37 protein-coding genes and 1 riboswitch (1 of these 38 running past the window's edge) are annotated in these 43,522 nt (G+C 61.9%); of the genes, 14 read left to right on the top strand and 23 right to left on the bottom strand.

The genetic code is table 11. The features are described 5' to 3' along the window. Positions 1-574 (top strand): AAA family ATPase (locus JO015_14405; GenBank protein ID MBW0000290.1); only part of this gene is annotated, 574 nt, incomplete at its 5' end. 163 nt (positions 575-737) lie between these two features. On the opposite strand, the gene JO015_14400 is transcribed toward JO015_14405, so the two are convergent. Beyond that, positions 738-1,676, bottom strand: coding sequence for an Nramp family divalent metal transporter (locus JO015_14400; protein ID MBW0000289.1), 939 nt, complete (start codon positions 1,674-1,676; stop codon positions 738-740). Between the two features lie 666 nt (positions 1,677-2,342). After that, positions 2,343-3,392 carry a DUF4158 domain-containing protein gene (locus tag JO015_14395; protein ID MBW0000288.1) on the bottom strand — a complete coding sequence of 350 codons (1,050 nt, stop codon included), beginning with the start codon at positions 3,390-3,392 and terminating at the stop codon, positions 2,343-2,345. Positions 3,393-3,545: 153 nt separating this feature from the next. On the opposite strand from JO015_14395, the gene JO015_14390 reads away from it, so the two are divergent. After that, on the top strand, positions 3,546-4,052 hold the full coding sequence (locus JO015_14390) for a recombinase family protein (protein MBW0000287.1): 507 nt from the start codon (positions 3,546-3,548) through the stop codon (positions 4,050-4,052). A gap of 317 nt (positions 4,053-4,369) precedes the next feature. Then, entirely contained in the window at positions 4,370-4,873 is a 504-nt protein-coding gene (locus JO015_14385) for an SgcJ/EcaC family oxidoreductase (GenBank protein ID MBW0000286.1), read from the top strand. A 973-nt stretch (positions 4,874-5,846) separates the two neighbouring features. On the opposite strand, the gene thiC is transcribed toward JO015_14385, so the two are convergent. Then, positions 5,847-7,706, bottom strand: a complete 1,860-nt coding sequence (thiC, locus tag JO015_14380; protein MBW0000285.1) for a phosphomethylpyrimidine synthase ThiC — start codon at positions 7,704-7,706, stop codon at positions 5,847-5,849. 10 nt (positions 7,707-7,716) lie between these two features. Then, positions 7,717-7,824, bottom strand: a riboswitch (TPP riboswitch). Between the two features lie 64 nt (positions 7,825-7,888). Next, entirely contained in the window at positions 7,889-10,621 is a 2,733-nt protein-coding gene (locus JO015_14375; protein MBW0000284.1) for a phosphoenolpyruvate carboxylase, read from the bottom strand. 200 nt (positions 10,622-10,821) lie between these two features. Between JO015_14375 and JO015_14370 the strand changes: the two genes are divergently transcribed. Both JO015_14370 and JO015_14365 read left to right on the top strand, forming a co-directional pair. Beyond that, positions 10,822-11,748, top strand: a complete 927-nt coding sequence (locus JO015_14370; protein ID MBW0000283.1) for a ThuA domain-containing protein — start codon at positions 10,822-10,824, stop codon at positions 11,746-11,748. A 285-nt stretch (positions 11,749-12,033) separates the two neighbouring features. Next, positions 12,034-13,209: a pyridoxal-phosphate dependent enzyme gene (locus JO015_14365; GenBank protein MBW0000282.1), complete on the top strand. Its 1,176-nt coding sequence runs from the start codon at positions 12,034-12,036 to the stop codon at positions 13,207-13,209. 125 nt (positions 13,210-13,334) lie between these two features. Here JO015_14365 and JO015_14360 read toward each other — a convergent pair whose 3' ends face one another. Beyond that, positions 13,335-14,348 (bottom strand): chemotaxis protein CheB, encoded by a 1,014-nt coding sequence (locus tag JO015_14360; protein MBW0000281.1) that lies wholly within the window; start codon positions 14,346-14,348, stop codon positions 13,335-13,337. Between the two features lie 167 nt (positions 14,349-14,515). Between JO015_14360 and JO015_14355 the strand changes: the two genes are divergently transcribed. From JO015_14355 to JO015_14340, 4 genes are all read left to right on the top strand, one after another. Beyond that, positions 14,516-14,716: a hypothetical protein gene (locus JO015_14355; protein ID MBW0000280.1), complete on the top strand. Its 201-nt coding sequence runs from the start codon at positions 14,516-14,518 to the stop codon at positions 14,714-14,716. A 109-nt stretch (positions 14,717-14,825) separates the two neighbouring features. Then, on the top strand, positions 14,826-15,095 hold the full coding sequence (locus JO015_14350) for a hypothetical protein (GenBank protein MBW0000279.1): 270 nt from the start codon (positions 14,826-14,828) through the stop codon (positions 15,093-15,095). 675 nt (positions 15,096-15,770) lie between these two features. Continuing rightward, positions 15,771-17,183 (top strand): FAD-binding protein, encoded by a 1,413-nt coding sequence (locus JO015_14345; GenBank protein MBW0000278.1) that lies wholly within the window; start codon positions 15,771-15,773, stop codon positions 17,181-17,183. Between the two features lie 141 nt (positions 17,184-17,324). Further along, entirely contained in the window at positions 17,325-18,290 is a 966-nt protein-coding gene (locus JO015_14340) for a 2-dehydropantoate 2-reductase (GenBank protein MBW0000277.1), read from the top strand. A 127-nt stretch (positions 18,291-18,417) separates the two neighbouring features. Here JO015_14340 and JO015_14335 read toward each other — a convergent pair whose 3' ends face one another. Beyond that, positions 18,418-18,936, bottom strand: coding sequence for a cytochrome c (locus JO015_14335; GenBank protein MBW0000276.1), 519 nt, complete (start codon positions 18,934-18,936; stop codon positions 18,418-18,420). Positions 18,937-19,515: 579 nt separating this feature from the next. Between JO015_14335 and JO015_14330 the strand changes: the two genes are divergently transcribed. Beyond that, positions 19,516-20,238, top strand: a complete 723-nt coding sequence (locus JO015_14330; protein MBW0000275.1) for a PRC-barrel domain-containing protein — start codon at positions 19,516-19,518, stop codon at positions 20,236-20,238. Between the two features lie 340 nt (positions 20,239-20,578). Here the strand turns inward: JO015_14330 and JO015_14325 are convergent, their stop codons facing one another. The 4 genes from JO015_14325 to JO015_14310 all read right to left on the bottom strand — a co-directional run bounded on the left by JO015_14325 (position 20,579) and on the right by JO015_14310 (position 25,657). After that, the gene (locus tag JO015_14325; GenBank protein ID MBW0000274.1) at positions 20,579-21,211 is read right to left on the bottom strand and encodes a cyclase family protein; all 633 of its coding nucleotides are present in this window, start codon (positions 21,209-21,211) and stop codon (positions 20,579-20,581) included. Between the two features lie 985 nt (positions 21,212-22,196). Next, a complete protein-coding gene (locus tag JO015_14320; protein MBW0000273.1) occupies positions 22,197-22,736 on the bottom strand; it encodes a hypothetical protein in 540 nt (179 codons plus the stop codon). 103 nt (positions 22,737-22,839) lie between these two features. After that, positions 22,840-24,996, bottom strand: coding sequence for a TonB-dependent receptor (locus JO015_14315; protein ID MBW0000272.1), 2,157 nt, complete (start codon positions 24,994-24,996; stop codon positions 22,840-22,842). A 307-nt stretch (positions 24,997-25,303) separates the two neighbouring features. Further along, positions 25,304-25,657, bottom strand: coding sequence for a hypothetical protein (locus tag JO015_14310; GenBank protein ID MBW0000271.1), 354 nt, complete (start codon positions 25,655-25,657; stop codon positions 25,304-25,306). Between the two features lie 429 nt (positions 25,658-26,086). Between JO015_14310 and JO015_14305 the strand changes: the two genes are divergently transcribed. Further along, a complete protein-coding gene (locus JO015_14305; protein MBW0000270.1) occupies positions 26,087-26,293 on the top strand; it encodes a hypothetical protein in 207 nt (68 codons plus the stop codon). 45 nt (positions 26,294-26,338) lie between these two features. Here JO015_14305 and JO015_14300 read toward each other — a convergent pair whose 3' ends face one another. The 13 genes from JO015_14300 to JO015_14240 all read right to left on the bottom strand — a co-directional run bounded on the left by JO015_14300 (position 26,339) and on the right by JO015_14240 (position 41,271). Beyond that, the gene (locus JO015_14300) at positions 26,339-28,036 is read right to left on the bottom strand and encodes an L-lactate permease (protein MBW0000269.1); all 1,698 of its coding nucleotides are present in this window, start codon (positions 28,034-28,036) and stop codon (positions 26,339-26,341) included. Positions 28,037-29,025: 989 nt separating this feature from the next. Then, entirely contained in the window at positions 29,026-29,307 is a 282-nt protein-coding gene (locus JO015_14295) for a hypothetical protein (protein MBW0000268.1), read from the bottom strand. Further along, a complete protein-coding gene (locus tag JO015_14290; protein MBW0000267.1) occupies positions 29,304-29,951 on the bottom strand; it encodes a cytochrome c oxidase subunit 3 in 648 nt (215 codons plus the stop codon). The genes JO015_14295 and JO015_14290 overlap by 4 nt, the downstream gene beginning before the upstream one ends. Further along, complete coding sequence (locus JO015_14285; protein ID MBW0000266.1) at positions 29,948-31,597, bottom strand: cbb3-type cytochrome c oxidase subunit I; 1,650 nt, start codon at positions 31,595-31,597, stop codon at positions 29,948-29,950. The genes JO015_14290 and JO015_14285 overlap by 4 nt, the downstream gene beginning before the upstream one ends. Positions 31,598-31,614: 17 nt before the next feature. Further along, positions 31,615-32,598 carry a cytochrome c oxidase subunit II gene (gene coxB / locus JO015_14280; GenBank protein ID MBW0000265.1) on the bottom strand — a complete coding sequence of 328 codons (984 nt, stop codon included), beginning with the start codon at positions 32,596-32,598 and terminating at the stop codon, positions 31,615-31,617. Next, positions 32,595-33,413 carry an SCO family protein gene (locus JO015_14275; GenBank protein MBW0000264.1) on the bottom strand — a complete coding sequence of 273 codons (819 nt, stop codon included), beginning with the start codon at positions 33,411-33,413 and terminating at the stop codon, positions 32,595-32,597. Before JO015_14275 ends, coxB begins: the two co-directional genes overlap by 4 nt. After that, positions 33,410-33,889 carry a hypothetical protein gene (locus JO015_14270; protein MBW0000263.1) on the bottom strand — a complete coding sequence of 160 codons (480 nt, stop codon included), beginning with the start codon at positions 33,887-33,889 and terminating at the stop codon, positions 33,410-33,412. Before JO015_14270 ends, JO015_14275 begins: the two co-directional genes overlap by 4 nt. Before the next feature lie 11 nt (positions 33,890-33,900). Beyond that, a complete protein-coding gene (locus JO015_14265; protein ID MBW0000262.1) occupies positions 33,901-35,079 on the bottom strand; it encodes a hypothetical protein in 1,179 nt (392 codons plus the stop codon). After that, entirely contained in the window at positions 35,066-35,653 is a 588-nt protein-coding gene (locus JO015_14260; GenBank protein ID MBW0000261.1) for a cytochrome c, read from the bottom strand. The genes JO015_14265 and JO015_14260 overlap by 14 nt, the downstream gene beginning before the upstream one ends. After that, complete coding sequence (locus tag JO015_14255; protein ID MBW0000260.1) at positions 35,650-36,192, bottom strand: DUF3341 domain-containing protein; 543 nt, start codon at positions 36,190-36,192, stop codon at positions 35,650-35,652. Before JO015_14255 ends, JO015_14260 begins: the two co-directional genes overlap by 4 nt. Next, positions 36,189-37,592: a polysulfide reductase NrfD gene (nrfD, locus tag JO015_14250; GenBank protein ID MBW0000259.1), complete on the bottom strand. Its 1,404-nt coding sequence runs from the start codon at positions 37,590-37,592 to the stop codon at positions 36,189-36,191. The genes JO015_14255 and nrfD overlap by 4 nt, the downstream gene beginning before the upstream one ends. Next, on the bottom strand, positions 37,589-40,597 hold the full coding sequence (locus JO015_14245; GenBank protein ID MBW0000258.1) for a TAT-variant-translocated molybdopterin oxidoreductase: 3,009 nt from the start codon (positions 40,595-40,597) through the stop codon (positions 37,589-37,591). Before JO015_14245 ends, nrfD begins: the two co-directional genes overlap by 4 nt. Next, the gene (locus JO015_14240) at positions 40,594-41,271 is read right to left on the bottom strand and encodes a cytochrome c3 family protein (GenBank protein MBW0000257.1); all 678 of its coding nucleotides are present in this window, start codon (positions 41,269-41,271) and stop codon (positions 40,594-40,596) included. Before JO015_14240 ends, JO015_14245 begins: the two co-directional genes overlap by 4 nt. A gap of 220 nt (positions 41,272-41,491) precedes the next feature. Between JO015_14240 and JO015_14235 the strand changes: the two genes are divergently transcribed. The 3 genes from JO015_14235 to cls form a co-directional block, all read left to right on the top strand. Then, positions 41,492-42,013: a DUF1360 domain-containing protein gene (locus JO015_14235; GenBank protein MBW0000256.1), complete on the top strand. Its 522-nt coding sequence runs from the start codon at positions 41,492-41,494 to the stop codon at positions 42,011-42,013. 168 nt (positions 42,014-42,181) lie between these two features. Next, positions 42,182-42,373: a hypothetical protein gene (locus JO015_14230; protein ID MBW0000255.1), complete on the top strand. Its 192-nt coding sequence runs from the start codon at positions 42,182-42,184 to the stop codon at positions 42,371-42,373. Between the two features lie 222 nt (positions 42,374-42,595). Next, positions 42,596-43,522, top strand: partial view of a cardiolipin synthase gene (gene cls, locus JO015_14225; GenBank protein ID MBW0000254.1) — the 5' portion only. Its footprint extends 438 nt past the window's final position; the window shows 927 of its 1,365 coding nt (coding positions 1-927); it begins with the start codon at positions 42,596-42,598; its stop codon lies off the right edge, out of view.

Here is a 43,522-nt window from a genome sequence, read left to right as displayed (position 1 = left end):
GCATGACTTGCATAGCAAGACGCTGGTGGGGCTCAAACGGCTGATGGAAGTGGTGCGCGACGGCGGGGGCACCCTGTCGGTGGTGTTGGCGGGCCATCCGAAGCTCAAGAACGACCTGCGCCGGCCGTCGATGGAGGAGATCGGCTCGCGAGCGACCGTCTTCGAACTGGAAGGTTTCGGTGGCGAAAAGCGCCGGTACGTGCAGTGGCTGCTCAGCGAAGTCCTCAGCCCGAAAGCCCAGCTCGAGGCGATCATCACCGCCGAGGCCCTGAGCGTCTTGAGCGACCGGCTGACGACCCCCCTGCAATTCGAGCAATACCTGACGCTGGCGTTCGAGGAAGGCTACGCAGTCGGCCAGAAGCCGGTGGGCGCCGAGGTGATCGACACGGTGTTGGCCAAAGACCTCGATGGGCTCGAACCGCGGCTGACGCGGCAAGGATACAACGTCAGAGCCCTGGCCGAGCTGCTCAATGCGAAACCGGCAGAGGTACGCTCCTTCCTTCGAGGAAAGCTGCCGGCCAGCCAGACGCAAGAGTTCCAAAACGAGATTCGGGCGGCGGGCATTCCCCTTTAAGCCGTTGTCAGTTCGTGTGGTCCCGGGCGGATGTTTTCGGGCCGTTATCAATTAATGTGGGCCCATTCTCAAATAATGTGGTCCCGAGCGGCCCCTCATTCTCAATCAATGTGGTCCCAAAGCGCGGATGTTTTCGGGTCCGGGCGTTTATGTTTTCAGGTCGCTACATGTAGGCGTCTTGAATTTCGGCCACGTCGTGGTGGCCGCTGCGGTAAAAGGTCGCCGCGGCCACCACCAGGATCGCGGCATTAATGAAGAGCGCAAAAAAGAGCGCCGCGATCGAATCGATGGTGCCGTAAAAGATGGCCTCCCGTTGGCCCTGCGGCGTTGGCTCAAAGTTGCGGGTCTGCGCGATCGAGGAGTGCAGGTACAGGTTGTGCGGCATCACCGTGGCCCCCACAATCCCGATCGCTACATAAAGCATGTCCCGGTTGCGCAGGACCTCCGCCGAGGGCAGGCAACCCCACGCCAGCGCCCCCCAATCGGGCTTGGACAGGAAGATTTGGATTCCGAAGCTCAGCGCGATGACGCCGATGAGGGCCAGCACCAGCGCTTCGACGAATCGAAACCCTTTCTGTTGGAGGTACAACACGGCGAGCACATCGCAGGCGGTCAGGCAAACGCCCCAGACCAATGGCAAACCGAAGAGCAGGTTGAGGGCAATGGCCGAGCCGATGACTTCGGCCAGGTCACAGGCCGCAATGGCGATCTCACAACCGATCCAGAGCACAAAGTTGACCGCCGGATGGAAATGGTCCCGGCAGGCTTGGGCCAGGTCCCGGCCGGTGACCACGCCCAGTTTGAGGGCCAGGTACTGGAGGAAGATGGCCATCAGGCTGGAGACGACCACCACCGACAAGAGCCCGTAGTAGAACTGCGAGCCGCCCGCGAGGTCGGTGGCCCAGTTACCTGGGTCCATGTAGCCGACCGCGATCAAATAGCCGGGCCCGGAGAACGCGAGCAGCTTGCGCAGGACCGCCCACCAACCGGGACCCGCTTTGGGCACGGAAACCGAACGGTGGACTTCCGGCAACGACGGGTCGGCCCGGCGGAAGCGCCAGCCCCGCTCGAGGGTGGGGTTCACGGAGGTATCCATAAGCATGTGATTTACCCTAGGATCAAAGTTTTAGCGTGGACTACAATAGGTAGCAAATCCTAAATTGATCGGGATGCCCCTTTTGCGCGACTATGTCTGCTCCGGGGATGAATCTGCGGCGGATGGGGCGAGCTCACGAAACGCATTCCCGCCGGGTTCTCATGCGTCGCCCTGGCTCGAGCCGTCCGGTCAGGCCCTGGCGTACGATTTTTCCGTTCCGTAACCGGCTCCGAATTGCGGCTTGGCACCGCTGACCGGGTCCTCATCGCGACAGACGTGATTCCGATACCCCGTTTCTCCACTCGTTGCCATCGTGAGCAGGGGCGGCCTGCCTTCAGCTGGGGCTCGAGGAACTCGACCTGCCAACGGGCGCCAAAGGCGTTCACCCGCGGGCGAAGCGGCACGCGCCGCTCCGAATGCCGCGACGCCGGGCCAGGGGCGAGGCGTGAGCCAAGTCCGCACTGGCTACGGGGGAGGGAGAAGGCCCGCCCGCCGAAGCGCCGCGACCGCGATATGTACCTAATGCATTAAGCATCGGTCGTAATCAAATAAATGAATGATCGACCCAATTTATCTATATACCCTGACGTAATCTGTCGATATTTCATGCAATTTGATTATATAAAAGGCCGTCGTGGATTGTGCGCGTGGTTTGATCCCGGGCCTTAGGGTTTAGTGGAGGAGGGAACCGGTCCCAAAGTCGCGCCGTTGGGACGTTCTACCGTCAGCCGCCCGCGGATCCCCAGAGGCCGGTACGAAGATCGTCAACCCACGACCACGTAACGGGAAAACGCGGCCGGGGTCGCGCCGAAACGCACCGTCCGCAGCAGGCTGGGCAAAAAGGTGCGCACCCGACGAAAGCTCTCGCAGAGCTCTTGATAGTAGACGTCTTCCGGGGGGCGGACCAAGCGCTCCACTTGGCCCACCGCGGCTTCCAACGCTTCGGGCACGACGCGGGCGAACGCGGCCCCGCGGACCGCGGCGTCCGGGACGCTCCGGTCCAAGAGGAGCCGGCCGACTTGGCTCAGCTGAATCGCGGCCGCATCCAGGTCCTTGAGCGTGCGCAGCCGGGCCTTTTCGCAGGTGGTCCGACACCGACGCGTGGCCGCCGTCCGGAATCCGCAGAAGGGCCTCAAGCTTGATCGTCGTTTCGGCCGCTAGAGCCTGGGTGAGTAGGCCCCAGACCCGTTCGTGGGTCCGACGGCGAATGCGAGCGACCAGCCGCTCGAGCACCGTCACGCCCGGCAGCAGGATTTTATGGGTAATCAGCCAAGCCACGGCCCGGTCGAAAAGCACCCCGGGCCGATCGGTCCCCGTCCAGCAGAGCGCGTAGAGCCAGCGCTGAAGCCGGAATCGGCCCGAGCGGTCGCTGAAGTCACAAAACCCGTACCGCCGCCGGATCTCGCTCACGTGCGCTTTGCGCGTCCGACCGTCGCAGTACTCGGTAAACGCGGTCAACTCCCGGATCCCCAATTGCTGGCCCACAAAGGCGATCACGCCTTTCGGGGTCTCGGAGGGCGTTTCGAGGAAAGTGCCGGGGAACCGGGCCATGCAGAGCTGGACGGCAAACCCTAACCGGTTGTGATCGCCGCGGTGCGCGTGGATGAGGGCCCGATCGGCATCATCGAGGTGGAAGTAGCGCGCCAATTGATCCGGGGTCGGTTCCGCGTTGAAACGGCCGTGGGAGCGCCGCTGCAGGTCGTTGAGAAATTCGATGGGCATAACCCCGGAGGGTCCCTCAAGGGCATAGGAGTCGCAAAAGTGGTACGTTTTGCAAACGGTAGTCCAAAGGGCCTTTTCTGAGTGAAGGCGGCTTCGCAAAAGTGGCTCGCAAAAGCCAAGCCTTTTGCGAGGATTTTTGAAAAGTTTGTCCCGTTGAAGATGGGCTACGCGCGCGTTTCGAGCGTCGAACAGAACCTGGACCTGCAACTTCGAGCGCTGGAGAAAGCCGGCTGCAAAAAGATCTTCCGGGAGAAAGCCTCCGGCGCCAAACGCGAGCGGCCCCAATTTGAGCGGATGCTCGATCAGTTGCGGGCCGGCGACACGATCGTGGTCTGGAAACTCGACCGTTTGGCGCGTTCGACCCGTCACTTGTTGGAAACCATGGAAGCCATCCGTACGGCGAGCGCAAAGTTTCAGTCGCTCTCCGAGCCGTGGGCCGATACCACCACGCACGCGGGCAAAATGATCATGACGATTCTCGCGGGAATCGCGGAGTTTGAGCGCGACCCGATCCGCGAGCGGACCAGCGCTGGTAGGGAAGCGGCCCAGAAGCGCGGCGTGCGCTTCGGGCGGCCTCGCAAACTGAGCGTCGATCAGCAACGGCCGGCCCGACGGCTGGTTCTGGAAGGCAAAGCCGTTTCCGAGATGGGGTATGAGTAGCAAATGGCCGGAAAACCGGGGTAAGGGTTCTAACCACAATCCAGCCGAAAATCTTCGTTAAGGAGGATTCAACTTGGGTAAACGTTCGCTTTTTGCGAGCATTCGCAGAATAGCTACCTGGGCGGAGATCGCCCTAACGGGCGCGAGGAATCGGCTTCTGTGATCGTGATTCTTATTGACACCAAATAGTGCTAGGCATCCAGTTGCAGTATCGCTCAGGACCTTTAATCAAGGCGTTCCCTGTGTCCCGGCGACACAAGAAATCCCGCAGCAGGTCTGTAGGCGACAAACGATCCTAAACCCCCCGGGAGGAAATAATGAAAATACGCTTACTCGGTGCCCTAGTTGGATTGGCAATCAACTTTGCTGTGCCGACTTTTGCCCAGGAAAAAGAAACGGTCGATCCACAAACAGCCCAGCAGATTCGTGCGTTGAGTATCAAGTATGACGAGGCATTCAACAACAACGACGCGGCCGCCCTGGCTGCGCTCTACATGGAGGACGCGGTTGAGGTGACGGATACAGGCCCGATTTACGGTCGGGAGGCCATCGAGAAACATTTTGCAGACGTGTTCAAGCAAGTTCATGTCACCAACCATCTTGGCGAAGGCGATCAGTATTCCCCTCACATTATAGGCCCGGGCAATGAGATATGGGCGAATGGAGAATGGAGTCTGACTTTTCAAGGCAAGAGCGGCGGTCCTATACAAGCCAAGGGCTATTGGTCCGCGATTGATACTCGTGAGGGCGATACTTGGAAAATTCGGATGCTCACTTGGAACGTAACCCCACCGCCGCCTGCGCCTGCTCAGACGAAATAGACGACAAGAGGCGAGCCGGCGAGCAACCAATAGCATCCTGATCCGCGCGGTGACAGGTTAGAACCCAGGGCTCCGAGAGTAGAATGGGCTAAACATTGTATTGTCCATCTGCTATTACAACGCCTTAACAGAGGTTTTCGGTCGGATGGTTACCAAGCGGGTAGTCTAGTCTACGGTCTCTCAAATACGTGTGAAAAAGCAAGCGGGGACCCGAGGAACTCGACCTGCCAACGGGCGCCGAAGGCGTTCACCCGCGGGCGAAGCGGCAGGTGCCGCTCCGAATGCCGCGACGGTGGGCCAGGGGGGGGCGTGAGCCAAATCCGCATCGGCTACAGAGGAGGGGGAAGGCCCGCACGCCGAAGCGCCGCGACCAGTATATGTACCTTATGCATTAAGTGGAATTCATATGAAACAAATGCATACAGGGCTTAATGAGTGTACATGATTTTATTTAATCCTCTGATATTTTCATGCATTTTGGTTATGTAAAAGGCCGTCGTGGATTGTGCCCGTCGTTTGATCCCGGGCCTTAGGATTCAGTGGAGGAGGGAACCGGTCCCAAAGTCGCGCCCTCGGGGCTTATCTACCGTCAACCACCCCGAACCTGCAGACGCCGGTGGGGAGATCGTCAGCCCACGACCGCTTAATGGGAAAATGAGCCGAGTCCAGGGCGGCCCCTTTTGCTCGTGACGTGACGTCAGTCACGTACGTTTGCCGCAGCGTTTATCCGGACCGCGGCCCAGTCCGGGAATCGCAGCGCCCCCGGGCAAGCTCCCGGCCGGTGCATGCTGCGGTCGGGACAGTTGTCCCCAGACCCGGTCCGGTCGTGACGCGGCGTGACCGGGATGGTCATGCTCGAGAAATCAAAAGCCGGCTCCCGTTCCTTACACTGCTTCGGTTCAATCCGCGGTACAGCGGCGCGGATTACGCCGTTAACGCGTGGCGCTGTACGGATTGCTGGTATTTTTACGTCCTAATGGTATACTTCGCCGCCGCTCTCCACGAACTCCTGCGCCATTTCTTTTAGCCCCGCCTCAAGCGCTTCATCCGCGCTGATCTGTTTTTCGGCCGCATAGCGCCGGACGTCCTCGGTGATTTTCATCGAGCAGAAATGCGGTCCGCACATGGAACAGAAGTGGGCGGTTTTCGCCCCTTCCTGGGGCAGGGTGGCATCGTGATAAGCCCGCGCGGTGTCCGGGTCCAGGCTCAGGTTAAACTGGTCTTCCCACCGAAACTCAAACCGCGCTTTGCTGATGGCGTCATCCCGTACCTGTGACGACGGATGCCCTTTCGCGAGATCGGCCGCGTGAGCCGCGACTTTATAGGCGATCACGCCCTCCTTCACGTCGTCACGATCGGGTAGCCCAAGGTGCTCTTTGGGCGTCACATAGCAAAGCATCGCCGTGCCGTACCACCCGATCATGGCGGCGCCGATTGCGCTGGTGATGTGATCGTACCCCGGCGCGATGTCCGTGGTGAGCGGCCCCAGGGTGTAGAACGGCGCCTCGTGGCACCATTCCAATTGCTTTTCCATGTTTTCCCGAATCAGGTGCATCGGCACGTGACCCGGGCCTTCGTTCATCACCTGAACACCGTGGTCCCAAGCGCGGCGGGTGAGTTCGCCCTGCGTTTTCAGCTCGCCAAACTGCGCCTCGTCATTCGCATCATCGATCGAGCCCGGGCGCAAACCGTCCCCGATTGAGAAACTGACGTCGTACGCGGCCATGATCTCGCAAATCTCATCCCAGTGCGTGTAAAGAAAATTTTCCCGGTGATGGGCCAGGCACCACTTGGCCAGGATTGATCCCCCGCGCGACACGATTCCCGTCCGCCGCCGTGCGGTGAGGGGAATGTAACGGAGCAGCACGCCGGCGTGCACCGTGAAATAGTCGACCCCCTGTTCCGCCTGCTCGACAAGCGTGTCCCGATAGATCTCCCAGGTTAGCTCTTCCGCCCGGCCTCCAGCCTTTTCCAGGGCCTGGTAGATCGGCACGGTTCCGATCGGCACGGGGCTGTTCCGGATGATCCATTCCCGGGTGGCATGAATGTTCTTGCCTGTCGACAGGTCCATGACGGTGTCGGCGCCCCACTTGGTCGCCCACCGCATCTTCTCGACCTCCTCATCAATACTGGAGGCAACCGCTGAATTGCCGATATTTGCGTTGATTTTTACGAGAAATTGCCGCCCGATGATCATCGGCTCCGATTCAGGATGGTTGATGTTCGCCGGGATGATCGCACGGCCCCGGGCAACCTCGTTGCGGACGAATTCCGGGGTGATAACGGCTTTGCTCCCCCGGCCTCCATTCGACCCGTTTTTACCCGCCCCGCCACCTTCCGGCCGGGCTTGGCCAAGACTTTCCCGGATCGCGATGTACTCCATCTCCGGAGTGATGATGCCCCGGCGAGCATACCAGAGCTGGGTCACCGGATGCCCGGCCGAGGCGCGGAGCGTGGGTCGCTTCGCCCCCTGAAACAGCTGGATGCTCTGACGGCCGGGCTTGCTCCGGGCCCGCTCCGCATGGACGGCGCTGAGGTACCCGTCGTCCTCCGGCCGAGCCTCCCGTCCTTGCCACGCCTCGACGTCGCCCCGTTCCGTGATCCACCTCAGGCGCATCGGCGCCAGGCCGGCCTCAACGTTCGGTTGCTGGTCCGGGTCGCCCCACGGGCCGCTCGTATCATAGACGGGTATCGGCGGATTATCCTCAAGTGAGCCATCCGGCAGGCGCGTACGCGATTGGTCAATTTCACGCATCGCGACCCGCACGGAAGGGTGCAGATTTCCCGGAACGTAAACGCGACGGCTGTTTGGGAAGAAACTCTCGGTGGTCATAGCAAATGTTTGCAAGGCCACCTTTGCTCCCTTCGCCGGTATTATCCGGATCAGGTCGTGAGGGTCCCCGGGCGTCTCCCGCCAAGGATCTCAGCCAAAGGCTCCCCTGCAGTTCTTCCTACGTAACGCGAAGGCAGGGTGGGTGCAAGCGGGGATCGCCTGCAGCCGCGATTTGGTGACCGCTATCCGGTGGTACGCAACCCGCTGGCGATCGCGTTGGTGCAGACCAGCAGTTCGGTCAGGAGTTCATCGGCTGCTGCTTCCTGGTCCTGGCCGTCGCGGGCAGCCCGCCAAAGCCCCAGCAGCTCCACCTGCTGCACGTGCAGCGCGAGCAACGCATCGGCCCGGACCTGGTGCGTCATGTTGAAGCGCGGCCGCCGTTTGGTGAGGTCCTCCTCAAACAGTTCTTCCAACGTCCGGTGCGACAGGTCGAACTCCGACAGGATGAATGTAAAAACGTCTTTTACTTCTTCAGTATCAGGGCACAACGTCGCGTAACGCTCCATGATTGAGCGTTCCGCGCTGAACAGGTTGGTCTCGGCGTTGGTAATGACGAAGCGCAGGAAAGGGGATGACCGCTGCACCTTGCGGAGGTGCGCATAGCCTTCCGGCCACTCAGCTTTCAGCCACGTCAGGGCCGACCCGAGGCCGAACCAGCCGGGCAGGTAATAGCGCGACTGGGTCCAGCTGAACACCCAGGGAATCGCACGCAGATCCGCGAGGGATCGCCGGCCGCTCCGGCGGCTCGGGCGCGAGCCGATCCGGCTGAGCTCCAGCGCGTCGATCGGCGTGGCGGTCCGGAAGAAATCCATAAACCCGGGATGCGCCAGCAACGCCCGGTAGGCGTCCCGGCTCTTCGCCGACAGTTCAGACATCAGGCCCGCAGCGTCATCCGCCGGCTCGGGACGTTTATCCTGCAGGACGGTGATGCCCGTGACGCCGGCCAGGAGCAGCTCCAGATTATACGTCGCCGCGATTGGGTTCGCGTATTTCTGAGCGATCGTTTCACCTTGTTCGGTCAGGCGGATGTCGCCCCGCACCGATTGGTGAGGTAATGCTTCGAGGAACCGGTGGGTCGGGCCGGCGCCACGGCTGATCGTGCCCCCGCGACCGTGAAAATAGCGGATCTGCACGCCCATTTCACCGGCGATCCGGGTTATCTCGCGCTGGCTTTGATGCAGCGCCCACTGGCTGGTGAGCAGGCCTGAATCCTTGTTGCTGTCGCTGTACCCCAGCATCACCTGTTGGACCGGGCGGCGGCTTCCGCGAAACCGGGCCTGGAGCTGGACGCTGCGCCGGACGAATTCGATTCCGAGGTAAGCCCGGATGATGTTCGGAGCCGCTTCCAGGTCCTCAAGGGTTTCGAACAGCGGGACCACGTGCACCTCGGAAGCCGGACCCTCCGGGGTGTCGACCCATAAGCCGACCTCGCGGGCGAACAGGTACACAACCAGCAGGTCAGCCACGCCGCGGGTCATGCTCACGATCAGTGAACCGATCCCCCGAAGGCCCGCCGAGTCCCGGTACTCCTTCAACACCCGGAAACAACTCAGGACGGCGTCGGCTTCGGTCCCGACCGAAACACCCGGCGCAAGAAACGGCCGGCGGCTCTTGAGCTCCGTTTCAAGCAGCGGCAGCCGTTGCGCCTGGGTCATGTTCACGAAGGATTCCGCTTCAGGCACGCTCGCCCCCGCCAGCAACTGGGCAAACGCCTGGTCGTGAAACGCGCTGTTCTGCCGGATGTCCAAGGCGGCGGTATGGAACCCGAACACGTCAACCAGGCGAATGACCGGCAAAACCTCGGCCTGCGCGATTCTCGTCGCGCCGATCGCTTCCAGCCCCGCGTAGAGCACCTCGAGATCGTTGCGGAGCGCCTTCGGCTCCTTGTAGCCTTGGCCCTGAACGGTTTGCGTAATTTTTTTCTCTATAAGGAAACAGGCTTGGCGCCAGGGTTCCTCCGGAAACAACCAGGCATCCGGGGGGGTTGAGGTGTCGTCGGACAGCCGGCCCAGCAGTTCCGACAAAGCCTCGGGCGTCGGGTGCTCGTAGCCGGAAATCGTGAGTTGGCCCACCAAGCGGGAAAACGCCCGGCGCAATACCTCCAGGGCTGCCCGGCGCAGGTCGCGGAAGGTCTCGGCCGTCACGTCCGCCGTGACCAGCGGGTGCCCGTCCCGGTCGCCGCCAACCCAGGTGCCGAAACGCAGCCGCGGTAACCGGGCCGGGTCCAGCAGGTGCCCGGGGCTAAGGCCGGCGTCGGCCCAGGCCTGGCGAAAACGCAGGTCGAGATCTTCGACCACCGGGGGAAAGATGTCCCGGAGGTAATAAATGACGTTCCGGCGCTCCTCGGCGACCCCGGGCTTGTTGCGCAGGACCTCGCCGGTGCGCCAGAGCCGCTCCAGGGTGACCTTGATCTCGTCCCGGATCGCCGCTTGTTCCTGCGGGGTGTACATGCGGTTCTCGCGCTGGACCAGCAGCTGGTAAAGCGCCCGGTGTTGCTCAAGCACCGCCAGCCGCTTGGCTTCCGTCGGGTGCGCCGTAAGCACGGGCTCCACCCGGATGTCCGGGAGGATCGCCAGCAGCTCGGCTTCCGTGACGCCATCGCCGAGCATTTGAGCCAGGTGATGGGCCCAAAGCCCGGGTTCAGAGGTCAAGCCTTGTTCCGATTCCCGCGCCCGGCGAATCTGCGCCCCCACGTTTTCCTCGACCATGTTCAACAGCTGGAACGCGATCGAATATGCCTGACAAAGGCGGGGGTTCGGTTTCGGGTCAATTTCCACCTTGTTGACCCACGGCAGCCGGTTGGCGAGGTCAGTCTCGCCGAGTTCCGCCAACACCTCCCGGAAACAGGTCACAAGAAACGCAAGGTCTTCCCGGATCTTCTCGAACCCACGCTGAGCGTAATCGTGCTGGTCCATACCCGAGAGGCACATCTCACCGGCGACGGGGCCTGTCAATAACTTCGGCCCCGGCGGGGGCGAATCCAAGCGCCCGGAAAAACTTCACAAGTTATTCACAGCGGCGGAAAGGGCCGCGCCTGAGAAGGATATCTATAACATCATACAATAAACGTCATGTTAAATACCGAAGCGCCGGGTTCTCTCCCGGGCCGCACGTCATGCGGGCCGTCCCCCATCCTTTCCTTCTTAAACGCCCGCGCCGCACCCCGCGCTTTCCCCCCCCACGTTTCCCCCAGCCGAACGCCGCCCCCGCCGGGTCGGCGCGCCGGCGGGCGCACCGCTCGGGTACCCGAAAAGAAAAGCGCGATTTGGTTTGCAGAGGTTTTTGCGCTGCGATCTCTTTCCCGGTGAGCACAACCCGTGTACTTGTCTGGAACGAGAACGTTCACGAGCAGAAATCTGAAAGGATTCGCAGGGTTTATCCTGATGGAATCCACGGCTGCGTGGCTCAGGCACTTGCCTCCGAGCCGTCCTTGTCCGTCGAAACCGCCACCCTGCAGGAGCCGGAACACGGCCTGACGGAGGCCCGCCTGGAGAACACCGATGTGCTGGTCTGGTGGGGGCACATCGCGCACGCCGAGGTGAGAGACGCCGTCGTGGATCGCGTCCAGAAACGCGTTCTGGAGGGAATGGGGCTGGTTGTACTGCATTCCGGCCATTATTCCAAGGTCTTCAGGCGCTTGCTCGGCACCAGCGGCTCGCTGATCTGGCGCGAGGCGGGCGAAAAAGAGCGCGTCTGGGTCTGTGATCCCAGTCACCCGATTGCCCAGGGTATTGACCGGTACTTCGAGCTCCCGCATGAGGAGATGTACGGAGAACCGTTCGGCATCCCGATGCCGGATGAACTGGTGTTCATGTCGTGGTTCCAGGGTGGCGAAGTGTTCCGCTCGGGGTGCTGCTGGAAGCGCGGCGCCGGAAGGATCTTTTATTTTCGCCCGGGGCACGAATCGTTCCCGACCTTTTATCAGCCGGAAGTTCAGACCGTTTTGCGCAACGCCGTAAAATGGGCGGTACCCAGAGGGCCGCGCTGGATTGACGCAATTCCCAACGTGAGGGTGTCCCCGGAAGGGATTCGGCAGGAGTAACCGTCGCCCGTTTTTGGCTTTCCCCGCCTCTTGCGCCTTTCGCCTGAGGCTGAACCGGGCCCGCCGCCTACGCGCGCGGGACGACCGCTTCGCTCCGGCGCCGCCCGGGGCTGCCTCAAGGGCGGGAACCACCTTCCTGTAAACCTCGGCCCGCCCGGGGTGAACGCAGCCGGTCGCACCGGTTCTGCTTTGTCCTGCGCCGCCCCCGAAAACCGGCAAACCGCCGTATATCGGTATATCGCGATGTTGCAATATCTCATCATCGTGCTATTGTGATATCCCGATATGGCAATGGATACTGGGTTAACCGCCGAGCTGCTTCCGCCTTTGAACGCCCTCGCCAACCCGCACCGGCTCGACCTTTTGCATCTGCTGCGCGATCCGGGCGCCCATTTTCCGGCGCAACCCGCGGGGCCGGCTGAGGAAATCGGTGTGTGCGTGACGGACCTCCAGGCCAAGCTTAAGCTCTCGCAGTCAACCACCTCTCAATACCTGGCCCTGCTGGAACGCTCGGGCATGGTCGCGGCCCAGCGCATCGGCCAGTGGACGTATTGGAAACTCAAGGAAGACCGCGTCCGCGCCTGGATTACCAGGCTTGAGCACGCGCTGACGCACCCTGGCCAGCCGCCGGCTGCGCCGGCCGTGAAGCTTCAGGATATCCTCGCGGCCCGTCTGCGGATCCAGCCGCACGTACGCTGCACGCCGCTCGAACCCTCGCCGGGCCTGTCGCGCCTGACCGGGGCCGAGGTCCGGATCAAATTCGAGCACCTGCAGCACACGGGAGGCGGGGCAGCGCGGGCCGGCGTTAACTGGTTGCGGCTGATGCGTGAAGAAAAGCCGGGCGCCGGAGTCGTCATGACCGCGGCGGGCCCTCGCGAGATCGGCCTGGCTTACGCGGGCCAACGGCTGAGCGTCCCCGTCTGCGCCTTTTTGACTGAAGGGGCCGGGCCCCAGGCAGCCGGGCAATTGGCTGTGTACGGGGCGGAGGTCCGGCCGCAGGCCGATTCCCAGGCCGCCGAGCAGGCGGCCCTGGCGTCGGCTCGTGAACGAGGATGGCTGACGCCACCTGCGGGCACGCACCCGGCGGTCCTCAGCGGCGTGGGCACGATTGCCGTCGAATTGTTCGAGGAATTTGCCGGCCTCGATGCGGTTGTCGTTCCGGCGGATGACGTGACCTTGTCTTTGGCCCTGAACCACGCCCTGAGGACGGTCGACCCCGGGATCAGGGTCTTTGCCGTTCGAAGCCGGCCGGGCGGCGCGGCGTGGTCAGCCGGCGCTCCACCGGATCAAACGATCGCCGTCTCGGCGGAAGAATTACAATCGGCAACCGCGTGGATGCTCGCGGAGCATCGGATGGCCCTGCCGCCCGCCGGTACCGCCGCGATCGGTTTCTTGCTAAACGCGCCGGACGAGGTTCGAGGCCGCCGCGTCGCCGCCGTTATTCCCGGGGGCGCGTACTGACGGCGGGCGGCCACGGATCGGGGGGCCGGTTGAGTTCCGCGCTCTGAACAAAAAGCAGGCGCCGTACGGCCCGAGCGCTGACGGTGATTCACGACCGGCTCACCGGTGGTCCAAGGCAGGAGGATCTACCGGACCGGACTCTCGCTTAGACGAAACGGCCCCGTCACCAACTGCCGGATTACATCGGCATTCTGCTGGGTTCGCTGCGCCTCGTGTAACAATCGCTGGGCGGCTTGGTCGTGGTTGTGCTCGGATAGGCGGTCGGCCATGCGCTGCATCAGCAGCATCGATTCCTCCATGGACCGGACGGCATTCCACAACGTTTCCTCCATCCGCTCGGAGAATTCGGCCGGCAGCGTTTCCAGCGAATACGCGTGGCCGGTGTGGCACCGGAATCGCAGGTTGCTCCCCTCCTCCAACTGGAAAAGGACGCCGCGGCATTCCGGGCAGGCATATAATGAAGGCGTGCCCCATTCCATGATACCCACCTCGAGCGCATTGTCCTCCTTGGCAATGCTTACTTCGGTCTCCAGGAGCTTGGACCCCGGCCCGGCCGGTCCGGTCTCTGCAGGCTGGAGGCTCAACCGGACCAGCAACGGCGCAATTTCTTCCAGCGGCACGCAGTGATCTACCGTGACGTGCTCGAGCGTATTGCGCGGCATGGATGGCGCCAGCGCAGCGTCAGGGTCCTGCACGATGGTGGTACCGCCGCGATCCTTGATCGTCCAAAGTCCGGCCGTGCCGTCATCCAACCCACCGGTGAGCACCACGCCGGCGACGCGGGGTCCGAACGCATGGGCTGCAGACCGAAACAGCGGGTCCACCGCGGGCCGGAAACGGTTCTCCCTGGGGCCGCGCGTGATTCGCACGTGGCCGGACCGTTCCAAAAGCAGATGATGGTCCGGCGGCGCCACGTAGATGCGTCCGGGCCGGATCGCTTCCCAGTTTTGGGCATTCGACGCCGGCAGCCGCCCGGCGCGTGCCAAAGTATCCGGTAGGATCCCGAGGCCGTCCGCGCTGATGTGGAGCACAATGAACAAAGCCGCCCTCAGGTCAGCCGGTAACCCGCTGACCACCACTTGCAGGGCTTCACTTCCACCGGTGGAGGTGCCGATTACGATGATGTCCTTGCCGGACATGACGCTCTGGTAATGTCGGGCATAGGCGCCAGCGGGGCAAATGAAGAACGGGCCGGTCCGACCGGAGATCCGGGCAGCCGCCGGTGCCGTCCTTACAACCCCGCTTTCTCAAAGGACCGAATAAAAGAGAACCTTAGGCCGTCCAATTCGCCCGAAAACGAAGGATCATGAAAAAGTTCCTGGCACTCATCACGCCGGCTTTACGGTTGTCTCACCGAGCCGGGGCGGACGCGGCCCCTTACGGCGCCTGCGTGATCAGCCCTCCCGCCATCCCCGTCTGCCGTTTCCCGTCCCGCAAATTCTTCCTCTTGGCCACAGGCGTGGGACCGGAGCATGGTCACGGCTTGATAGTCGATTTTGCACGATGATCGATGCAGATTTTTTTGGAAGTACGTTGAATTATTGGTTGAGCCATAAGGCAAGTCCGTCATATAAGGTAAATGCAGGCGGTGTTTTCCGCTGTGGAGTAAGTAGACGATGCAGGTAGGTGAAGCAGTTGTTTTAGGAACATCCGACAGGCCGGATGGGATGCAGGAGGTGGAGCTTAAGACGGTTTGTCCAAAACCGGACTTTGAGCGGCTGAATGTGGTGTTGGGAAGCTGCCGGATATCGGTTCCTCTGGACAGACCCGCGGAGGAGTCCGAGCGCGCATTCAAGGTGACGATGCGGGTGGAGTCACCCATCAAACTGGGAGACAGGTTGATCGTCGAGTTTTTCCATCCGGGCGAACAGGCCGGGGTGCATTAGGCTCGGCCCCGGGTTTGCACCACTGCCATATAGTTATGGGCGGCAGCGGGCGTGGGCTTCGTCCCGGAGGAACGGCTGATCCGGTTCCATTCAGGCAGCGACCTCGGTAGAATGCCGGCTTACGGGGTGTCGCCGCCGGCGGATGGGGGCGCTTTCGTCCCGAAGGGACGGCTGAGGTTAGCCAGGGACTTCGTCCCGGGACGGGGCATTTAAGAGGGAGCGCGTCCCGTCGGGACGCCTGAAACGCTGGCCCGCAGGGTGCCGGCTCCCAAGCGGCCGGCCAAACCCGGTGCGACCCTCGGCGACGAAAACCCGAACGGCTCCCAATCTTTGGCGCCCGCCTTCAGGCGTCCCGATGGGACGCAACCCCGGGGGGGAAACGCCTGCACAGGCACTGAAGTCCCTGGCGAACCTCAGCCGTCCCTGCGGGACCAAAGCGCCCCCATCCGCCGGCCCTTAACTATATGGCAGTGGGGTTTGCGTGGGAATCCCGGAAACGTGGAAGTATATTGAAACCGTTTTCTTAGTATTTTTGCGTTCCGTTCAACTCATCCGGTCTGATAAGAACGGGGGAGAGTAGCTCGTGGAAGCCGCGCAGCGGGGTCGCGTGGGCGAGGACGCCGTCGGGCGTCACCGGCTTCGCCAGCCAAACGCACCCGTCGCAAAAGGACCGTTATGAGCCTGCCCGCCCCCGTTGGATCGATCACTCCCGCCGCGCGCGAGGCGGTGGTTGCCTCGCTGCAGCCGTTGCTGGGCGATCGGCTGTCGACCGATGCCGCCGTGCGCGAGCGTCACGGCAAAGGCGCATCTTACCATCCCTGCGTGCCGCCGGACGCGGTCGCCTTCCCGCGCTCGACTCAGGAGGTAAGCGAAATTGTCCAGGTCTGCGCGCGCCACAAGGTGCCGCTGATCCCGTTTGGGGGCGGCACCTCGCTCGAGGGTCACGTCGCCGCCCTGCACGGCGGGATCTGTATCGACGTGGCGCAGATGAACCGGATCATGCAGGTCAACCGGGATGATTTCGATGCCACCATGGAAGCGGGCGTTACCCTGCGGCAACTCAACGATCACCTGCGCGATAGCGGCCTATTCTTCTCGATTGACCCCGGAGCCGCCGAGGTGACCACTTTGGGCGGGATGGCGGCCACGCGCGCCTCGGGCACCAACACGGTTCGTTACGGCACGATGCGCGAAAATGCGCTGGCGCTCACGGTGGTGTTGGCGGACGGGCGCATCATCCGCACGGCCCGGCGCGCGCGCAAGTCCTCGGCCGGCTATGACCTGACCCGATTGTTTGTGGGCTCGGAGGGCACGCTCGGCGTGATCACGGAGGTGACGGTGCGCCTTCATGCGATCCCACCGGCCATGTCCTCGGCGACCGGTTCCTTCCCGAGCGTTGCGGCGGCGGTCGTCACGGCGATCCGGACCATCCAGGCCGGGGTGCCGGTGGCGCGTATCGAGTTGGCCAACGCTGCGGTCATGGACGCGATCCGGCACTATTCCAAGCTCGAGGTGCCGGCCGCACCGACGCTATGGTTGGATTTTCACGGTACCGAGGCCGGGGTGGCCGAGCAGGCCAGGACGGTCGAGAAAATCGCGGCGGCCCAGGGCGGTGCCGGCTTTTGCTGGACGCCGGACCCCGAGGGCCGACGCAAGATGTGGCGGGCCCGGTACGATACGTATTTCGCAATTCAGGCGCAGTACCCGGGCACGGAGGTCTGGGTGACCGACGTCTGCGTGCCCATTTCGCGCCTGGCCGAATGCATCACGGAGACCGAGAAAGACTTCGCCGCTTCCTTTCTGCCGGCCCTGATTATCGGCCACGTCGGCGACGGCAATTTTCACGTCGGCATTCCGCTTCATCCGGCGAATCCTCAGGACATCGCGGAGGCGAAGCGCCTGAACGAGCGCTTGGTCCTGCGCGCGCTGGCCCTGGAGGGCACGTGCACGGGCGAACACGGCATCGGCTATGGCAAGGTGGATTTCCTGGTCGCCGAGCACGGCGACGCGGTCAGCGTCATGCGCGCCATCAAGCAGGCGCTCGACCCCAACAACCTGATGAACCCAGGCAAAATTCTGCGGATCTGAGTGGGTCCGCAAAATTACTCTCATGCAACAGTCAAAAGCGGCGGCTTCCAGAGCCCTTTGGCACGCAATTCGTGTAAAATTAATACTGCCCATTTACTTGGTCCCTGCGTCCGCACCCCAGAGCCCTAACTGACTCAACAGATGGACGATCAGCCGCTGCATAGCTTTCCGCCAAATGCTCGAATCGCAATCGTCGGCAGCGGCGCCGTCGGGTTATTTTACGGAATCAAGCTGGCGACAGGCGGGCTGGATGTCCGTTTTCTGCTCAGATCCGATCTTGAAACGGCTCGCAAACAGGGGATTCGACTCCTGAGCGCTGAAGGGGACCTGCACTATGAGGGGAGCCGTTTTTACGGATCGTCTGCAGAGATCGGCGAAGTCGACCTGGTCGTGATCAGCATCAAAGCGACAGCAAACCAGGCCCTTAGAGGGCTACTACCCCCTTTGTTAGGAAAAGAAACGTGGCTCTTAACGCTGCAAAACGGGCTGGGCAACGAAGAGTTTCTTTCAACCGCATTCAATGCAGATCGCGTCATAGGCGGCGTTTGTTTCGTGGCTGTAAACCGGATCGAGCCGGCGGTGGTTCGACATTTCGGAGCCGGAACGATCGCGCTGGGGGATACGGCTCGACCAGTGCGCCCCGACGTGCAGGAAATCGCGGCAGCCTTTGAGCGCTGCGGGATTCCTTGCCGGCTGTCTGATGATCTCAACTCCGCACGTTGGGAAAAACTCGTGTGGAATATCTGCTTTAACGGCCTTAGCATCGCGGCGGGGTCGTTGCCGGTCTCGGAGATTATTGCTTCACCGGAACTCCGGCGAAAGGCGGAGCAAATCATGAGCGAAACGTTGATGGCGGCCAATGCCAACGGATGCCGGTTGCCGACCGACCTCATCGAAATATTCATGCAGGTTACCAAAACCATTGGGGACTTTCGCCCTTCCAGTCTCATCGATTTCGATCTCGGACGTGAGGTCGAACTGGAGGCCATTTGGGGTGAACCCCTCCGGCGCGGCGAAAATAGAGGGGTGAGCCTTCCATCGATGCGCTGGCTTTACGAAACCATTCGCGACAAAATCGCTGCGCGAGATAAAGAAGCGGCCCGGTGACGCAGCATCGCTAGATTGGTGCAAACGGGCTGAACACGTCAGGTTCTCCATTTGCCTGCAATCCGGTCTGCGGCCGGACGGTGCCGCTCGCTCGGGGCCAACACCCCCGCCCGCCCCTGCTCAACCGTCAGTGTGCGGGTGCCGGTTGCTCCAGGAGCCCCTGGACGCTTTGAGGCAGCTTGTCGGCGTTCGCCAACAACTGGCTCACCTGCCACAATTGTTCGGTGCTGAGTGACCCCGCATAAGCGGGCATGCCGGTCAGCCGGATGCCATTAGCCGCCTTCCAATACGTCTCGCCAATGGGGTCATCCGTCACACCCGTACCCTCGAACAGGGGCGGGGGCCGGGGAAACATCCCTTTAGCCGTCGCGGTTCGAGGCTCAGCACTGGTTCCGTGACAAACCGCGCAGTATTCCCGGTAAAGCTTTGCGCCGGCGAGCAGATTCGGCTCGGTCGCCGGAACCGGGGAGTCCTTCGGCGCTTCTTTCGCGATTTTGGCGTGGAGCGCAAGCGAGGTGAGCATCCGTTCCAACGGGAGCGGTGGCGCCGCCGTGGCCACCGGTGCGTACCCGAACCAGATGTACAGATACGCGGCGGCCGGCAACAAAACGATTCCGACGATCAACCCAATAATGAAGCCTCTCATAGATAATAGACGGCAGCCTGCAAGGTGCCACCTTTAACGCTGCCGGGCGGTTTCCTCAAGCATCCGCCGCGCACCACCCAAAAAAAGCCGGCGGGCGAGACCGGCGGGCGAACTGATGCCTCTAACAACCGATCGTTAAGCGCATTTGTTAGGTTAGGAGCATCGGAGGAGGAACCATGACCCACCTTACCATTGCCCTCCGTTCGGGGGGCGCGGTCTCTATGCTTATACCATTTCGACGGGCTCATAGGTAAAATTATGTCTTCGTTCCCAGGTGCCCTGCCGACTTTACACCTGTTGGACCGTATAAGCGGCCGAGGCCCGTTCGGCCTAAGGCCGCTTCAACCGGCGACGGAGCATCCTCCGGCGCCGGCACCTCCTGAGTCGACGTTGTACCGGGATAACTGTCCGAACGGTATGAGACAACTCCGACCGCAACATTACGGACCCGTAATGTCAGGCGTATCGGGGTCCCTCACCACGAACTAGATACAGTTCTTGCAGTTATTTGGACCTGCAGCGCGCGTGATCCGCGGATGTGCGCTGCAACCTCACCCCAGCGGAATCCGTAGATCGACCATGAAAACACCATTGATTGCCACGGCCCTTCTGTGCGCCGGTGCATTTGGTTTCTGCCGAGGCGCGCACGCCGCGCCCGCCGACAGTCCTAGTCCCAGCCCCGCCGCCAACCCGACGACGGAGGTTACCCCTTACCAGGGCCTCCTGCTCACCACCAACGTCGCAGGCAGCCACATCAAGAATCTGCAAAACGAGGACATCGGCACGATCGATGACCTGATTTTTAATCCCGACACCGGCCGGGTGCGCTTTGCCGTGCTCAGCGTCGGCGGCTTCCTGGGTGCTGGTGGAACGAAAGTCGTGGTGCCTTGGGGCGCCGTGGGTCTGGTCAAGGGCTCGCCCGGAGAGGCCCCCGGCTATGTGATTGACGCCACCAAAGATAAACTTACAAACGCACCAAAGTTCGATCCCAACAAGCTGACCGATCTTTATGCCCGCACTGCGGCGCAGCCGATCTTCGACTACTTCGGCATCACCTTTTTCGACGACGTGCCGGCACCCGGGCAGACCACAGCCCCGACCGGCAAAAGGGTAACCGGCACGCCCACGCCCGAGCCAGGCGCCAGCGCGACGGGTAATCCGATGAATGAACCATCAGGTAATCCGATGGCCAGCCCCTCCCCGGGTGCAACGGGCATCGGGCTCGGCACCTCGATGGGCAACCCCGTGGCCAGCCCGGGCGCCAGCCCGTCGTTGAGCCCAACGCCAAGCCCAGGTCGCTGAGGCCCGCCTCCGGCCGTCCTTGGGCGCCGTCGTTTGGATCAATCGCCGGCCGCCCAGGAAGGCGTGACGACCCAAACCCGCCACCAGACGAACAGCAACAATGAAGCGACAATTACAGCGGCCTGGGTTTTACCGGAGTGAAAGATGCGTGTAATCAAAACCCGCTGCATAACTGGATCGTGGCCCTCTGGCCGGATGATCGGCTACGCACACGTTTTCGTGAATTTCCGACGGCTATACCTTTTCTGAACCTGCTGTGATACGGCCCGGCGCGGTCGCTCGACCGTCTCGCGGCGAGGCGTGCCCGCCAGCCTGTGATGACGGCGGTCCCCTCCCCGGTTTACCGCCAGACGATCGCTCGTACGGGCGAAGCTTCGGTACGCTCAAGGAGGAGAGGCAGGCCCGCGAAGCCATACAATCCGGCAGGTACCGCACCAAGATTCAGGCAAACAAACGCCGGCAGGTTATGGTTCGCCAGGATCTTGTGTGCAGGAAAGTCGTCGGATTCGTACGGATCAAAGCTATAGTAATCGATTCCGACCGAGCATGGAGTCAGTTTGCAAAGGTAAGCGGCGGCCGCCGGCTCCACGTAGGTGTAAGAGGCCGCAAACGGCGGCGCCGCGAGGAGAGCCGAATTGTCGGTTTTGAGCAAAACGTGGTGATTCCTGGGAATGGAACAATCCCTGACGTCGCTTTCGCGGATTCGCCTTTTCCCGCGCATGTCGATGACGATCGCGGGACCGCAGAAACATTGAAGCGGCAACCCGTCGATTGTCGATCCCTCCCTTAGGAAATGGGCAGGCGCATCAACGTGAGTCCCGACGTGGCACCCGATCGAGAGATGAGAAGAAGTGAGCCGGTCACCGGAATCGAGGCTGGAAACCTGCTCGATCACCGGCGGAAGATCTCCCGGATAAATTATCGTTTCAGGCCCGAGGGGCAATGTCAGATCGTAGATGAGGCTGGCGTGCAAAGCACCGTGCTTACTTGGAGGCGCCGCTTTTTGAAAGGATTTTCCGGTTACATTCAGGTCCTTCCGCCCGGGATGGGTGATACCATTTCGATCACCATCGAGGTAAAAATTCTGTCTTAGGCCCAACGTGCCGGCAGACCTTAGCCCAGGGTTTTATCCCACTGCCATTTAGTTAAGGGCCGGCGGATGGGGGCGCTTTCGTCCCGGAGGAACGGCTGATCCTATACCATTCAGGCAGCTATCTCAGTAGAATGCCGGCTGGAGGGGATGTCGCCGCCGGATGATGCTCCGCACCTGGTTGAATTGGTCTTACAGCAATTTAGACAATTACCTTGGTGGAATTCCGACCGGGTTTCAGCCCCGAAGGGGCGGCGGAACTTAGCCCAGGGCTTTATCCCCTGGGTAACCGTCAAATCACGATCGAGCCCTCCTAAGGCGTCACGCCTGTACGCCCATCCTGACAAACACCCGCCCCGCCGGGTTGGATTTGCTGAAGGGGCGGCAGAAGGCGTTGCCGGCGGGTTCTACCGCCCCTTCAGGGCTCGATCGGGGGGAGGGGTGCGTTCCCAGGGTGGAACCCTGGGCTAAGTTCTGCCGGCCCGTTGGGCCTAAGACAACATGTTACCTCCATGGTCATCGAAAAGGCAGGATCGAGACTTAATCGACACGATCAGGGTCATTTTCCCCGGATTGTTCGATGATGGCATTTGTTAAAGCTCGATAAAGGCCCCTTCCCGGGACTGAAGGTCCTGGCCACGATCAAGCGTCCGGGACGAAAGCGCCCCGATCCACCGGCCCTTAACTAAATGGTAGTGGGGTAGAACCCTGGGAACGCACCCCTCCCGCCGGACTTCTACCGGAATAAGCGTCTAAATGGTATAAACGGTATGAGATGCATTGGGGGCGCTGCATAAGGACGGTGATGACGAGGAAAACTAACGCCCAACCGCGCGATAAGTTTACGATGACGCGCCGCCGTCGACCGTTAATCTTTAGGGTGAAACCGCACCCGGACGATGGCCACCCCGGGCGGCAGGCGATTGAAGTGCGCGTAAAACTCTGACCGGCCAATAAAGCCACGGTAGCTGGTCGGGACCGGGTTAGGCTGGTAGGAGACGGCGCGGACGCTCAGCACCCGGCGCCCCTGGTCCAGCAGCTGAATGTCTAAGTGCCCGTACCCCGCCCCGAAACCCCGGCATCGAAGGCCGCCGCGGACCCGCAAACCGTCGCCTTCCTGAGCCAGTTGCACGGAAGTGATGGCCACGGCGGGGGTGGCGATTGCCTCCGCCCGGAGACCGGGCGGCTCCTGGCCGGGCCCCCTCAGGAACGACTTCAGGCTTTCAGACAGGCCGTTGCGACGCGGCCGCCCCGGGGATTTAGGCTCGACGGGGCCGTTCACCTTCAGGGGTGGCAACAATTCCTGTGCCTGCAGGCCGCCGGGAAAGCCGGCGCTCAAGAGCAACAGGCCGAAGGCCAGCCAGGCGCCCGGCCCGAGCAGGATGGCAAAGCGGTTGAGTAAGGGCATAAATCAGAAAAGGGTGCGGGGAGCCGTCAGCGCGCGCCGGCCTCGTGCGCTTTATCAGGGTCTCGCAGCCGCAGGAGGATCTTCGTGCGCATGCCGCGTTCCCCTAGAACCGCCATGCGGCGCCTGCATAGAAGGCCCGGCGTGCCCCGAACTGCGGCGCTCCGACGCCAATGCCCGAGCCGTCACGCAGCACGTAGCTTTGGTCAAAGACGTTCGTCACGTCAACCCGCAGCGTGATCGCTTGCTGCCCCGACAGCTTCAGCTCGTAGGTCACGCCCAGGTTGAGCGGGTAATAGGAGGGGTTACGGCCCGTGTTGGCAAAGCCGCGCCGCAACCCGCGCCCGTATAACAGGTCGCTGTAAACGGCTAGATCCCGCCAGCGGTAGGACGCACCCAAAGAACCGGTCAGGCGCTGATCGTGGTCGAGGAAAACGTGATGATTCTGGATATAAGCAAACTCCTCAGGGTCGAACTGGAACTCGCCCGAAACGATTTTGGTGCCGACGCCATAGGCATACGCCAGGTTGCCGTAGGCTGAAAATCCGCCCTTCTGATAGTTAGCCGTCAATTCCCCACCGAATTGGGTGCCGCGGGCGTAATTGAACGGTGAAAAGATGAGCGCCTGGCCAAACTGGCCCTCATCCAGGAGGTCCCGCGAGATTTTATAGAACCCATCCAACCCGACGTTGAACCCGCCGGCGACCTGCTGGGTGATGCCCGCATCGAAGTAATGGGCGCGCTCGGCCTTCACAGGCGAGCTCTTCAAAATGGCCGGCTCATTGGTGGTGCCGACGAACCTGGTAAGGGTGCGGGCCGGTACCAACTCCAAGGGCGGCGGGGTGAAGTAACGTGAATAGCCGGCGTGCAGGGTCGTGGACCGGGTCGCCTGCAGCACGAGGTTGACCCGCGGGCTCAACTGGCTCTGGTGGGTGTATTCGTCCACCACGTCAAACCGGGCCCCGACGTTGAGCGTCAGCGGCTCGAAGATCTTCCAGGCGTCCTGCAGGTAGAAGCCATAGAGGAATCCGGTTTTTTGGTTGTTGTCGATGATGGTGACCGGAACCTCGGAGGCTTGTGAGCCCGACCCATCGGCCGGAAAGACTTGGTTAGTCGTGTCGGCACGGGCCGATTCCACAGAAAACAGCAGGCCGCCACGCAGCGTGTGCGCGTCCGTGACCGCCCAACTCAGGTCGAACTGCAGGCCATTTCCAAACAGCGTCCGGTTGACCCGGCTGGCCAGCCCGTTGAAGATGAGGTCGCCCCGCCAGTCCGGCGTGAAGAGCACGCCGCTGTAGCGGCTGAAGGCCGCCGCTTGGAAGGCGACCGTGTCGAAGTTTTTTTGATAGGCCAGGATGCCGTAGTGATTCTGCTCGTGCTGCCGCTCATCCAAGGTGCGGGAATCAAAGGCGCTCTGACCCTCCAGGGTGAAAGCCGGTACCTGGCCGGGGTTGTCGGGGATCTTGAAGTCGGCGTAGGTACCGCTCAGCAAGAGCGTGACCCGGCTGGAATCGTCGATCACGTACGAGAGCTCGGCGAAACCTTTAAACTGGCTGGTTTCATCGTGGATGGCCGTATGACCGCTGGTCGGGTTCTCGATGCCCAGGGTGTCGTACAGGTAGCTGCCGGTCAGGTAATAGTTCAACTTCCCGCGGGTGCCGCCGAGCTGGAAGCTGGGTTGCAAGCGGTCGTAACTGCCTCCGTAGAATGAAACGTCGCCGCCGGGGTTCAGCGCGCCCTGCCTGGTGTGGACGTCGATGATGCCGGAAGTGCGAAACCCGAACTGGGCGGGCAGCGAGCCGGTGATGAGGGCGACGCGGTCGACGTAATGGGTGTCGATCTCCTGGCCAAAGCCGCTGATGCCTTCGGGGATCAACACGTCGTCGATGCGGAACTGCAAGTTGGCGTGCTCGTCGCGCACGTGCAGTTGACCAAAGGAGTCCTGGGCGACCCCCGGTGCCCGAAGGATGACCTGATCGAAGGGCGCGTTCGGGCCCTGGGGTTGGGTCTGAATTTGGCTTTGGCCGATGGAATATTGCGTGGCACCCAGGTAAGGCACGATCTGGTCGCGGGTCTGATTAAGCTGGCCGACAACGGTAACGGGGCTGAGTTCGCCGGAGGCGGGCGCCGGTTGGGCCGGAGACGGGGAGGCATCCGTTTGGGCGCGGGCGTCTTTCGGCAGGATCAGGGCAAAAAGCAGAACGGTGGTCGCCAAGGGCGGCTTGCCCACCGCAAAAAAGGCGGACCTAAGAGAAAACGGCATAAAAGCTGGCTTGGGAAAGGCAGGAGGTATGGGGATGCGGCCCGATCGGTGTACGACGGGTCAGGGATAAACGGTTCGGCGGGCGTCCTTTCCTAAGGCAGCAGGTCAAGGCTGCAGACCGCCGCGGGCGGATCCAGGCAGTTCAGGCTGGGCCCTGGATCACCGGCCCAACGGCGAGGCGCCGCTACCGGCAGACCCGTGCAGGGGCATCCACCAGCGGATCAGACCGGGACTCAAGCACGACAGGCCCCCGCCGCATCGCGAGCGCTGGGCGGGAAGCGGCTTACCGGCTTGCACGCCGTTGAACCTAGAGCACTTGGGAGGGACGCGACGGCCCGGGCGGCCCATGTTCGAGCACGGCCCGGTCGCTCGGACGGAGCACCCCCGCCACCGAGCGGGGGAGAGCGACCATGCGAACGAGCGGCAGCCGAGGCGGATCGAGCGAGAAAATCACGGCGAAGGGGGCTGGACCGGCCGCGCCGCTCAGAAAGAGCATAGCCCCGCAATCGTGCCCCTCGTCGTGTGCGTCGGGGTGAACGCGTTCGTGAAGGTCGGGCGAAGCCGCCAGGGTCAGGGCCCAAAACAACGCCAGGAGCACCGCCGAGGCTGTCCCGGCACGCAAAGCGCAACGGTTGCGGGGGCTCCTTAGCGGCGTTGTCATGCGCAAACTCAAGAATTACTGCGTTACGTTCGCGATTTGGTTAGTACCTTTATGGTAAACGGGGCCGCCCGGCGGCGTTGCCGCATTATAATCACAGCCCTGGCGATATTTACAGTAGGCATCGGCCTGAGTAAACCGCTTTCAGGGCGTTGTGGCGGACCTGACGGAGCAACCCTGGAGCCCCAAGGGCTAAGAGGTGGGCCTGTTGGATGCAAGCCGATCTGTTACCTTGCCGCACCACTTAATGCAAGTAATTTGCATTTATCGGTTGTTTCACTTGCCCTTACGGGGTGAGCGTGCGGTGAGAACTTCGCAATCACCTCAGCATCCGGTCGGGGACCTGCCGCTGAGCGGGGCCGGCACGGCGCTGAGTGATGATGGGCGGAGCAATCCGCTTGCAGAGCACGACCTGCCGCGAGAGTCTTCGGCATGGCAAAGGAACCGCTGGGCCCTGAAACGCTGCTCTTGTACCTGATTCGCGGGCTGGCGCTCGTGGCGGTGCTCTTCCTGTGCCTGGCGTTTTGGCATCCCTGGCAGGTATCAGCTGGACCGGACTGGAAGTGCGTCGGCTTGACGGTCGCCTGTGTGGCGCTCTCAGCCATTTGCTCCTGGGGATTACACTCACTGAAGCGCTGATCCGGCCGCAACCCGGGCGAGGCCTCCCCTCCCTGGTGGACGCGGTCAGTGTGCCAGGAGGGTGAACGGATATAGATGCGCCTGCGCCGCCACCAGCAGCCCTACAAGCGACGCCAGGGCCAGGCTGTGAAAGAAAACGTACCGCAGAATTTCAGATTCGTGACCGTACCATTGCGTGGCGGTCGACGCCACGACGATGCTCTGCGCATCGACCATCTTACCCATCACCCCGCCGGAGCTGTTCGCCGCCGCCATCAGCACCGGGCTAAGACCAATCTGCTGGGCAGTGATCTTCTGGAGTCCGCCAAACAGCACGTTTGAGGCGGTATCGGATCCGGTCAGCGCCACGCCTAACCAGCCCAGCAGGGCACCGAAAAAGGGATAAAAACCGCCGGCGCGGGCAAACGCCAGGCCAAGGGTTGCGTCTGTGCCGGAATAACGGGTGACGTAACCGATGGCCAGCATGCAGACGATCGTCAGCAGCGAGTAGCGCACGCGCGCGCAGGTGCGTCCAAAGGCGCCCGCCAGTTGTGGCAATGAATATCCCATGGCGATACCGCCCGCGCATGCCGCAGCCAGAATGCCCGTCCCCGTCGCAGACAGGAGCGTTAAACTGTAGACCGCCGCTTCCGCCGCCGGTTTCGGCACCACGGGCGGAACCTTTTGCACCAGGTTATGCAAACCCGGGACCGGAATCTTGGGTAACCAGAGCCCGTCCAGGAATGCCCTTATTTGCGGCAAACCCCAAAGGAAGACGAAAACGCTGAGGACGACCCACGGCGACCACGCCCTCAAGACCTCGCGTGAGGACAGGGCGCGGCCGTTATGCGCTCGCGACATGGCACGATCATCGACTCGCGCAGGCACCGTCGCCGTACCGGGTTGAGCCCGTCGCGCGCGCTCTTCCGTGCGGCTGAGCGACCGCCAGATCTCCCGGGGTTGCCAGATCCTCAGAAAAACGGCGAGGGCGGCCAACGAACTGAGTGAGCCGACGACATCGACTAGCCACGGGCCGTGAAAATTGGAAATCAGGTATTGCGGGACGGCAAAAGCGACGCCGGCCACGAGCAATGCGGGCCAGACCTGGAGCATGCCGCGGAAGCCGGCGAATGACCAGATCAGCCAGAACGGTACGATCACAGAAAAAAACGGCAACTGCCGGCCGACCATTCCGGAGAGTTCATGAAGATCGAGGCCGGTTACGGCGCTCAACGCAATCACCGGGGTGCCGATGGCCCCATACGCCACGGGAGCGGTATTGGCGATGAGCGAAAGACCGGAGGCTTGCAATGGCCGGAAACCGATGCCGATCAACATCGCGCCGGTCACGGCAACCGGCGTTCCAAAGCCGGCGGCGCCTTCGAAGAAGGCGCCCAGACTAAAGGCAATAAAAACAAGCTGGAGGCGGCGATCAGGCGTGAGGGAGGCGATGCTCTCCTGCAGGATGCTGAAAGACCCGTTCTCTACCGTTAGCTGATACAGGAAGATGACGTTCAGTACGATCCAACCGATTGGCAGGAGTCCGTAGGCAGCCCCGGTCACGGCGGCTGCCGCGGCCATCCCCGGTGGCATATGAAACGCCAGGGTTGCCACCAGTAACGAGCTGAGCAGGCCCAGGACGGCGGCAACGTGAGCCTGGAGTCGAAGCCAACCGATTCCGCCAAGGAGCACGACGATCGGAACCGCCGCAACCAAGGTTGAGAGGAAGGCGTTCCCGAACGGATCGTAGACTTGTGACCACATGGGCGGAGGGGGGATCAGAGTGATTGTTTGCGGGGTACCTCACCTGCTGCCTCGGGTTAGACCCATTTTTTACCGGTTGAAAAAAGGCACCGGCGCCGGAGGCACCACGCCCGGGGCGAGCAGATAGAACCTTATCCAGTAGTAGTTAAAATCGCGAGACAAGGCAAGCTCTGAAGCCGTTCAGACGCAACCGCGGGGCGAAAGCAGACAAACCTTCGGGCAGCACCGTGAGAGCCCTGACCGCCTTACGGCCCGAAGGGCCAAGGGAACATGGCCCAGGGTTTACCCCACTGCCATTTAGTCAAGGGCGGCAGGCCGGGTAGTGCTTTCGTCCCGGAGGGACGGCTGAGGTTAGGCAGGTACTTCAGTCCCGGGAAGGGGTCTTTATTGAGCTTTAACAAACGTGATCATCGGAAACTCCAAGGAAAAATGACCCTGATCGTATCGATTAAGTCTCAATCATCCCATTTCGATGACCATCGAGGTAAAACTTTGTCTTAGGCCCGACGGGCCGGTAGAACATAGCCCAGGGTTTACCCTGGATAACCGTAAAATCACGATCGAGCCCTGAAGGGGCGGCAGAATCCGTAAGCAACGCCTTCTGCCGCCCCTTCAGCAAATCCAACCCGGCGGGCGGGTGTTTGTTAGGGAGGGCGTACAGGCGTGATGCCTTAGGAGGGCTAATTCGGGGGGAAAAACCCCTCCCCGGGGTGAAACCCTGGGCTATGTTCCTTTGGCCCTTCAGGCCATCAAACCGTCACCCGGCCCGCTGGGCCTCGGCTGTTTATACGGTTTAATAGGTTTAACTCCGGCAGGGTGCCTGGGGAGGAAGACAACATTTTACCTCCATGGCCGTCGAAATGGTGTAAATGGTGCCGGGATCAACGACTCAGTCTTTCAGTCGGTAAACGATGGACCAGACGGCCCCCTCCCGAGATCTTACCCCAATCACCGGGCCCTTGGTGCTCACACGGTACCGGCCCCGGCCCTTACCACGTTACGGGACGGGTCAGGTAATCACTCAGCGCCAGGCTGAACAAGATGCCCAGCCAAAGAAACGATGCAGCTGCCGCCGCCCAGATCAGCGGGCTGCTCAGCCGTGCCCGCATGAAGTTGAGCAGGACGAGCAGCCCTTGCCCGGCCGCCAGCAGGAGAATGATCACGATGCGCAGCGGGCCGAGGTGGAGGCGCGAAACGAGGATGCTTACGCCCAGAAGCGCGGCGAGACAAATGAAGGTCAGAAATGAAGCCGGACGTGCGTTCTCCGTCATGGTCCTCCCAGAAGATAGAAGAGCGGAAAGATAAAGATCCAGATAAAGTCGACAAAATGCCAGTAGAGACCGAATACTTCGATCGCCACCTCGCGATCTTTGACGAACCAGCTCCGCACGACGAGCCCGATGAGAACGAGGGTTACAAAGATTCCGATCAGCAGGTGCAGCGCATGCAAACCCGTGGCGATGAAGTACAACACAAAAAAGAGCAGGACGTGATCGTGGTCCGGCCCCTGATAAGTGAACGCCGGTCCCGGCAAAAACCCGTGTTCCCAGTCTTCGTAATATTCAGAGCCTTTGATCCCGAGGAAAATGATTCCGAGGAGCATGGCCAACCCGAGCAGGACCAACGTTGGTCCCCGGTGCCGGGCCCGATACGTCGAAATCGCGAGCGAGTACAGGAAGCTGCTGGTCAACAGGATGTAAGTATTGAGGGAACCCATGACCAGGTCCAGGTGATGGGCGGCTTCTGCAAAGGCTCGCGGGTAGCTGATCCGGTAGACGGTATATCCCAGGAACAGGCCCCCGAAAAACATCAGCTCGGTGCCGAGAAAGATCCACATTCCCAGGTGCGCCGATTCGCGTTGCTGCGCGAGGTCGTCGAACTGCTCGTGGACGGCAATGGACGGAGACTCGCTCATTCGCCCCTCGCCTCGATCGGATCCGGCTCGGCCGGGTTATAGTTGTACGGCGGCTCCGTCTGCACCGGAGTTACCTCAAAATTGTGAGTGGGCGGCGGTGAAGGGATTTCCCACTCAAAACCTTTTGCCTTCCAGGGGTTTGGCCCGGCAGGGCGCCCGTACCGGCAGGACCAAAGAAGATAGAAGAAGGGTAAAGCGTAGCCCACCCCCAGGATGGTTGCGCCTGCGGTGGAAAGCACGTGGAAGACCTGAAATTGCTCCGGATAGGCGTGGTACCTGCGCGGCATTCCCAGGTACCCCAGCACGTACTGCGGGAAAAAGGTCAGGTTGAACCCGAGAAACGTCACGATGGCGGCCATCTTGGCGATAAACTCCGGGTACAGCCGTCCGCTGATTTTCGGCCACCAGTAATGCAGGCCGCCCATGAAGGCCAGGACCATGCCTCCGACCATAATGTAGTGGAAATGCGCGATGACAAAGTAGGTGTCGTGCACGTGCATGTCGACGCCGAGGGCGGCCAGGAACAACCCCGTCATGCCGCCGGCCGCGAAAAGCCCGATGAACCCGATGGCGTAGAGCATCGGTGTGTCCAGGCGGATGTTGCCCTTCCGGAGGGTTGCCGTCCAGTTAAAGACCTTGATGGCCGAAGGAACCGCCACCAGATAACTCAGGAAGGAGAAGACCATGGCACCGTAAGTCGATTGGCCGGCCACGAACATGTGGTGTCCCCAGACCAGAAAGCCGATCACGGCGATTGCGATACTTGCGAATGCCACGAAGGTATAGCCGAAGATACGCTTCCGCGAATACGCGGCGACCAACTCGCTCACCACCCCCATGCCGGGCAAGATCATGATGTAGACGGCCGGATGCGAGTAAAACCAGAACAGGTGCTGGAACAACACCGGATCACCACCGAGCGCCGGGTTGAACACGCCGACCTTCCAGATTCGTTCGATCGAAAGCAGCAGGAGCGTGATCGCCAGAACGGGGGTGGCAAGCACCATGATGACGCTGGTGGCGTAGTTGGACCACACAAACAGGCGAAGCTTGAACCAGGTGACCCCGGGTGCGCGCATCGTGTGGGTGGTAACGATGAAATTCAACCCGGTGAGGATGGAGGAAAACCCGGAAACGAAGACGCCGGTGGCCATCAACACGACGTGCGAGTTGGCGTACGTCGAGCTGTAGGGGGTGTAAAACGTCCAGCCGGTGTCGGCACCGCCGATCAGCACCGCATAAAGCACGAAGGCGCCGCCGAGCATAAAAACGTACCAACTCAGCAGATTGAGCTTCGGAAACGCCAGGTCCCGCGCACCGATCAGGATCGGCAGGATGAAATTGCCGAGCACGTTCGGAATCGACGGGATCAGGAAGAACCACACCATCAGCACGCCATGCAAGGTGAATAGACGGTTGTACATTTCCGCTTGCACCAGGTCGCCGCGGGGCGTCAGCAGGTTCAGCCGCATGATCAAGGCCGCCACGGCGCCAATGAAGAAAAAGCCAATGATGGATATCAGGTACAGGATCCCGATGCGTTTGTGGTCGGTGGTGAACAGCCAGGAAAAAATACCTCGTTTGGAAAGGTAATTCTCCGGGGCTCTTCGGGGATCAATCTCGACGGCTTGGAAGGCAAGGCTCATAACATCATGACTCCGGGCTAGGGTGCCGAGACGCTGGCGCTCGCCGGTTCGTTCGCGGCGAGGCTTTTGACATAGGCAATCAACTGGTAAATCTGGTCCTCGGACAACCGCCCGGCAAAGCTGGGCATGACCGGGTCGTAACCGGCGACGATCTCGTAATTCGGCATCAAAATTGAGTCCCGGAGGTAACGTTCGTCGGCGACCACGATCCGGCCATCCTGCAACGGGACCGGATGTCCATACAAGCCGTGCAGGGGCGGCGCCCGGACCACACCGTTTGATTCGTGGCATCCGCTGCAGCCCAGTGACCGGTACAGCTCCCCGCCTGCCTTTACGATCGGCGTAGGATTCATGCCGTCGCGCAACCAGGCTGCGTAGGCCTGCGGCTCCATGACATAGACCTGCCCGATCATGTTGGCGTGATCCGTCCCGCAGTACTGGTTGCAAAAAATGCGGAACACGCCCGTTTTGGTCGCCGTGAACCATTCCATGGTGTAGCGCCCCGGCAGCACGTCCTCCTTCACCCGGAAAGCGGGCAAACCGAAATCGTGAATCACATCCTGGGAGATCATAACCAACTTGATCGTTTTACCCAGGGGCACATGTAACTCGTTGATCTCCTTCTTACCTTCGGGGTGTTGGATTTTCCACATCCATTGTTTGCCGACGACTTCGATTTCAATTGCGTCCCTCGGCACCTGGTTTTTGTGGAAGTAGATCTTGGCGCCCCAGGCGAACATCCCGATGAAGATGACCAACGGGATCAAGGTCCACGTGGTTTCGGCGGGCAGCGTCGACTTATTCCCGAGGGTCCGGTCGACGTTGAGGTTGGAGCGGCGGTACTTGGCCAGGTAGTAAATGATGACGGCGGCAATCGCAAACAGGATGGTGCCGCAAACGCCGGTCAGCGTCCAAAAGAGCCGGTCAACGTGCCGGGCCAGGGCGGAACCCTGGTCCGGCAGGAACTGAAACTGCGCAAGGATGATCGGCAGGTGGTTCATGCGCCCGAATACGTCCGATCCGGACTCCGGTGTTTAAAGCGAACCAGTAGAACCAATCCGCCCAGGGTGAGAACGGCGCCGCATCGAAGGGCGATCTGTACCCAATAGGCAACGGTGCCGGGCGCCGGGCTCTGTGAAAAGCAGAGAATGGAGATGATCCGGCCGGCTATACCCGGTTGCCCGCGACGCGCATTACCCAACGCACGCTCAAACTCAGCCGCGGGGTAGTCGATGCCCAACAGGTAGGAGGAAATCCTGCCTTGCGGCGACAGGACCACCAGGCCGCTCGGGTGAATGTACTGTTTCGCTTCCGGATCATAGCGGTAGCGGAACCCGATCTGATCGGCGAGTCGCGCCGCCTCGGCCTCGCTGCCGGTCAGAAAATGCGAACGCTCGGCCGCCGGCTCCCATCCCAGTTTGCGAAGGTATTCGCTCTTCTTCTCGGCGGCCGCCAGATAGTTCTCCGCCGGATCCACGCTGACAAAGACGAACTCGAAGTCCCGGGCCGAGGATTGCGGTGGAAATTCCTCCAGGGTGCGCGCTGCGGCATTTATACCGATCCCGCACAACATCGGGCAGCGGTAATAACCCATGGCCAGCACAACCGGACGCCCGCGAAAATAGGTGCCCAGCTTCACCGGTCGGCCCCGGTCGTCGACAAAGTTGAGCCCGGGCGATACCTGCTGCGTAAGACGCTGCTCGTAAACGATGCCGCGAGTCAGGTCTGCAGCTGATCGTACAGCAGCCGGTGACGGGACGGCCGATACCAGCAGGGCGCAGCCGATCATGAGCGGCCATTCTTTCCACCCGTTCACGGCCGCCTCCGTCCCGGGGGTTGTTCCGCGGCCCCGGCGCTGTCCGCAGCCGCTTTTTGCTCCTGCATATTCAACTCGGTCGGCCCATCCTGGACGGCCGGACGTACCGGTAAACCGCGCGCCAGGAGCAGATCCATTGCCCGTTCGATCGGGATTTTCGCAACCCCTTGTCCCTGATCGATCCAGCCATAACTATTCAGATCGTGGTCTGCCCGGGTCCGGTAGGTTTGAAGGTCAATCCGCGGGTTTACCTGGAGGGCGGGCGCCGGGTACGCCGGGACCTGGGTTGGCTGAAGTTGATAGACCCGGCCAAAGTGCTTATGTTGCGCGCCGAGCAGGGAGGCATAGCCGGCCAATGCCGAATGGATGACCACGGCCGTGGCGATAAAGCCCGCCACGAACCACAGCAGCGGCTTCAGGGGAATCCCGGAGGACTCATGGCCTCCTCTTGGCCGGATTTCGGTGTGAGCAGTCATGTCGGTCCGATCTAACGCCTCCCTCCTGTTATCAGCCCTGAACTATGGCCGGTTACGCCTCGATCAGGCGTTAGCGCCTCGAGCCGGGGTTCGCGGGCTAACCGATAGCCGAACACGACCACCCAGGCCGCCCCAATGCCCACGAACGCAGCAACATCCGTCCACGTCACCCGCAGCGCATGGCGGTAGGCCGGAGCCGTGTACCAGAACATTGCGATCACCTGAATCAGCAGTTGCCCCGCCGCGATCGGGAGCAGCATTTTAGGCGATTTCTTGATGCCTCGAAACAGCAACAGGAGGAAGGGAAGCGCAAACTGCACGACGGCCACGACCCACGCCACCCAGAGCCAGCTTCCTCGTGTCCGGTGCAGGTACCAGCTGATCTCATGCGGCAAGTCACCGGCATAAATGATGATCAATTGGGAAACGCTGAAGTAAGCCCACAGCAGGATGAACGCGAAGAGCAGGGTCGAAATATGGTTGAGCTGCTCCTCATCGAGACGGTCGCGGCCGGCCTTGGACCGAGGCAGACTGAGCAGGAGGGCCAGCGCCAGCGCGCACAGCACCTGGCCGTCCAACACGATCCCGGGAAAAATGCTGGAATACCACGCCGGTTCGACTGCCATCAGCAAGTCGATAACCGTAAACGACGTGAGCACGCAAAAGACCACGAGCCCGATTCCGCTGATCAGCTGCAGCCTGGCCCGGATTTTTGAGGGTTGAGCGCCGGCCGGAACGGGACGCCAGACCAGCAGCCAGGCTAACCCCAGCCAAACGGCATAGTACACGATGGTCCGGATGATCAACGCCGGGGTGTTCAGGTAGATGGCGCGCTGGTGAAGCACGTGGGCCGCATGTTCGGCCGGCAGCCCGGCCCAGGGATAAAGGTGTTTCAGGCCGAAGAAGAGCGGCAACACTAACGCCGTCATGAGGGGCAGGGTCGCCAGCGCGGCACTGAAAACCGGGCGGAGGGTAAAACCCCATTTGCCGCCGACCAGATGATGCAGCATGAGCACCGGCAGGCCGCCCAGCGTCAGCCCCAGCCAGAACAGGAACCCGATCAGGTAGGAGGGATAGGCCTGCCTCGGATTAACCACAAACCCGACGATCAGTGCCGCAAGGGCGGCGACGGCGACAATGCTCCCGCCTAACTGCCCAAGGGTTTGGCGGTTTGCGTTAGTGCCCGCCACTGTTCCCTCCGTTTTCCGGCAGGTGAACACGCTCAGCCGGCGGCACGTCGTCGACCCTGGCGTCACGGCTTAACTGCAGCGCACGGATGTAGGCGATAATCGCCCAGCGTTCCGCGGGTTCAACCCGGCCGGCGTACGAGTACATCGCGCCGTAGCCATGGGTGATTACGTGAAAGAAGTGCCCCTCCGGGGCGTCCCGGAGGCGCTGATCGTGAAAGGAGGGCGGCCGCGGGAAACCCCGCTGCACGATCATGCCGTCCCCTACCCCGGTGATGCCGTGACACACCGAACAGTAAATATTATAGCGCTCCCGCCCTTTCCTGAGTTGCTCAAGCGTGACCGGCGCGGGAAATCCGCGCACCAGGTGACCATTGATCTCCCCGGTGTAAAAAAAATCATCCGTGCGCGCCTCCCCGCGCGGGACCACGCCGCTTACCAAGGGGCGTGAAGAGTTGCGATCGGCGAAAAACGGGGTCTCCTGGTAAGGTTTCAGCCGTGAGTCGTACCTCATTTCATTGCGGCACCCCATCAGCCCGCACGCAGCGACGGCCAGAAAAAGCGCGGGCATTTTCATCGGCGTAACTCCGTTACCGTGATGGCGCCGGTCTCCTGGAGAAAAAACCGGCGCACCAGCATCGGATCGAAGTCCGGGTCGCTCGACAGCACGCAAAGGAAGAACGCGTCGGTCGTGGCGCGTTCGAAACCCGGCGCCGCGAAGACCGGATGATTCAACCGCGGGAGCCCGTTCAGGAAAAACAACGAGAGGACGGCTGCAGTTGCTCCTCCCAGGATTGTCAGTTCGAAGGTAATCGGAATGAAAAGCGGCCAGCTGTTCAGAGGGCGCCCGCCGACGTCGAATGGGTAGTTGATCCCGACTCCCCACAGCTGCATGAAGTACCCGGTGAAGCCGCCGATCAGCCCTCCGGTGAACACCCAGACGGGCGCCCGGCTCGGTTTAAGCCCAAGGATCTCGTCCAGACCTTTGACCGGCAACGGGCTGAACGCGTCGAGCTTGCGGTAACCGTGCGCCCGCGCGTTCCGGGCGGCTTCGCAGAGCGCGTCTTCCGAGTTGTACTCGGCGATCACGCCGTAGACGGTAGAAAACCCTTTCACGCCGAGCCCTCCTTTTCTTCCGCGATCAAAGATCGGACCTCGAATATGGTTACCATCGGCAAGAACCGGACGAAGAGGAAGATGAGGGCGAAGAACAAGCCGAGGCTGCCGAAGAGGGTTAACCAGTCCCAACCGGTGGGAATGAACAGGCGCCAGCTCGACGGCAGGTAGTCACGGTTAAGGCTGACGACCACAATGACGAAACGCTCGATCCACATGCCCAGGTTGATGCTGAGCGCGGCGAAGAAGAGCGGGACGGGATTTCTTCGCACGTACGGCCACCACAACGCCTGGGGCAGGATCACGTTAACCAGGATCAGCAGCCAGAAGACCCACGCGTAGGGTCCGCCCGCACGGTTGACCAGTGAATACTGTTCGGCCGGATCCGCGCTGTACCACGCGGTGAACATGTCGAAGACGTAGCCGTAAGCGAGCATCAAACCGGTGGCGAGCATCACCTTGCCCATGTTGTCGAGGTGTTTCCCGGTTACTATGTTCTCCAACCCGTACCACTTGCGCAGGGGGATCATGATGTTGAGCACCATGGCGAATCCCGAGTAGACCGCGCCCGCGACGAAGTAAGGCGGGAAAATGGTAGAATGCCAGCCCGGCACGATTGCCGTCGCGAAGTCGAAGCTGACAACGCTGTGCACCGAGAGCACCAGCGGGGTTGCCAGGCCGGCCATCAGCAGGTAGGCCGATTCATAGTTCCGCCAGTGGCGTGCCGATCCACGCCAACCCAGCGCCAGGATACCGAAAACCACCCGGCCGAAACGCGTTTTCGCCCGGTCCCGCAACGTCGCCGCGTCAGGCACCAGGCCGGTGTACCAAAAGTAGATGGAGACCGTCAGGTAGGTTCCGACCGCGAATACGTCCCACACCAGGGCGCTGCGGAACTGCGGCCACAGTTCCATGCCGTTCGGGTACGGTAACAGCCAGAAAAAAGCCCAGGGCCGCCCCAGGTGCAGCAGCGGAAACAGGCCCGCACAGGCGACTGCGAAAAGCGTCATCGCTTCAGCCAGCCGGTTGATCGAGTTGCGCCATTTTTGGAGCAGCAGGAGGAGAATGGCGGAGATCAGGGTGCCGGCGTGCCCGATCCCGATCCACCAGACGAAGTTCGTGATCGCAAAACCCCACGCCACCGGGATGTTGATGCCCCAGATCCCGACGCCGACCGCCAGCAGTACGGAAACCGCGTAGAAGAACCCCATCATCAGCAGAAAGCCCGCGCCGAAACAGATCCACCAGGGTAACGGATGGCGCCGGTCCAGGACGATGCCGCTGATCTTCTCGGTTACGGACCTGAAGGTTTCGCCCGGCCGCACCAGCGGTTCCGGCGTTTCTTCCTTCTCCGCTTGAGCCCGCGTTCCTTCCTTCGCCTGCGTCTGGTCCGTGATCATGTCGTTGGCCGTTTGTCGTCAGGAGTCGCAGGCGCCGGTTTGCCCGTCCATTCAACCCGGGCCAGGTAGGTGGTCCGCGGACGGGTGTTAAGGTCGCCCAACATGGAATAATCCAAACGGAGGGCTTTCAGACGTGAAACTTGCGAATGCGGATCCGCCACGTTGCCGAAGACGATCGCGTCGGCCGGGCAGGCCTGCGCGCACGCCGGCACGATTTCTCCATCCTCGATGGGCCGGTTTTCATTCTCGGCCTGGATCTCGGTGGTGCGGATCCGTTGAACGCAATAAGTGCACTTCTCCATCACGCCCCGGCTTCGGACCGTCACTTGCGGGTTCCAGACCAATTGCGAGCCCGGGGTCCTGGTGTCCGCGAATTGCAGGAAGTTGAACCGGCGCACCTTGTACGGACAGTTGTTGGAACAGTAGCGGGTGCCGACGCAACGGTTGTAAACCTGTTGGTTCAGGCCGTCACTGCTGTGCAACGTGGCTTCCACCGGGCACACCAGTTCGCACGGCGCGGTCTCGCAGTGCATGCACGGAACGGGCTGCTGGTAGATCCGCGGATTGGCCGGATCCCCCTCGAAATAGTGGTCGACCCGGATCCAGTGCATTTCTCTTCCCATGATCACCTGGCCTGCCCCGACTGAGGGGATGTTGTTTTCCGCCTGGCAGGCGATCACGCAGGCCGCGCACCCGATGCAGGTGCTGAGGTTGATCGACATTCCCCACTGGCGTGCCGCCGTCAACAGTTTCGTGGGATTGTAAAGCGTGTCATCCGGTTCGGGATCCGGCTCACGGCCTTCGGGCCGCTTGCCGGCTTGGAATTCGGTCAACGGCAGGGTCCGGAGGAAGTCCCGCCCATGCATGGAGTGATGCAGGTGAGTCTGGGCGAGCTGGACGTAGCGGCCGGCGCGCTCCACCTGCACCCCGCTGCAGAACCATAGGCCGGATGATAAGCGCATGCGGTAGGTGTCGACACCGGTGCCGTTGCCCACGCGGCCGGCCCGCTGCCGCCCATTGCCCAGGTAAAGGGTAATGGTGCGTTCGGCCTGGCCGGGCTGGATCCAAACCGGGATTTCCAATTCCGCGCCCTCGCGCCGGAGCCGGACGACGTCGCCGTTTTCGACGCGGAGTTGTTGCGCCGCCCGTGGGCTGATGACGGCGGGATTCCCCCAGGTAATTTTTGAAAAAGGCTTGGGCAGTTCCTGCAGCCACGCGTTGTTGGCAAACTGCCCATCCCATAACGCCGGGTCCGGGGCAAACGTGATCTCGTAACCTTCATTCCCGACCGGCCCACCCGCCGGCGCCGGTGGCGGCGCCGCCCCGGGTCCGGGCGACGCACCTGACGAGGTAATCTCGGGGGTGGCGCTGTTAGCGATCACCCCGTCGCTCAGGACCTGGCGCCACTGTTTTTCGAAGTCCGGGCCCCAGTTGCCGTGCCGGCGCCAATAATCGCGCACGATGTCATAATCGATCGCCGCCGGTTGGCCCAGAAATGCCGCCAGCAGTTGATGGACAGAAATCCCGCCGTAAAGCGGCGCAATCAAAGGTTGAACGATGGACGATTCGCCCTGCACCGCTCTCGTGTCCGACCAGCCCTCCAGAAAGTGCCGCTCCGGCACGTGCCACCGGCAACAAGCCGCGGTCTCGTCGTCATACAACCCGGCATACAGGGAGAAACGGGCGCGCCCGAGCTTGTCACCCAGCTTGAAGTCGGCGGGTGCGGTGAACACGGGATTGCCGCCCAGCACCAACACGCTGTCTGCCGCACCGGTGGCAAGGTCCTGTACCAACTCGCGAAGCGAAGCCGGGTGGTCGACCGGCTCCGCGGCCGCCACCTGCCTGTAAGTGATGGTTTGGCCCAGGTTGCCGAGCTTCTGGTTTATGGAATGAATCAGGGCGTGCGTTTCGGTATGCTGTCCCGGCCCGGCCAGCACCAGGCTCCGGCCGGGGTGCCCCTGCAAGGCGGCTACGGCGGCGTCCAGCCAATCTCGCGCCGAGCCTTCTGCTGCTTTGGCCGGCGCCGGGCAAACCTGCAGCCGCGCCCCGAGGTTTCGCGCAAGCCAGTCGATCTCGCGCGCGGCCGACGGCAGGCGCGCTTGTGCCACCGAGCCGGTGATCGTCAACGCCGGCTCCGCGACAAATAACGTGTTAGGGTCGCGAAAATCGTCCCGGTCAAACCGCCGGCGCCGGGTGAAAGCCTTGGCGAGCCTTAGCCGGTCCGGCGCGATCCCCAGAAAGTCGTAATCCAGGGTGACGATGACATCCGCGTTTTCAAGGCGGTAATCAGGTTCGGCGAGCTGGCCCGTCGTGAGTTGGCCGGCACGGTAGATCGACCACCGTGAGAACGGTTCCCATTGATGCCACTTCATTTCCGGCAGGGCCGCCCGGAGCGCGTTGATTTGGCTGATCAGGGTCGGCGAACTGACGGCTCCGGTCAGCAATCGGAAGCGACGGCCGCGTTCGGGTCGCTGCCGTTCCATCTCGCCGAGGACCGCGCCCAGCAAAGCCTCAAACGGTTCGATGTTACCCTCATGAAGCACCACCCGGGAACGGTCCGGGTCATAAAGCTGAAGCACGGCCGCCTGTTCGAGCGGTCCGGTCGCGCCCAGGCTGCACGGGTGGGACAGGTTGCCCTCGACTTTCGTCGGCCGTCCCTCGTTACTCCGTATCACCAGGCCGGTGGCAAAGCCTCCCAACGTCATGGCCGTGCTGAAATAGAGGGGACGATCCGGCAGGATCTCTTCGGGCTGCTCGACGTACGGCACAATCTTCAACTGCGGGGGCCGCGAACACGCGCCCAAACCCGCCATCGCCAAGGCCGCCCCCATTACTCGCAGGAATTCCCGGCGTTCCACCGCGTCGGAGAATTCGGAGGCACCTTCAGGAAACTCCCGCTGAGCCCACGCCCGGAATTCATCGGATTGCGATAATTCGTCCAGGCTGCGCCAGCGACGGCGGGACGCCGGGTCCTCCGGCCGGGGAGATGGATCGGGGTCAGTCATCGGTGGCACGTCCAGCAATCGGTAAGCTCACGGACCGAGGCAACGCCCTCGAGTTGTTTCTGCACAAAGCGTTTTGCATCCGGATCCGCGTCCAGGCGCCAGTTGAGCGTAAAAACCTGCGGCGGTTGGAAAGTGTCGTTGGGCGGGCTGAAGGCCGCTGCCGGGTGCCGGTGGCATTCCAGGCACCAGCCCATCTGCAGGGTTACCTTTTTCCAGGTGATCGGCATGGTTTCGACGTCGCCGTGACACTTGGTGCAGCTGATCCCCTTGTTCACGTGGATGCTGTGATTGAAATACACGTAGTCCGCGAGGTTATGGAGGCGGGTCCACCGGATCGGCAGACGCGAACTCAAGCTGTCGCGCACGGGCTGCAGGACGGGCGCTTCGATCCAGATCTGGGAATGGCAGGTCATGCACGTGTGGGTGTCGGGCATACCCGCATCCGCGGTTTTGGTGACGGTAGTATGGCAGTACTGGCAGTCGATGCCCAACCCGCCCACATGGTGCTGGTGGCTGAACGGCACCGGCTGATCCAGCGGCAGATCCACCTGCGTCGGGTACGGCGAGTAGGAAAACCGGTAGGCCGCAAGTCCTCCGAGGACGACTGCAAACGGTGCAAGGATCACCGCGGTCTTGAACCAAAGACTTACCCTGGGCGAGAAGATCTGAGGCATACTCCAGCGGCCACCCCCTGCCGGGGGCAGCACAAGGGGCGCACCAGGATGATTATCGCGTGCGCTCCTGTGTCCGGACCTATAGCCCCTTGGTTGATCGTATTGCGATGCTTTTTGCCCGACTTGGTTCCGGTTTCCCCCCCAGCGCCAAAGGGATCCGTCCCGGCGATTCGGCTCTAAAGTCATCCATTCTGGAACCGCCAAACGAAGAGCATTTATCATGGATGCGAAGTTGTTGGACGTGAAGCCGGCCGCGCAGAAACTGTTCGGCGGCTATGGCGATTCGGGGGAACCCTTGCTGGGTTACGGCGCGCTGGCGGCCGTGTATACCACGGTGTTTTCGATGTTACTGGGAGCGGCACACCGGGCGTCGGCGGTGCCGGAAAAGATCGCGCTTGCCGATGTCGGCCTGATCGGTGTGGCAACCTTCCGGCTCAGCCGTCTGATCACCAAGGACAAGGTCACGAGCGGATTACGCGCACCGTTCACGCGGTTTGAAAAGGCCGCCGGCTCCGGCGAGGTGGAGGAAGATGCCCGCGGCGAGGGGTTGCAGCGGGCAATCGGAGATATGGTCACCTGCCCCTACTGCATCGGGCTCTGGGTGGCGACCGGGCTGGCTTTCGGGCTGGTCTTTGCGCCGCGGCCTACCCGGCTCCTGGCTTCCATCCTGTCGTCCGTTGCGATCTCGGATGCCTGTAACCACGGTTACCTGCGCCTCAAGGAATCTACGCAGTCCCGATAGCAGGTGCCGGTGTCGAGTGTCGAGTGTCGGGTGTCCGGTGCGGCATGGGGCGTGGGAAGGGAGGCGGCGGACTGTCGGATCGGCCGTTTCTCCGGTCAAGACCCGTCGCCGGACCATCAAACTTCGGAATGGACGCCCGATCGCCTGAGGTTATATGGTCAGGTTCGAATGAACGCACCAGAAGGAGAAAGCACCGACCGGCAGGATGAAGCTGCGGAAAAGGATCTGCCCCTGGACGAAATCGCAAAGGAAAAACCTGTCGTCAGGTCTTCCGTGGAGGATGAGCCGGAGAAATCGGGGGACGAGGATATCGCGAGCGACAAGCCTAATCTTCCGCCGGCGATGCCCCCGATGATGTAGCGCCGGTTCCGGCCTGCCGGTGTGCCGCTTACGCGTTTCCCCAGGGTATCCGAGGGAACGAGGATGGCCGCTTGCTCGCCGCTATCCTTGATCCGGCTTTAGCGGCTGATCAGGGGGGAATGATCCGGAACATTGTGCTGGCGCCCCGTTCCTGCTTTAGTCGCGCGGATGGTCAAGAAGGGCGTCCTTTATCTCCTGAGTGCATGGATTGTCCGGGTGGTGATGCTGGTCTACGTACCGCAGAAACGGAGCACGGCGGCATCGCGGACCTGGCTGCTTCTTATTTTTCTATTGCCGTGGCCGGGCCTGTTCCTTTATGCGCTGTTCGGCCGTATCCGGCTGCCTAAGCACCGGCTCGCGCAGCAACAGCGCGCGTCCCGCATGATCCGTCTGGCCCAGGCCCAGGTGGCCAGGAGCCTGCTGGCCGCGCCCGATCTGCCGCCCAATCTGCTGCCGGTCGCTGATCTTGCGACCCGGTTGGGAGACTTCGAGCCATTCGGGGGTAACTCGGTTGAGTTGCTGCCTGAGTATCAGGGGTCAATCGACCGGCTTATCGCCGACGTGGAGGCGGCCCGGCACCACGTGCACCTGCTCTCGTACATCTTTGAGCCGGACGCCACCGGCAGCCAGGTTGCCGCCGCCCTCATCAAGGCGGCAAAACGCGGCGTCACATGCCGCGTGTTGCTGGACGCCGTGGGATCGCGCCGGGCGCTCCGGCGGCTCGCACCACGGCTGCGCGCCGCCGGCGTCGAAGTGCACGCCGCCCTCCCGGTCGGATTTTTCCGGCGAAATGCGGCGCGCTTCGACCTGCGCAACCACCGTAAACTGGCCGTTGTCGATGGGCGCATCGGTTACGCCGGCTCGCAGAACATCGCTGATCCTGCATTCGTCAAGAATTACCCGAACGAGGAACTCGTCGTCCGCCTCACCGGGCCGGTCGTTGCCCAATTGCAGTCCGTCTTTCTTGCCGACCATTATTTTGAGACCGGTGCGCGGATCCCGGAGAAGGAATTGTTTCCCGCGCTGACCGGCAAAGGGACATCGACCGCCCACGTGGTGCCGAGCGGACCAGGGTATGCCCGCGAGAACGCCGAGGAACTCATCATCGCGTTGCTCTACGCGGCTCGTGAACGGGTCGTGATCACCACG

It is taken from the genome of Verrucomicrobiota bacterium (assembly GCA_019247695.1).
Lineage (GTDB): Bacteria > Verrucomicrobiota > Verrucomicrobiia > Chthoniobacterales > JAFAMB01 > JAFBAP01.
Note: the sequence above shows the minus strand (reverse complement) of the source record. Positions and strands in the feature narration are given on the sequence as shown.

Bases quoted from the DNA above. Each gene is read 5' to 3' on its own strand.
- JO015_14400 (MBW0000289.1), bottom strand. From the start codon at position 1,676: ATGCTTATGGATACCTCCGTGAACCCCACCCTCGAGCGGGGCTGGCGC.
- JO015_14395 (MBW0000288.1), bottom strand. From the start codon at position 3,392: ATGCCCATCGAATTTCTCAACGACCTGCAGCGGCGCTCCCACGGCCGT.
- JO015_14385 (MBW0000286.1), top strand. From the start codon at position 4,370: ATGAAAATACGCTTACTCGGTGCCCTAGTTGGATTGGCAATCAACTTT.
- thiC (MBW0000285.1), bottom strand. From the start codon at position 7,706: ATGACCACCGAGAGTTTCTTCCCAAACAGCCGTCGCGTTTACGTTCCG.
- JO015_14375 (MBW0000284.1), bottom strand. From the start codon at position 10,621: ATGGACCAGCACGATTACGCTCAGCGTGGGTTCGAGAAGATCCGGGAA.
- JO015_14370 (MBW0000283.1), top strand. From the start codon at position 10,822: ATGCGGGCCGTCCCCCATCCTTTCCTTCTTAAACGCCCGCGCCGCACC.
- JO015_14365 (MBW0000282.1), top strand. From the start codon at position 12,034: ATGGCAATGGATACTGGGTTAACCGCCGAGCTGCTTCCGCCTTTGAAC.
- JO015_14360 (MBW0000281.1), bottom strand. From the start codon at position 14,348: ATGTCCGGCAAGGACATCATCGTAATCGGCACCTCCACCGGTGGAAGT.
- JO015_14355 (MBW0000280.1), top strand. From the start codon at position 14,516: ATGAAAAAGTTCCTGGCACTCATCACGCCGGCTTTACGGTTGTCTCAC.
- JO015_14350 (MBW0000279.1), top strand. From the start codon at position 14,826: ATGCAGGTAGGTGAAGCAGTTGTTTTAGGAACATCCGACAGGCCGGAT.
- JO015_14345 (MBW0000278.1), top strand. From the start codon at position 15,771: ATGAGCCTGCCCGCCCCCGTTGGATCGATCACTCCCGCCGCGCGCGAG.
- JO015_14340 (MBW0000277.1), top strand. From the start codon at position 17,325: ATGGACGATCAGCCGCTGCATAGCTTTCCGCCAAATGCTCGAATCGCA.
- JO015_14335 (MBW0000276.1), bottom strand. From the start codon at position 18,936: ATGAGAGGCTTCATTATTGGGTTGATCGTCGGAATCGTTTTGTTGCCG.
- JO015_14330 (MBW0000275.1), top strand. From the start codon at position 19,516: ATGAAAACACCATTGATTGCCACGGCCCTTCTGTGCGCCGGTGCATTT.
- JO015_14320 (MBW0000273.1), bottom strand. From the start codon at position 22,736: ATGCCCTTACTCAACCGCTTTGCCATCCTGCTCGGGCCGGGCGCCTGG.
- JO015_14315 (MBW0000272.1), bottom strand. From the start codon at position 24,996: ATGCCGTTTTCTCTTAGGTCCGCCTTTTTTGCGGTGGGCAAGCCGCCC.
- JO015_14310 (MBW0000271.1), bottom strand. From the start codon at position 25,657: ATGACAACGCCGCTAAGGAGCCCCCGCAACCGTTGCGCTTTGCGTGCC.
- JO015_14305 (MBW0000270.1), top strand. From the start codon at position 26,087: ATGGCAAAGGAACCGCTGGGCCCTGAAACGCTGCTCTTGTACCTGATT.
- JO015_14300 (MBW0000269.1), bottom strand. From the start codon at position 28,036: ATGTGGTCACAAGTCTACGATCCGTTCGGGAACGCCTTCCTCTCAACC.
- JO015_14295 (MBW0000268.1), bottom strand. From the start codon at position 29,307: ATGACGGAGAACGCACGTCCGGCTTCATTTCTGACCTTCATTTGTCTC.
- JO015_14290 (MBW0000267.1), bottom strand. From the start codon at position 29,951: ATGAGCGAGTCTCCGTCCATTGCCGTCCACGAGCAGTTCGACGACCTC.
- JO015_14285 (MBW0000266.1), bottom strand. From the start codon at position 31,597: ATGAGCCTTGCCTTCCAAGCCGTCGAGATTGATCCCCGAAGAGCCCCG.
- coxB (MBW0000265.1), bottom strand. From the start codon at position 32,598: ATGAACCACCTGCCGATCATCCTTGCGCAGTTTCAGTTCCTGCCGGAC.
- JO015_14270 (MBW0000263.1), bottom strand. From the start codon at position 33,889: ATGACTGCTCACACCGAAATCCGGCCAAGAGGAGGCCATGAGTCCTCC.
- JO015_14260 (MBW0000261.1), bottom strand. From the start codon at position 35,653: ATGAAAATGCCCGCGCTTTTTCTGGCCGTCGCTGCGTGCGGGCTGATG.
- nrfD (MBW0000259.1), bottom strand. From the start codon at position 37,592: ATGATCACGGACCAGACGCAGGCGAAGGAAGGAACGCGGGCTCAAGCG.
- JO015_14245 (MBW0000258.1), bottom strand. From the start codon at position 40,597: ATGACTGACCCCGATCCATCTCCCCGGCCGGAGGACCCGGCGTCCCGC.
- JO015_14240 (MBW0000257.1), bottom strand. From the start codon at position 41,271: ATGCCTCAGATCTTCTCGCCCAGGGTAAGTCTTTGGTTCAAGACCGCG.
- JO015_14235 (MBW0000256.1), top strand. From the start codon at position 41,492: ATGGATGCGAAGTTGTTGGACGTGAAGCCGGCCGCGCAGAAACTGTTC.
- JO015_14230 (MBW0000255.1), top strand. From the start codon at position 42,182: ATGAACGCACCAGAAGGAGAAAGCACCGACCGGCAGGATGAAGCTGCG.